49 protein-coding genes and 1 pseudogene (2 of these 50 only partly in view) are annotated in these 57,411 nt (G+C 75.4%); 31 read left to right on the plus strand and 19 right to left on the minus strand.

Features of this window, described 5'->3' with window-relative positions; genetic code table 11:
* From Q0848_RS09595 to Q0848_RS09605, 3 genes are all read left to right on the plus strand, one after another.
* Nucleotides 1-1,111, plus strand: the 3' portion of a protein-coding gene (locus tag Q0848_RS09595) for a S8 family peptidase (protein WP_299036948.1). 86 nt of this gene lie to the left of the window's left edge; the window shows 1,111 of its 1,197 coding nt (coding positions 87-1,197); the start codon falls outside the window, past its left edge; its stop codon occupies nt 1,109-1,111.
* A 91-nt stretch (nt 1,112-1,202) separates the two neighbouring features.
* Nucleotides 1,203-1,490 carry a PhoD-like phosphatase N-terminal domain-containing protein gene (locus tag Q0848_RS09600; protein WP_299036950.1) on the plus strand — a complete coding sequence of 96 codons (288 nt, stop codon included), beginning with the start codon at nt 1,203-1,205 and terminating at the stop codon, nt 1,488-1,490.
* Entirely contained in the window at nt 1,436-2,770 is a 1,335-nt protein-coding gene (locus tag Q0848_RS09605) for an alkaline phosphatase (protein ID WP_299036952.1), read from the plus strand. Before Q0848_RS09600 ends, Q0848_RS09605 begins: the two co-directional genes overlap by 55 nt.
* A gap of 37 nt (nt 2,771-2,807) precedes the next feature.
* Here the strand turns inward: Q0848_RS09605 and Q0848_RS09610 are convergent, their stop codons facing one another.
* Together Q0848_RS09610 and Q0848_RS09615 are read right to left on the minus strand one after the other, a co-directional pair.
* Nucleotides 2,808-3,167 (minus strand): MerR family transcriptional regulator, encoded by a 360-nt coding sequence (locus Q0848_RS09610; RefSeq protein ID WP_299036953.1) that lies wholly within the window; start codon nt 3,165-3,167, stop codon nt 2,808-2,810.
* A 53-nt stretch (nt 3,168-3,220) separates the two neighbouring features.
* A complete protein-coding gene (locus tag Q0848_RS09615; RefSeq protein ID WP_299036955.1) occupies nt 3,221-4,969 on the minus strand; it encodes a SulP family inorganic anion transporter in 1,749 nt (582 codons plus the stop codon).
* 279 nt (nt 4,970-5,248) lie between these two features.
* On the opposite strand from Q0848_RS09615, the gene Q0848_RS09620 reads away from it, so the two are divergent.
* The 5 genes from Q0848_RS09620 (at nt 5,249) to Q0848_RS09640 (ending at nt 15,165) form a co-directional block, all read left to right on the plus strand.
* The gene (locus Q0848_RS09620) at nt 5,249-7,609 is read left to right on the plus strand and encodes a bifunctional diguanylate cyclase/phosphodiesterase (protein WP_299036958.1); all 2,361 of its coding nucleotides are present in this window, start codon (nt 5,249-5,251) and stop codon (nt 7,607-7,609) included.
* 714 nt (nt 7,610-8,323) lie between these two features.
* On the plus strand, nt 8,324-10,141 hold the full coding sequence (locus tag Q0848_RS09625; protein WP_299036960.1) for a cellulose synthase catalytic subunit: 1,818 nt from the start codon (nt 8,324-8,326) through the stop codon (nt 10,139-10,141).
* A complete protein-coding gene (locus tag Q0848_RS09630) occupies nt 10,138-12,027 on the plus strand; it encodes a galactose oxidase-like domain-containing protein (RefSeq protein ID WP_299036961.1) in 1,890 nt (629 codons plus the stop codon). The genes Q0848_RS09625 and Q0848_RS09630 overlap by 4 nt, the downstream gene beginning before the upstream one ends.
* Nucleotides 12,024-13,067, plus strand: a complete 1,044-nt coding sequence (locus Q0848_RS09635) for a glycoside hydrolase family 6 protein (protein ID WP_299036963.1) — start codon at nt 12,024-12,026, stop codon at nt 13,065-13,067. The genes Q0848_RS09630 and Q0848_RS09635 overlap by 4 nt, the downstream gene beginning before the upstream one ends.
* Before the next feature lie 199 nt (nt 13,068-13,266).
* Nucleotides 13,267-15,165 carry a glycoside hydrolase family 13 protein gene (locus Q0848_RS09640; RefSeq protein ID WP_299036965.1) on the plus strand — a complete coding sequence of 633 codons (1,899 nt, stop codon included), beginning with the start codon at nt 13,267-13,269 and terminating at the stop codon, nt 15,163-15,165.
* Between the two features lie 117 nt (nt 15,166-15,282).
* On the opposite strand, the gene Q0848_RS09645 is transcribed toward Q0848_RS09640, so the two are convergent.
* The 5 genes from Q0848_RS09645 to Q0848_RS09665 form a co-directional block, all read right to left on the minus strand.
* Nucleotides 15,283-18,384: a glycoside hydrolase family 2 TIM barrel-domain containing protein gene (locus Q0848_RS09645; protein WP_299036967.1), complete on the minus strand. Its 3,102-nt coding sequence runs from the start codon at nt 18,382-18,384 to the stop codon at nt 15,283-15,285.
* Nucleotides 18,381-19,373 (minus strand): carbohydrate ABC transporter permease, encoded by a 993-nt coding sequence (locus Q0848_RS09650; protein ID WP_299036969.1) that lies wholly within the window; start codon nt 19,371-19,373, stop codon nt 18,381-18,383. Before Q0848_RS09650 ends, Q0848_RS09645 begins: the two co-directional genes overlap by 4 nt.
* Nucleotides 19,370-20,221: a sugar ABC transporter permease gene (locus tag Q0848_RS09655; protein ID WP_366146520.1), complete on the minus strand. Its 852-nt coding sequence runs from the start codon at nt 20,219-20,221 to the stop codon at nt 19,370-19,372. The genes Q0848_RS09650 and Q0848_RS09655 overlap by 4 nt, the downstream gene beginning before the upstream one ends.
* A 116-nt stretch (nt 20,222-20,337) precedes the next feature.
* Complete coding sequence (locus Q0848_RS09660) at nt 20,338-21,690, minus strand: extracellular solute-binding protein (RefSeq protein ID WP_299036973.1); 1,353 nt, start codon at nt 21,688-21,690, stop codon at nt 20,338-20,340.
* 126 nt (nt 21,691-21,816) lie between these two features.
* Nucleotides 21,817-22,386, minus strand: coding sequence for an ABATE domain-containing protein (locus tag Q0848_RS09665; RefSeq protein ID WP_299036975.1), 570 nt, complete (start codon nt 22,384-22,386; stop codon nt 21,817-21,819).
* Nucleotides 22,387-22,461: 75 nt separating this feature from the next.
* Between Q0848_RS09665 and Q0848_RS09670 the strand changes: the two genes are divergently transcribed.
* The gene (locus Q0848_RS09670) at nt 22,462-23,481 is read left to right on the plus strand and encodes a DMT family transporter (RefSeq protein WP_299036977.1); all 1,020 of its coding nucleotides are present in this window, start codon (nt 22,462-22,464) and stop codon (nt 23,479-23,481) included.
* A 240-nt stretch (nt 23,482-23,721) separates the two neighbouring features.
* On the opposite strand, the gene Q0848_RS09675 is transcribed toward Q0848_RS09670, so the two are convergent.
* The gene (locus Q0848_RS09675; RefSeq protein WP_299036978.1) at nt 23,722-24,576 is read right to left on the minus strand and encodes an ABC transporter permease subunit; all 855 of its coding nucleotides are present in this window, start codon (nt 24,574-24,576) and stop codon (nt 23,722-23,724) included.
* Complete coding sequence (locus tag Q0848_RS09680) at nt 24,573-25,532, minus strand: ABC transporter ATP-binding protein (RefSeq protein WP_299036979.1); 960 nt, start codon at nt 25,530-25,532, stop codon at nt 24,573-24,575. Before Q0848_RS09680 ends, Q0848_RS09675 begins: the two co-directional genes overlap by 4 nt.
* Nucleotides 25,533-25,773: 241 nt before the next feature.
* Between Q0848_RS09680 and Q0848_RS09685 the strand changes: the two genes are divergently transcribed.
* From Q0848_RS09685 to Q0848_RS09695, 3 genes are read left to right on the plus strand one after another with little or no spacing between them, the layout of a single operon-like run.
* Complete coding sequence (locus tag Q0848_RS09685; RefSeq protein ID WP_299036981.1) at nt 25,774-26,988, plus strand: cation:proton antiporter; 1,215 nt, start codon at nt 25,774-25,776, stop codon at nt 26,986-26,988.
* 31 nt (nt 26,989-27,019) lie between these two features.
* Nucleotides 27,020-27,397 carry a YidH family protein gene (locus Q0848_RS09690; RefSeq protein WP_299036983.1) on the plus strand — a complete coding sequence of 126 codons (378 nt, stop codon included), beginning with the start codon at nt 27,020-27,022 and terminating at the stop codon, nt 27,395-27,397.
* Nucleotides 27,394-27,771, plus strand: coding sequence for a DUF202 domain-containing protein (locus Q0848_RS09695; RefSeq protein WP_299036985.1), 378 nt, complete (start codon nt 27,394-27,396; stop codon nt 27,769-27,771). Before Q0848_RS09690 ends, Q0848_RS09695 begins: the two co-directional genes overlap by 4 nt.
* A gap of 52 nt (nt 27,772-27,823) precedes the next feature.
* Here Q0848_RS09695 and Q0848_RS09700 read toward each other — a convergent pair whose 3' ends face one another.
* Nucleotides 27,824-28,114 carry a hypothetical protein gene (locus Q0848_RS09700; RefSeq protein ID WP_299036987.1) on the minus strand — a complete coding sequence of 97 codons (291 nt, stop codon included), beginning with the start codon at nt 28,112-28,114 and terminating at the stop codon, nt 27,824-27,826.
* Nucleotides 28,115-28,343: 229 nt separating this feature from the next.
* Here Q0848_RS09700 and Q0848_RS09705 point away from each other — a divergent pair, with 229 nt between their 5' ends.
* From Q0848_RS09705 to Q0848_RS09740, 8 genes are all read left to right on the plus strand, one after another.
* A complete protein-coding gene (locus Q0848_RS09705; protein ID WP_299036989.1) occupies nt 28,344-30,623 on the plus strand; it encodes a glycoside hydrolase family 3 C-terminal domain-containing protein in 2,280 nt (759 codons plus the stop codon).
* Between the two features lie 206 nt (nt 30,624-30,829).
* On the plus strand, nt 30,830-31,570 hold the full coding sequence (locus Q0848_RS09710) for a sugar phosphate isomerase/epimerase (protein ID WP_366146521.1): 741 nt from the start codon (nt 30,830-30,832) through the stop codon (nt 31,568-31,570).
* Nucleotides 31,567-32,679: a Gfo/Idh/MocA family protein gene (locus Q0848_RS09715; protein ID WP_299036993.1), complete on the plus strand. Its 1,113-nt coding sequence runs from the start codon at nt 31,567-31,569 to the stop codon at nt 32,677-32,679. Before Q0848_RS09710 ends, Q0848_RS09715 begins: the two co-directional genes overlap by 4 nt.
* 5 nt (nt 32,680-32,684) lie before the next feature.
* Nucleotides 32,685-33,830 carry a Gfo/Idh/MocA family oxidoreductase gene (locus tag Q0848_RS09720; RefSeq protein ID WP_366146522.1) on the plus strand — a complete coding sequence of 382 codons (1,146 nt, stop codon included), beginning with the start codon at nt 32,685-32,687 and terminating at the stop codon, nt 33,828-33,830.
* Nucleotides 33,820-34,857: a sugar phosphate isomerase/epimerase gene (locus Q0848_RS09725; RefSeq protein ID WP_299036997.1), complete on the plus strand. Its 1,038-nt coding sequence runs from the start codon at nt 33,820-33,822 to the stop codon at nt 34,855-34,857. Before Q0848_RS09720 ends, Q0848_RS09725 begins: the two co-directional genes overlap by 11 nt.
* A 152-nt stretch (nt 34,858-35,009) precedes the next feature.
* Nucleotides 35,010-35,621, plus strand: a complete 612-nt coding sequence (locus Q0848_RS09730; protein WP_299036999.1) for a hypothetical protein — start codon at nt 35,010-35,012, stop codon at nt 35,619-35,621.
* 69 nt (nt 35,622-35,690) lie between these two features.
* Complete coding sequence (locus Q0848_RS09735; RefSeq protein ID WP_299037001.1) at nt 35,691-36,437, plus strand: sulfite exporter TauE/SafE family protein; 747 nt, start codon at nt 35,691-35,693, stop codon at nt 36,435-36,437.
* 61 nt (nt 36,438-36,498) lie between these two features.
* Nucleotides 36,499-37,254: a TSUP family transporter gene (locus Q0848_RS09740; RefSeq protein WP_299037004.1), complete on the plus strand. Its 756-nt coding sequence runs from the start codon at nt 36,499-36,501 to the stop codon at nt 37,252-37,254.
* 34 nt (nt 37,255-37,288) lie between these two features.
* Here the strand turns inward: Q0848_RS09740 and Q0848_RS09745 are convergent, their stop codons facing one another.
* Nucleotides 37,289-37,636, minus strand: a complete 348-nt coding sequence (locus tag Q0848_RS09745) for a DoxX family protein (protein ID WP_299037006.1) — start codon at nt 37,634-37,636, stop codon at nt 37,289-37,291.
* Between the two features lie 319 nt (nt 37,637-37,955).
* Between Q0848_RS09745 and Q0848_RS09750 the strand changes: the two genes are divergently transcribed.
* The 3 genes from Q0848_RS09750 to Q0848_RS09760 all read left to right on the plus strand — a co-directional run bounded on the left by Q0848_RS09750 (nt 37,956) and on the right by Q0848_RS09760 (nt 41,340).
* Entirely contained in the window at nt 37,956-38,573 is a 618-nt protein-coding gene (locus Q0848_RS09750) for a DUF6318 family protein (RefSeq protein WP_299037008.1), read from the plus strand.
* Nucleotides 38,574-38,767: 194 nt separating this feature from the next.
* Nucleotides 38,768-39,502: a PKD domain-containing protein gene (locus tag Q0848_RS09755; RefSeq protein WP_299037010.1), complete on the plus strand. Its 735-nt coding sequence runs from the start codon at nt 38,768-38,770 to the stop codon at nt 39,500-39,502.
* Nucleotides 39,503-39,690: 188 nt separating this feature from the next.
* The gene (locus Q0848_RS09760) at nt 39,691-41,340 is read left to right on the plus strand and encodes a methyl-accepting chemotaxis protein (RefSeq protein ID WP_299037012.1); all 1,650 of its coding nucleotides are present in this window, start codon (nt 39,691-39,693) and stop codon (nt 41,338-41,340) included.
* Between the two features lie 27 nt (nt 41,341-41,367).
* Here the strand turns inward: Q0848_RS09760 and Q0848_RS09765 are convergent, their stop codons facing one another.
* Nucleotides 41,368-42,561 (minus strand): MGDG synthase family glycosyltransferase, encoded by a 1,194-nt coding sequence (locus Q0848_RS09765; protein WP_299037014.1) that lies wholly within the window; start codon nt 42,559-42,561, stop codon nt 41,368-41,370.
* Between the two features lie 272 nt (nt 42,562-42,833).
* Between Q0848_RS09765 and Q0848_RS09770 the strand changes: the two genes are divergently transcribed.
* Entirely contained in the window at nt 42,834-43,928 is a 1,095-nt protein-coding gene (locus Q0848_RS09770; RefSeq protein ID WP_299037015.1) for a DUF1524 domain-containing protein, read from the plus strand.
* Nucleotides 43,929-44,031: 103 nt separating this feature from the next.
* Here Q0848_RS09770 and Q0848_RS09775 read toward each other — a convergent pair whose 3' ends face one another.
* From Q0848_RS09775 to Q0848_RS09795, 5 genes are all read right to left on the minus strand, one after another.
* Nucleotides 44,032-44,304, minus strand: a complete 273-nt coding sequence (locus tag Q0848_RS09775; protein WP_299037017.1) for a hypothetical protein — start codon at nt 44,302-44,304, stop codon at nt 44,032-44,034.
* Between the two features lie 125 nt (nt 44,305-44,429).
* A complete protein-coding gene (locus Q0848_RS09780; protein ID WP_299037019.1) occupies nt 44,430-45,236 on the minus strand; it encodes an energy-coupling factor transporter transmembrane protein EcfT in 807 nt (268 codons plus the stop codon).
* Complete coding sequence (locus tag Q0848_RS09785) at nt 45,233-46,981, minus strand: ATP-binding cassette domain-containing protein (protein ID WP_299037021.1); 1,749 nt, start codon at nt 46,979-46,981, stop codon at nt 45,233-45,235. The genes Q0848_RS09780 and Q0848_RS09785 overlap by 4 nt, the downstream gene beginning before the upstream one ends.
* Nucleotides 46,978-47,592, minus strand: a complete 615-nt coding sequence (locus tag Q0848_RS09790) for an ECF transporter S component (RefSeq protein ID WP_299037023.1) — start codon at nt 47,590-47,592, stop codon at nt 46,978-46,980. The genes Q0848_RS09785 and Q0848_RS09790 overlap by 4 nt, the downstream gene beginning before the upstream one ends.
* On the minus strand, nt 47,589-47,858 hold the full coding sequence (locus Q0848_RS09795; protein WP_299037025.1) for a YkoF family thiamine/hydroxymethylpyrimidine-binding protein: 270 nt from the start codon (nt 47,856-47,858) through the stop codon (nt 47,589-47,591). Before Q0848_RS09795 ends, Q0848_RS09790 begins: the two co-directional genes overlap by 4 nt.
* Nucleotides 47,859-47,968: 110 nt before the next feature.
* Between Q0848_RS09795 and Q0848_RS09800 the strand changes: the two are divergent.
* The 3 genes and pseudogenes from Q0848_RS09800 to Q0848_RS09810 all read left to right on the plus strand — a co-directional run.
* Nucleotides 47,969-48,736: pseudogene (locus tag Q0848_RS09800) on the plus strand (sugar ABC transporter permease); the annotation flags it as partial.
* 11 nt (nt 48,737-48,747) lie between these two features.
* Complete coding sequence (locus Q0848_RS09805; RefSeq protein ID WP_299037028.1) at nt 48,748-49,608, plus strand: carbohydrate ABC transporter permease; 861 nt, start codon at nt 48,748-48,750, stop codon at nt 49,606-49,608.
* Complete coding sequence (locus Q0848_RS09810) at nt 49,605-50,933, plus strand: glycoside hydrolase family 32 protein (RefSeq protein ID WP_299037029.1); 1,329 nt, start codon at nt 49,605-49,607, stop codon at nt 50,931-50,933. Before Q0848_RS09805 ends, Q0848_RS09810 begins: the two co-directional genes overlap by 4 nt.
* Nucleotides 50,934-50,993: 60 nt before the next feature.
* Here Q0848_RS09810 and Q0848_RS09815 read toward each other — a convergent pair whose 3' ends face one another.
* A complete protein-coding gene (locus Q0848_RS09815) occupies nt 50,994-52,067 on the minus strand; it encodes a LacI family DNA-binding transcriptional regulator (RefSeq protein ID WP_299037031.1) in 1,074 nt (357 codons plus the stop codon).
* 441 nt (nt 52,068-52,508) lie between these two features.
* On the opposite strand from Q0848_RS09815, the gene Q0848_RS09820 reads away from it, so the two are divergent.
* The 4 genes from Q0848_RS09820 (at nt 52,509) to Q0848_RS09835 (ending at nt 57,302) form a co-directional block, all read left to right on the plus strand.
* Nucleotides 52,509-55,574 (plus strand): DUF3427 domain-containing protein, encoded by a 3,066-nt coding sequence (locus tag Q0848_RS09820; protein WP_366146523.1) that lies wholly within the window; start codon nt 52,509-52,511, stop codon nt 55,572-55,574.
* Between the two features lie 607 nt (nt 55,575-56,181).
* Nucleotides 56,182-56,577, plus strand: a complete 396-nt coding sequence (locus Q0848_RS09825) for a hypothetical protein (RefSeq protein ID WP_299037035.1) — start codon at nt 56,182-56,184, stop codon at nt 56,575-56,577.
* A 54-nt stretch (nt 56,578-56,631) separates the two neighbouring features.
* A complete protein-coding gene (locus Q0848_RS09830) occupies nt 56,632-56,868 on the plus strand; it encodes a hypothetical protein (RefSeq protein WP_299037037.1) in 237 nt (78 codons plus the stop codon).
* Nucleotides 56,865-57,302 (plus strand): TA system VapC family ribonuclease toxin, encoded by a 438-nt coding sequence (locus Q0848_RS09835; RefSeq protein ID WP_299037039.1) that lies wholly within the window; start codon nt 56,865-56,867, stop codon nt 57,300-57,302. Before Q0848_RS09830 ends, Q0848_RS09835 begins: the two co-directional genes overlap by 4 nt.
* An 84-nt stretch (nt 57,303-57,386) precedes the next feature.
* Here the strand turns inward: Q0848_RS09835 and Q0848_RS09840 are convergent, their stop codons facing one another.
* Nucleotides 57,387-57,411, minus strand: partial view of a glycoside hydrolase family 31 protein gene (locus tag Q0848_RS09840; protein WP_299037041.1) — the end only. Its footprint extends 2,351 nt past the window's final position; 25 of the gene's 2,376 nt are visible here — the last part of the coding sequence; the start codon falls outside the window, past its right edge — the gene reads right to left on this strand; it ends in the stop codon at nt 57,387-57,389.

Consider the following 57,411-nt stretch of genomic DNA (forward strand, 5'->3'; position numbering starts at 1 on the left):
AGCGGGCCCCGCGGCGGCCGCCCCGCCGCAGCAGGCGCTCGTCGCCGTCCAGTCCGCCGGGGCGGAGGCCATCGAGGGCAGCTACATCGTCACGCTCACCGGCGGCGCCGACGCGGAGGCCGTCGCCGAGGACCTCGGCGTCGTCCCCGACGAGGTCTACGACGTGGTCGTGGACGGGTTCGCCGCCGACCTCGACGCCGCCGAGCTCGCCGAGTTGCAGCGCGACCCCGACGTCCTCGCCATCGAGGAGGACGCGGTCGTGACGCTCGACGCGACGCAGCGCGTCGCCGTCGGCGGCGGCCTCTACGGGCTCGACCGCATCGACCAGCGGAACCGTCCGCTCTCGGGCACCTACACCTACGGGACGACGGCGTCCGGGGTGACGGCGTACGTCATCGACACCGGCATCGCCACCGCGCACCCCGACTTCGGGGGCCGCGCGAGCAACGTCTACGACGCGCTCGGCGGGAACGGCCAGGACTGCAACGGCCACGGCACCCACGTCGCCGGGACGGTCGGCGGGGCGACCCACGGCGTCGCCAAGGGCGTCCGGCTGCGCGGCCTGCGCGTGCTCGGCTGCGACGGCAGCGGCAGCACCTCCGGGATCATCGCGGCCGTCGACTGGGTGCGCGCCAACGCGGCGAAGCCGGCCGTGGCCAACATGAGCCTCGGCGGCGGGTACTCCGCCGCCCTCAACCGCGCCGTGGACTCCCTGGCTGCCTCCGGGGTCTCGGTCGCCGTGGCGGCGGGCAACGAGAACCAGGACGCGTGCGGCGTCTCGCCGGCCTCGGCCGCCGGGGCGCTCACCGTCGCGGCCTCCGACAAGGCGGACGCCCGGGCGTCCTTCTCCAACTACGGCTCGTGCGCCGAGATCTACGCGCCCGGCGTCGACATCACCTCGACCTGGCTCTCGGGGGGCACGCGCACCATCAGCGGCACGTCGATGGCGAGCCCGCACGTGGCCGGCGCCATGGCGCTGGTCAAGGCGCGCTACGGCGACCTGCCGAGCAGCGAGGTGAGCGCCACCCTGGTGCAGGGCGCGACGACGGGCGTCATCTCCCGCAACGTCGGCTCGACCCCGAACCGGCTGCTGTTCAAGGGCAGCCTCTGACGGCACCGCGCCCTCCCGGTCACCGGGCGTTCGCCGGACGCCCGGTGACCGGTGGCCCGCCGGCCACCGGGGGCGGGCTACACCTGCTCCCATGAGCGCCGTCGTGCCCGTCACCCCCGTGGAGCGCCGCCGCTTCCTCGCCGCGGTCGGCGGCGTCGCCGGTCTGGCCGCCGCCGCGCAGGTCGTGGGGGAGGGGTCGGCCTCGGCCTCCGTCGTCGACCGCGAGGACCCGTTCACCCTCGGCATCGCCTCGGGCGACCCGGCCCCGGACGGGTTCGTGCTGTGGACCCGCCTGGCGCCGAGGCCCTTCGAGGTGCGCGGCGGATGCCCGCGCGCGCCCGCAGCGTCTCGTGGCGCGTGGCCCGCGACGAGGCCATGACGGAGGTCGTGCGCACCGGCCGGGTGTACGCCACCCCCGAGCTCGGCCACTCCGTCCACGCGGAGGTCGCGGGGCTCGAGCCGGGCCGGGAGTACGGGTACCAGTTCCGCTCCGCGGGCCACCTGTCGCCCGTGGGCTGCACGCGCACCCTGCCCGCCGCCGGGTCCCCGGTCTCGCGGATGTCCTTCGCGTTCGTCTCCTGCCAGGACTACGCGAGCGGCTACTACCCGTCCTACCGGCAGATCGCCGAGGACGACGTCGACCTGGTCGTGCACCTGGGCGACTACGTCTACGAGGGCGCGATCGCGGCGACGGCCGGTCTGCGGGGCACCCCCGTGCCCGAGCCCGCCCGGCCCGCGCCGCGGACCCTCGAGCAGTGGCGCCTGCGGTACGCCCTGTACAAGACCGACCCCCAGCTGCAGGCGGCGCACGCGCGTCACCCCTTCGTCGTCACCTGGGACGACCACGAGGTGCAGAACGACTACGCGGGCGAGCTGTCGCAGTACGAGGGCGACATCTCGGCCCTGAGGGCCGCCGCGTACCAGGCCTACTACGAGCACCAGCCGCTGCGGCGCTCGTCCATCCCCACGTCCGCCGGGATGCAGCTGTTCCGCCGCCTCCACTACGGCGACCTGGTGCAGCTCGACCTGCTCGACGGCCGCCAGTACCGCGACGTCCCCCCGTGCGGCTGGGGCGAGGCGCAGGCCTGCGCGGCGGCCTACGACCCGGCCGTCACCATGCTCGGCCACCCGCAGGAGCGGTGGCTGGAGGCGGGCCTCGCCGCCTCGACCGCGCGCTGGAACGTGCTCGGCAACAACGTGATGGTGGCTCGCCTCGACCACGACGGGGAGGCCGGCGAGCTGCTCTGGAACGACGCCTGGGACGGCTACCCCGCAGCGCGGACGCGCCTGACCTCGCACATCGCCGACGCCGGTGTGCGCAACGCGGTCTTCGTCACCGGGGACTGGCACTCGACCTTCGTCAACGACGTCCGCCGCGACTTCGACGTCCCGGACTCACCGGTCGTGGCGACCGAGTTCGTGGGGACGTCGGTCTCCACCAACGGGGACCGGCCCGTGTACGGGCCGATGATCGGCTTCAACCCGCACATCCGCTTCTTCGACGGCGACCGCCGCGGCTACGTGCGGTGCACCCTCGACCGCGACCTGTGGCGGACCGACCTCGTGATGAGCACGACGGTCAGCACGCCCGAGGCGCCGTCGTACGTCCTCGCCTCCTTCGTCGTCGAGGACGGAGTGCCGGGCGCGCAGCGCGTCTGACCCGTCCCCCAGCGGGAGGGTCAGCGCGAGCGGAGGGTCAGCGCGAGCGGAGCACGCCGAGGAGCTCCTCGGCCATGGCGACGCGCTCGAGCATCCGCGCGCGGGCGTCCTCGGCCAGGCGCACGAACTCCGCGAGCCGGGCCCGCAGCTCGGCCTCCTGCGCCCCCGAGGTGCCGGGCAGCGCGTCGGTGACCTCGAGCAGCTCGCGCATCTGCTCGAGGGTGAAGCCCAGGGGCTTCATCCGCCGGATCACCATGAGCCGCGCGACGTCGCCCTCGGTGTAGAGCCGGAACCCGCCCTCGCTGCGCGCCGACGGGCGCAGCAGGTCGACGTCGTCGTAGTGCCGCAGCGTGTGCAGCGACAGGCCGGTGCGCTCGGCGACCTGGCCGATCTGCATCGGGCGCGTCCCGCCGCCGGCGCCCCCCTCGGGGGCACCGGGGCGCCCGGCGCTCAGTGCCCCGCCCCGAGGTGGCCGGCGAGCTGCTCGTGCCGGCGGGCGCTGTGCTCGTCGAGCCCCGTGATCGTCACGGTCTTGCCGCGGGAGGCGTACTTGGTCTCGATGGCGTCGAGCGTGGCGACGGTGGAGGCGTCCCAGACGTTGGCGCCGGACAGGTCGATGACGACGTTGCGGGGGTCGTCCACGTAGTCGAACTGGTGGACCAGGTCGTTGCTGGAGGCGAAGAACAGCTGCCCGGTGACGGCGTAGACGCGGGTGTCCTCGTCGGGGGTCGAGATCTCGGTGACCTCGGTCAGGTGCGCGACGCGGCGGGCGAACAGCGTCATCGCCACGAGCACCCCGACGACGACGCCGTAGGCGAGGTTGTGCGTGAGCACCGTGACGGCCACGGTCGAGAGCATCACCAGCGTCTCCGAGCGGGGCATCCGGCGCAGGGTGGCGGGTCGGACGCTGTGCCAGTCGAAGGTGCCCACGGAGACCATGACCATCACGGCCACGAGGGCGGCCATCGGGATGATGCCCACGAGGTCGCCGAGGACGACGACGAGCAGGAGCAGGAAGACGCCGGCGAGGAACGTGGAGATCCGGGTGCGGGCGCCGGAGGACTTCACGTTGATCATGGTCTGGCCGATCATCGCGCAGCCGCCCATGCCGCCGAAGAAGCCGGTGACGATGTTGGCCCCGCCCTGGCCCCAGGCCTCGCGGGTCTTGTTGGAGCCGGTGTCGGTGACGTCGTCGACGAGCTTGGCCGTCATCAGCGACTCGAGCAGCCCGACCACGGCGACGGCCGCGGCGTAGGGGGCGATGACCTGCAGCGTCTCCACCGAGAACGGCACGTCCGGGAGCAGCAGGGACGGCAGGTCGGAGGGCAGCTCGCCCTGGTCGCCGACGTCCGGGACGGCCACCGAGGCCAGGACGACGAAGCCGGTCAGGGCCACGATGGCGACCAGCGGCGCCGGCACGGCGGTGGTCAGCCGCGGCAGCAGCACCATCACGGCGATCCCGACGGCGACCATCGGGTAGACCACCCACGGCACGTCGCGCAGGTAGGGGAGCTGCGAGGAGAAGATCAGGATCGCCAGGGCGTTGACGAAGCCCACCATCACGCTGCGCGGGATGAAGCCCATCAGCCGCGCGACGCCGGCCAGGCCCAGCACGACCTGGATGACCCCGCCGAGGACCACGGCGGCGAAGAGGTACTGGACCCCCTGCTCGCGCACCAGCGGCGCGATGACGAGGGCCGTGGCGCCGGTGGCCGCCGAGATCATCGCCGGTCGGCCGCCGAGGAACGAGATCGTCACGGCCATGGTGAACGAGGCGAAGAGCCCGAGCCGCGGGTCGACGCCGGCGATGATCGAGAAGGCGATGGCCTCCGGGATGAGCGCCAGGGCGACGACGAGGCCGGCGAGGACCTCGATGCGCAGGCGCCGCGGGTCCTTGAGGGCCTCCAGCACCGAGATGCCGCCGTGCGGACGGCGCGGCGCCGTCACGCGGAGGCGCTCGCCGGCCGGCGCGCCCGGCCCGCGCTCGCCGTCCGACTCCGCTGCCCGCCGCTCTCCCGCCGACGCCACCAGCCCGCGCTCGTGCGCCGACTCCGTCGGCCCGGGGGGCACCGCGCCGACGGTCGCGCCGTCGGCCGTCGTCGCCGCGGCGAAGGAGCGGGGGGCTCCGCCGTCGGGGGAGGCGCTCCCGCCGTCCGGGCCGGTGTCGCCGGGGGTGTGGTCGGGCGTGGGCGAGCTCATGCGGATCTCCGTCCTCGGGCGCAGCGCCGCGGGCGGACGCGCCCGCTCGTCGCGGGAGGCGCGCCGTCACGCCGGTGGGTGCTGCAGGTGGAGGAGCTGGGACGGCCGCTCCGCGCGCCGGGGCGGCCGGGGTCGCGCGGACCCGTGCGGGGCGGGTCAGCACCAGGTCCGGACCCTACCGTCGCCCGAGGGTCGGGTGGCGCCGCGCCGTCGCGACCAGGCGGGTGACGGCGGCTGGGGGCGCTGCACCGGAGGCGGGTCCCGGCCGACAGAGGGGGTGTGGTCCTGCCAGCGGCCGCCCGCGGGCGGCGACGTCCCCGCTCCGGGCGACGCCGTGCTGCCGAGGCGGCGCTGCTCGCCGTCCTCGCGGTCGCCTCGGTCGTCGCCTCGCTGCACCGCGGGCCGGAGGCCGGCGGCGCCTGGCCCGTCGTGGCCGCCCTCGCACCGCTGGCCGCCGTCGCGGTCGTCACCCGGCGCGCCCGGGGGACGACCGACGAGGGGCCCGTGTGGCGCTGGTACGCCGCGGGCGGCGCCGTCGTGGCCGTCGCGGGCGTCGCGGACGACGTGGTGCGCGGGCTCGGCGGCACGTCACCGGTGCCGCTCGTCGACCTCGGCGGGCTCGTGGGCGCCGGCCTGCTGTACCAGGGGCTGCTGCACTGGAACCGCTACCGCGGGCCCACCTCCGGACCCGGCGACTGGTTCAACGGCCTGAGCGCCGTCCTGTGCGTCGCCGCGCTCGGCACGCTCGCCCTCCGCTGGTCGGGCACCGAGCCGCCGGGCGACCTCCTCGCGACCCAGGTGTGGCTGCTGTCCCTGGCGGCGGCCGCGATGTTCGTGGCGACCCTGCCCACGGTGGCCTCGCTCGCCGGGCTCCTGGCCGACGTCCGCATCTGGGCGCTGACGACGGCCTCCGCCGTCGTCGTCGTGGCCGTCGCGGCGCGCCTGGTGCACCCCGGGTCGGAGGCGACGCTGACGCGCGCGGCGTGGACGGTGCTGCTGGTCGTCATCGCCCTCGCGAGCATCACCACCCTGGGCGCCTCGTCCACGCCGAGGCCGGCGACGACCCGGGCGTCCACCGGCGGCGCGCTGTTCGTCCTGCTCTTCGCGCTCTCGCTGCTGGTCGTCTCCCGGGGGCGGCTCACCGCGGAGTCGCTGCTGCCCACCGCGTACGGGGTCCTGGCCGTCCTCGGCGTCGCCGCCCGCGCCGTGCACCTGGTCAGCGACCTCAGCCAGCTCGCGGTCCGCCGCCACGAGGCCCTCACCGACGACCTCACCGGGGCCGGCAACCGCCGGGGCCTGACCCGGCGCCTGGGCGAGGCCGCGCGCCAGCGGCGCACGGGGCTGCTGCTCGTGGACCTCGACCGGTTCAAGGAGGTCAACGACCGCTACGGCCACGCGGTCGGGGACGCGCTGCTGCAGGAGGTCGCCACCCGCTTCCGCGGCGTCCTCCCGGGCGACGCCTACCTGGCCCGCCCCGGCGGTGACGAGTTCGCCGTCGTCCTCGGCCCGCGCTCCGCCGCCTCCGCGCACGAGGTGGCTACCGCCGTGGCCCGGGCCCTCGCCCGACCCGTCATCGTCGGGGAGCGGCGCCTGCAGGTCGGCGGCAGCATCGGCGTGGCCGGCGGCAGCCGGGGAGAGGACGTGCCCGGGGAGGAGCTGCTGCGCCGGGCCGACGTCGCCATGTACACGGCGAAGGCGGCGGGCGGCGGGATCAGCCGCTACGACCCCGACCTCGACGCCGCCGCCCGCGAGAGCGCCCGCCTGCTGGAGGAGCTCCGGGCGCTGCTGTCCGAGGGGGAGGCCGCGGGCGCCGGCCGGCTCGTGGTGCACCACCAGGTGCAGCTCGACGCCGCGGGCGCCGTCGCGGGCACCGAGGCGCTCGTCCGCTGGGAGCACCCGCGCCGCGGCCTCGTGCCGCCCGACGCCTTCCTGCCCCTCGCGGAGCAGCACGGGCTCATGACGGGCGTCACGACGCTGGTGCTGCGCCGGGCGCTCGAGGACGCCGCGCGGTGGCGCGTCCCCGGGGCGCGGCTGCGCACCTCCGTCAACCTCTCCACCGGCTGCCTGTCCGACCCCTTCCTGCCCGACTTCGTCGACGAGGTCCTCGCGGCGACGGGCACGCCCGCGTCCTCGCTGGTGCTCGAGATCACGGAGACGACGCTGATGGCGGACCCGGAGCTGGCGGTGGAGGCCGCGCGCCGGCTCGTCGCCCGCGGCGTGCAGGTCAGCGTCGACGACTACGGCACCGGGTACTCCTCGCTCGCCTACCTGCAGGACCTCCCGGTCGCCGAGCTCAAGCTGGACCGGGCCTTCGCCGCGCGGGTCGTCGACGACGAGCGCACCGCGGCGATCGTCGGCGGCACGGTGGACCTGGCGCACCGCCTCGGGCTGCGGGTGGTCGCCGAGGGCGTCGAGGACGAGGCCACGCTGGCGCGCCTGCGCGCGCTCGGCTGCGACGAGACGCAGGGGTACCTCCACGGGCGGCCCGTCCCGGCCGAGGAGGTCCCGGTCGCGCTGCTGGCCGGGCGCTCCGACGGGCCGGTGACGGGGTCTGGGACCGAGGCGTCCTCCTCGCCGCCCGCCGTGCCCGCGCAGTCCCGCGCCTCGACGTCGGAGCGCCGCGCGGCGTCCCGTCCCTGACGCGGGGGACCGCCGCGGCGCGGCCTCGTGAGTCGTCGACCACGTCGTCTCCGGGGTTCCCCCCGCGTCGTGTCGACGTCGTGCCGTCGAGAGGGCGCACCCCCCGCGTCGTGTCGACGTCGTGCCGTCTGGGGCGAGTCGTCGACGACGCCCTCTCCGGAGCCCGCGGCCCGCGGGCGTCGTCGACGAGTGCTCGTCAGGAGACGGCGCGCACCCAGGATCGGTAGGCGGTGGGCGAGAGGCCCCCGGAGGAGCAGCTGCCGCGTCGCGACCCGGGATGGCGTAGACGACGAGGACGCCGGCGCGCCCGCCCGCCCTCGCCGCGCCGGTGCAGCGGGCGGCCTCCGCGCGGACGGAGCGCTCGTCCAGCCGGTCGCCGACCCGCAGCGACGTCGCGGGGGTCGCCGTGCGCAGCTCGAGCGCCCGCAGGGCCGGGTCGCTCCAGCGCTGGGCGTCCCGCAGCGCCCCTGCCGACCGGCGACCTGAGCACGACTTCACCGCCGCCGTGCATCACGCAGAGTGAGCGCATCTGCCGCACCGAGGCGCCGATCAGGACCAGGTGCACGGCCCTCTCGTCGACGCTGGGTGAGCTGGGCTCGCTGCTCGCGCGCAGCGCGTCCTGGCGAGGTGACGCGCAGTCGTGTTTCAGTGGGTCCTCACACGCACGCAGGGGTCAGCGCCGATCACCTCCCACCACGTCCACCGGGAGATCCGTTGACCGACGCCGACGAGGCACCGCCCGGCCTGGCCGCCGGCGCGATCGACTACGAGCCGTACACCCGGCTCGCCGGCCCGCTCACGGAGCCGCCGGAGGGCGACTACGTCGTCGAGCACGTCAACCTCATCGCGCGCGACCGGCGCCGCGTCGGCGCCTACGTGATGCTCGCCGCCGCGCTGGTGTTCGAGGTGGTCTTCCTCGTGTGGCTGCTCAACCCGAGCCACCTCCCCACGCGCACCGGGGACTGGACCTGGTACCTGTCGATGGGGCTCGTCGCGTCGATCGGCCTCATCGAGACGATGCGGCTGGTCAACGTGGCCACGCTCGTGCGCGCCACGGTCTCGAGCGCGGACCCGGTGCCCGTGCGTCCCGAGGCCGGGCACCGCGTCGCCTTCATCACGACCATCGTGCCGGGCAAGGAGCCCGTGGAGATGGCGGAGAAGACGCTCGCCGCGGCGCGCGACGTCCGCTACGACGGCGTCCTCGACGTCTGGCTGCTCGACGAGGGCGACGACGACGAGGTCAGGGCGATGTGCGCGCGCCTCGGCGTCCACCACTTCAGCCGCAAGGGCGTCGACGAGTGGAACCAGCCCTCGGGCCGCAACAAGCGCAAGACCAAGCACGGAAACTACAACGCCTGGCTCGACGCCCACGGCGACGACTACGACTTCTGGGTCTCGGTCGACACCGACCACGTCCCGCGGCCGGAGCTCGTCGAGCGCCTGCTCGGCTACTTCCGCGACCCCGACGTCGCCTTCGTCGTCGCCCCGCAGGTCTACGGCAACGACGACGACTTCATCACCAGGGCCGCGGAGTCCCAGCAGTACCTGTTCCACTCGGTCCTGCAGCGCGCCGGCAACCGCTGGGGCTGCCCCATGTTCGTGGGCACCAACAACGCCGTCCGCATCTCCGCGCTGCGCGACATCGACGGGCTCGCCGACTCCATCACCGAGGACGCCGCGACGTCGCTGGTGTGGCACACGCGCGACAACCCCGCGACGGGGCGCCGGTGGAAGTCGGTCTACACGCCCGACGTGCTGGCCGTCGGCGAGGGCCCGGCCTCCTGGTCGGACTACTTCACCCAGCAGAACCGGTGGGCCCGCGGCACCAACGAGGTGATGCTCCGCTCCTTCCACCGCTTCGCCCCGCACCTGGGCTGGGGACGTCGCCTGCACTACGCGCTGCTCATGAGCTACTACCCCTCCGCGGCGCTCTCGTGGGTGCTCGGCTCGTTCAACGTGGCGATCTACTTGGTCACCGGCACGGGCGGCGTCGTCGTCGCGGCGAACCTGTGGCTGATGCTCTACGTCAACGCCGCGGTCCTGCAGGTGGCCATCTACTTCTGGAACCGCCGCTACAACGTCTCGCCGCACGAGGAGGAGGGCAGCTCCGGCGCCCTCGGCATGCTCGTGTCGGTCCTGTCGGCGCCGATGTACGTCGTCGCCCTCGTCGACGCGGCCCGTGGCCGGGACGTGCCCTTCGCCGTCACCCCCAAGGGCTCGGACTCCGCGGGCGACCAGTGGGCCGTCTTCCGCAAGAACCTCACCTGGGGCGTGCTGCTGCTCGTCTGCTTCGCCGTGTCCCTGGTCCTCGGCCACGACTCCGCGGCGATGCGCACCTGGGCGCTGCTGGCCATCACGACCAGCTTCCTGCCGGTCGTCATCTGGCAGCTCGGGCTGCTGCGGGAGCGCCTCCGGCGCCCCGACGCCGCGCCCGCCCCGATCCCCGTGCAGCGCCGCGCCGCCGCCGGCAGCAGTCCCGCCGGCAGCCGCGCCACCGCCACCGCCTCGAGCACCCTGGAGCCCACCTCGTGAAGCGCGCCACCCTCCTGAAGACCCGCAACCGGGCGCTCGTGGTGTGCGCCGCCGGGCTGGTCGTCGCCGTCAACGCCCAGCCGGCCACCGCCGGCGCCGGCGCCCTGCGCGTCCTGTGGGTCGAGTCGCGGTCGGACTACCGCGCGGCCCACGGCGCGTGGGAGACGGTGGAGCTGCCTGCGGACCTGCACCTCGACGTCGTCTCCGCGACGCTGCTGCCCACGGGCGAGGTCCTCATCGTCTCCGACGCGGAAGACACGGCCGGGGCGCCCACGACGGTGCTGTGGGACCCCGTCACCGAGGTCGCCGCGGAGGTCGAGACGCCCGAGGGCCTGCTCGGCGGCGGCCAGGTCCTGCTGCCGGACGGGGACCTCCTCGTCGCGGGAGGGACGGCGCACCGCGAGGTCCTGGCCGAGGACGTCGTCCGCGCCGCCGGCGTCGTGGCGCTCGTCGCCGACGCGACCGCTGCGCGGGCCACCGAGGTCGTCGAGGGCACGGTCCTCGTCGACGAGAGCACCGGGCTCGCCTACCGGACCACCGAGACCGTCACCGTGCTCCCCGCGGCGGGAGCGGCGGAGGTCGGCCCGGTGACGGACGTCTGGGTCGAGGCGGTCGAGGAGGGTCCGGACGCCGTCCTCGAGGGCGAGGTGCACCGCCTGCGCCCCGAGGGCCAGGAGGCGGCCGGCGTCTCCGGGCGGGCGGACGCCCTCACCCTCGCCAAGCAGGAGAACCGCGGGCTCGACGCCGCCCACGTGTTCGACGTCGAGGCGGAGGCCTACCGGCCCGCCGCGGACCTGACCACGGGCCGCTGGCGCCCGACGCTCGTCCCGACGGCGGGGGGCGACGTCCTCGCCGTCTCCGGGCTCGACGAGCACGGCGCCCTCCTCGACCAGGGCACGGGGACGACCGAGGTCCTCGACGTCGAGACCGGCACGTGGTCGGCGCGCCCCGACCTCGGCCGCGCCTTCCCGACCTCGCCGTCGCTGTTCACCGGCATGACCGGCGAGGTCCTCTACTCCGGCTCCAGCGCGGGCCACGGCCCCGTCGACCGGATGCGCACCCCCGGCGTCTGGGACCTGGCCGACGACTCGTTCGAGGAGATCCCCGGTCTGCGGGACCCGGACATGACCGAGACGTCGTCCTCGGTGCTGCTGCCCCCGGCCCAGGACCAGAGGGTGCTCGTCGCCGGCGGCGGGAGCGCCGGGGACGCCGAGGGCTCCACGGACCGGATGGACGTCGTCGACTTCGCCGCCCGGACGACATCCCCCGCCCCCGACCTGCCCGCCGCCGCCCGGTACGTGTCCTCCGTCGTCCTGCCCTCGGACGAGGTGCTGCTCACCGGGGGCTCGGGCGACTACCGCGGCCGCGGCGGGAGCGACGTGCTCGCGGCGACCCTCTACGACGCCGCCACCGGGGAGACGACGGAGGCCGCCCCGCCGCGCGTCGGCCGCAACCACCGGTCGCAGGCGCTCCTGCTGCCGGACGGCCGCGTCCTGACCGTCGGCTCGTCCCCCCTGTACGGCGACCCCGAGGGGGAGTCGGCGGGCACCGCCGAGCAGCGCCTGGAGATCTACTCCCCGCCCTACCTCTTCACCTCCGAGGAGCGCCCGGTGCTCGGCGCGGCCGCGCAGGAGCTGGAGCTGGAGCGAGGCACGACGCAGGAGGTCCCCGTCACGGGCGACGTCGCGGCGGCCCGCCTCGTGCGCCCCGCCGCCTCCGGGCAGGCCGAGCAGCGCTCGGTCGAGCTGGGCGCCGAGGTCGTCGGCGGCGGGGTGCGGCTGACCGTGCCCGCGAGCGCGGCCCTGACCCCGAGCGGCTGGTACCTGCTGTTCGTCGTCGGCGAGGACGGGACGCCGTCCGAGGGCCGCTGGGTGCGCGTGCCGTGAGCGGGGCCCTGCGGGGCGCCCGTCCCGCGCGCACGCGGCCGGTCGTCCTCGGCGTGCTCTGCGCCGGCGCCGTCTCGGCCCTCGCGGCCTGCTCCGCGGTCGGGGGGCCGGCCGGCACCGAGGCCTCCTCCGGCAGCGCGCTGGCGGGGTCGACGTTCTACCTCGACCCCGCCGGTCCCGCGCCGGCGCAGGTCGAGGCGTGGCGCGGGGAGGGCCGCGACGCCGACGCCGCCGACCTGGCGCCGCTGGCGGAGCAGCCCGTCGCCACGTGGTTCTCCGGCCAGCAGGAGGACCCCTTCCTGGCCGCGCAGGAGCTGACGACGGCCGCCGAGGCGGCCGGCGAGGTGCCGGTGCTCGTCGCCTACAACCTCCCCGACCGCGACTGCGGCTCCTACTCCGCGGGGGGCGCCGCGGACGCCGACGCCTGGTTCTCCTGGCTCGGGTCGCTGGCCGCGGGCCTGGAGGACCGCCCGGCCGTCGTCGTGCTGGAGCCGGACGCCGTCGCCCACGCGCTGCAGGGCTGCTCCGGGGAGTCCGCGCAGGAGCGGTTCCGGATGCTCGCCGCGGGCGTGGACCTCCTCCAGGAGCAGGAGGGCGCCCGGGTCTACGTGGACGCCGGCCACTCCGGCTGGCTCGAGGACCTCGACGAGCTGGCCGCCGCGCTGCGCGCCAGCGGCGTCGGGCAGGCCGACGGCTTCGCGCTCAACACCTCGAACTTCCGGACGACGGAGGACTCCCTCGCCTACGGCGAGCGGCTGTCCTCCCGGCTCGGCGGAGCGCGCTTCGTCGTCGACACCGGCCGCAACGGGGCCGGGCCCTCGGGCGCCCCCGAGGGCAGCGCGGACGACTGGTGCAACCCGGCCGGCCGCGCGATCGGCGCCGCCCCCACCGCCGACGTCGACAGCCCGCACGCCGACGCCCTGCTGTGGGTCAAGCAGCCCGGGCACTCCGACGGCGCCTGCCGCCCGGGCGAGCCCGAGGCCGGCACCTGGTGGCCCGAGCAGGCCCTCGACCTGGCGCGCCGCGGCGCGGGCGCCTGAGAGCATCACCGCCGCACGTCCGCTTACGCACGTCTCCCCGGAGGAGTCCCCACCCATGCGCGCCCGCTCGTCCACCGACCCGTCCCGCGCCGGGGACCGCGCGCCGCACCGGCTCCCGAGGGGGGTCTGAGCCGCCGTGGACCTCGACGACCACCGGAGCGGTGCCGACGACCTCGACGGCACCGGGGATCCTCTGCGGATGCACACCGAGCACGACGGCTTCCAGCGGGCGAGCCCGCCGGGGGACCGGGTCGAGTGGGAGGGCCTCGAGCGGGCGATCGCCGAGCGGGAGCTCGCCCTCCTCGACGGGACCGCGGGAGACGGCGACGAGAGCGAGATCGGGGGTCCAGCCGGTGACCCGTCCGGCCGATACCCCCGCATGGCCACCACCGCCACGGACCTCGCCCCCCTCGCCGCCCCGTCTGCGGGCCTGCCCCGCCAGCGCGCGGTCTGCGGCTCCGCGCCCGCCGCGCTGCCGGACGTCCTCGTCGCCGGCGGCACCGCCGACGGGTGGTGGCGCGACGCCGTCGTCTACCAGGTGTACCTCCGCTCGTTCGCCGACGCCGACGCCGACGGCGTGGGCGACCTCGCCGGCCTGCGCGCCCGGCTGCCGCACCTCGCCTGGCTCGGCGTGGACGCGCTGTGGATCACCCCGCACTACCCCTCGGGCGGCGCCGACGGCGGCTACGACGTCTGCGACTACCGCGACGTCGACCCCGAGCTGGGCACGGTCGACGACGTGCGCCTGCTGGTCGAGGACGCGCACGCGCTCGGGCTGCGGGTGCTGCTCGACGTCGTGCCGAACCACACCTCCGACCGCCACCCGTGGTTCGAGGCCGCGCTCGCCGACCCGAGCAGCGAGCACGCCCGCAAGTACGTCTTCGCGCCCGCCTCGCCGGAGCCGCCGAACAACTGGGTCAGCCTCTTCGGCGGCAGCGCGTGGTCGCGCACCCCCGACGGCCGCTGGTACCTGCACCTGTTCTCCCCCGAGCAGCCCGACCTGGACTGGCGCGAGCCGTCGGTGGCCGAGGACTTCGAGGAGACGCTCCGCTTCTGGCTCGACCTGGGGGTCGACGGCTTCCGCGTCGACGTCGCCTACGGGCTCTTCAAGGACCCCGAGCTGCGCGACAACCCGGGCACCTACTCGCCGACGCTCTTCGGCCACGGCGACGAGCAGCGCCACACCTGGGACCAGGCCGAGGTGCACACCGTCTGGCGGCGCTGGCGCGCGCTGGTCGACTCCTACGAGGGCACCGGCGGCGGGCGCCGCATGCTCGTCGGCGAGGTCTGCCTGGCCGACCTCGACCGCGTGGCGGCCTACGTCCGCCCGGACGAGATGCACCAGGCCTTCGCCTTCCGGCTGCTGAAGTCGCCGTGGGACGCCGCGTCCTTCGCCGAGGGCGTCTGCTCGGCGCTGACGGCGTTCGACCGCGTGGGCGCCCCGGTGTCGTGGGTGCTCGGCAACCACGACAAGGACCGGCAGGTCACCCGCTTCGGCGGTGGCGCGCACGGCCTCTCGCGCGCCCGCGCCGCGGCGATGCTCGTCCTGGCGCTGCCCGGCTCGCCCTACCTGTACGCGGGCGAGGAGCTCGGCCTGCCGCAGGTCGTCGTCCCCGACGAGGCCAAGCAGGACCCGATCTTCCACCGCTCCGGCGGGCTCCGCGCCGGCCGCGACGGCTGCCGCATCCCCATGCCGTGGAGCACCGGCCCCGCGGCCGGCTTCTCGGGCGAGCGGGCCGTCGAGCCGTGGCTGCCGCAGCCGGAGGCCTGGGACGAGCTGTCCGTCGAGCGCCAGGCGCAGGACCCGACGTCGACCCTCTGGCTGTACCGGACGGCGCTCGTGCTGCGCCGCGAGCTGCGCGCCCTCGGTGGCGGCCGGGCGTCGGTCGAGCGCTCCGGCGACGTGCTCGCCGTCCACCGCGGCGACGAGGCGACCGGCTCGCTCACCTGCTGGGTCAACATGGGCCACGAGGCCGTCGCCGTCCCCTGCGCCGGGGACGTCGTGCTGGCCTCCGAGGAGTCGGTGACCGCCGGCGACGGCTGGGTGCACCTGCCCGCCAGCACCGCCGTCTGGGTCTCCGAGCCCGCGCGCGCCTGACCCTCGTCGGCCGCCAGGCGACCTGCAGAGCTCCCGATCACCGGGCGTCGTCGCAGGTCAGAGGCCTGCGACGACGCCGAGCGAGGACTTCTGCAGGTCGCCTGGCGACGCCCTGCCTCAGACGCCGCGCAGCGCCACGCGGAAGGACCGCGCGGAGGGGCGCAGCTGGTGCTGGGGCAGGACGTCGAGGCCGCAGGCCCGTGAGCCCAGGCCGTGCTGGGCGGCGTCCAGGTGCAGCACGACGCGGTCCGAGGCGGGCAGCTCGTGGTCGTGCGCGGCCTCCGCCAGCTCCTGCGGGGTCCACCGGCGGGCGGAGAACCCCACGCGCCGCTCGCCCGGGCGGTCGGCGAGCGAGGTCACGTGCAGCCCGCCCTGCGGCCCGGTCAGCTGGACCCACCGCACGTCGGGCCGGTGCCCGCTCTCCTGCGGGCTGGCGTAGGCGACGGCGAGGTCGTCGACGGCGCGGGTGAAGGCGCCGACCACCGCGGCGTGGTCGGAGTCGGCGTAGGACTCGTCGGGTCCGGTGCCGAACCACGCCGCGGTCCCCACCGAGGAGGGCAGGTCCAGCCGGACGCCGACGCGCGGCCAGGTGCCCGTCCACGGCCCCGTCGGGGCCAGGGCGACGGCCAGGTGCGCGGCGCCGTCACCGCCGGCGGTCCACCGGTAGGTGACGTCGACGCCCAGGTCGGACGCCGGGAGCCCGGCGCGCACGCGCACGACCACCTCGCGCTCGCCGACCTCCACCGACCGCACCCGGTGCTCGAGCCGGTCCAGACCCGCTGCCGCCCAGCGCTCCGCGGAGGACGGGTGGTCCGTCCCCTCGCCGCTGGTCTCCTCCGGGCCCACGTCCTCGTAGCCGTGGGGGGTGCTCCCGCGGTCGTTGTCGGTCGGCGCGCGGAACAGCTCGAGCTGCGGCCCGTCGACGGCGAGGCCGCCCACCGCCCGCAGGCGGCCGGTGGCCAGGTCGAGCACGGCGTCGCCGACCCGTGCGGTGGCGCCGTCGTCGTCCACGACGACCGCCGCGGCCGCCGGCGCCGGCGGCGCGGTCGCGCTCGGCGTCGTGACGTCCACCTGCGTGCGCGCGACGACGTGCCCGGCGTCGGCCCAGCCCGTCGCCGCGGCCAGCACGGCCTCGACGGTGAGCCAGTCCTCGGAGCCCGCGGGCGTCGGCCCCGCCGCGGCGGCGGGGTCGGGCAGCTCGACGACGGTCCCGCCCCCGGCGGCGACCGGCGCCGCCTCGAGGTCGCCGGAGGCCACCACCTCGCCGTCGCGCTCGACGCGCCAGGACAGCGCCAGGTCGGCGGTGCTCGCCGTGTGCCGGCGGTTGGCCACCTCCAGCAGCGGGCCGCCCGCGCCGCCGGGGTGCACCGACAGGCGGACCGGCGCGACGACGGCCGCCCACTCGGCCAGCCCCGGGGACGGGGTCCCGTCGGAGAGCACCATCCCGTCGGTGATGAAGCTGCCGTCGTGCTGGGGCTCGCCGAAGTCGCCGCCGTAGGCGAAGAACTCGGTCCCGTCGGGGGTGCGGTGCGCCAGCCCGTGGTCGCGCCACTCCCACACGAACCCGCCGTGCAGGCGCGGGTGGCGCCAGACCAGCTCCTCGTACTCGGCGACGGCGCCCGGCCCGTTGCCCATGGCGTGCACGTACTCGCACAGGACGAAGGGCATGGAGCGCACCGCCGCGGCCTGCGCGGGCGTCGTCCAGCGCACCGGCCCGTCGCCGGAGCCGATGGCCTCGACCTCCGGCAGCGTCGGGTACATGCGGCTGTAGACGTCGGTGTACTCCCCGGCGTGGTCGCCCTCGTAGTGCACGGGGCGGCTGGCGTCGCGACGGCGCACCTCCGCGGCCGAGGCGGCCAGGTTGCGGCCGGTGCCCGCCTCGTTGCCGAGGCTCCAGAGCACGACGCACGCGTGGTTCTTGTCGCGCTCCACGGTGCGCGCCACGCGGTCGAGGTAGGCGGCCTCCCACGCCGGGTCGTCGCTGGGGTTGCCGCGCCAGCCGTTCGGCTCGAAGCCGTGGGTCTCCAGGTCGTTCTCGAGCACCACCCAGAAGCCCATCTCGTCCATGAGGTCGAGCAGGCGCGGGTGCGGCGGGTAGTGGCTGGTGCGGATCGAGTCCACGCCGTGCCGCTTCATGAGCGCGAGGTCCTCGCGGGCGTGCGCCTCGTCGAAGACGCGCCCGCGGTCGGCGGCGATCTCGTGGCGGTTGACGCCGCGGAAGACCACGCGCCGGCCGTTGACCAGGAACTGGTCGCCGCGGATCTCCACGGTGCGGAAGCCGGCGCGCAGGGACACGACCTCCCCGCGCGAGGCGATCTCGACGTCGTGCAGGCGCGGCACCTCGGCGCTCCACGGCTCGACGGCGCCCACGTCGATCGGCGCGACGTCGGCGGGGGAGGCCCACGTCTGCTCCACGCCCAGCTCGGGCACGCGCACGACGACGGGGAAGGCGGCGTCGCCGGCGGTCACCCGCACGTCGAGGCGCCCTGCGCCCGTGCGGGAGTCGTAGTCGGCGCGCAGCGCGACGTCGTCGAGGGCGCCGGCCGGGCGGGCGAGGAGGGCGACCTCGCGGAAGACGCCCGGCATCCACCACTGGTCCTGGTCCTCGAGGTAGCTCGCGGCCGACCACTGGTGCACGCGCAGCAGCAGCGCGTTCTCGCCGGGGCGCACCACGCCCGTCACGTCGAGCTCCTGCTGCAGGCGGCTGCCCGTGCCGGTGCCGACCTCGACGCCGTTGACCCAGGCGCGCCAGGCGCTCTCGACGCCGTCGAGGCGCAGGACGAGCCGCTCGGCGTCCGTCCAGGCGGCGTCGTCCGGGACGGTGAACGAGCGCAGGTGGTCCCCGGTGGGGTTCTCCGTCGGCACGTGCGGCGGGTCCACGGGGAAGGGGTACTTCACGTTGGTGTACCAGGGCCGCCCGTAGCGGCCGTCGCCGTGCAGCACCCAGTGCGAGGGCACCGGCAGCTCGTCCCAGGCGTCGGCGCTCCCCGCGTCCGCTCCCGGCTGCGACAGCGCGGCCAGGGCGGCGTCGTCCTCCCCGCCCCCGGCAGCGGTGGGCCACAGGCGGAAGCGCCACGTGCCGGAGAGGTCGAGCTCCGGGGCGTCGGTGCGCACCCGGGCGCGGGGCGCGCAGCGCCGCCCGCTGCCCGGGGCGGTGTCCTCGAGGTGCCCGGGGAGGACGGGGCCGTGGGCGGGCAGCGGGCGGTGCGGGGAGGTCACGCCTTGACGGCTCCTTCGGTGAGCCCGCCGCGCCAGAAGCGCTGCAGGACGATCATCAGGATGACGAGCGGCACCACCGACACGAGCACGCCGCCGATGGTGAGCTGGTAGAACTCTGGCAGACGGTCCACCTGGCCGCGCCACGTCGTGAGGCCCAGCGTCGCGGGGTAGAGCCGGCTGTCGGCGAGCATCACCAGCGGCAGCAGGTAGTTGTTCCAGATGGCGATCGTCTGGAACAGCAGCACGGTGACCAGCGCCGGCGCCATGGCCCGCAGCGCCAGCACGTGGAAGATCCGCAGCTCGCCCGCGCCGTCGATGCGCGCGGCCTCGACGACGGACACGGGCACGGCCGCCTTCGAGTAGATCCGGCACAGGAACACCCCGAAGGGCGAGACCAGCGAGGGGATCAGCACGCCCCAGTAGGTGTTCGCCAGGCCGACCTGGCTGAAGAGCAGGAACAGCGGCAGCGCCGTCGCGGTGGCGGGCACGAGCACCCCGCCGAGCACGACGCCGTGGATGAGCCCGTTGCCCTTGAAGTCGTACATGCCGAGCGCGTACCCCGCCGCGGCGGCGAGGTAGGTCGCGAGCACGGCGCCGACGCCGGAGTACAGGAGGCTGTTGAGCAGCCACCGCAGGAAGATGCCGCCGTCGTAGGCGAGCACGTTGGCGATGTTGGAGAAGAGCTGCGGGGAGTCCGAGAACCAGAACCCGCTCGTGGTGAAGAGGTCGTCGGTCGACTTCGTGGCCGCGACGAGCACCCAGTAGACGGGCACCAGGAAGTACACGGCCGCGACGACGAGGACCGCCGTCACGAGGATGGTCGTCGTCGGACGGCGCCCACGGCGGCCCGGCCGCTCCCCGGCGTCGTCGGTCGGGGTGGCGACCCGCCCGGCGGTGCGCTCGGTCGGGCCGTCCTCGGCGGTGCGGGTGGTCGTGCCGGCGCGGTCGGTGCGGCGGCCGCGGCCGGTGGGGGGAGGGGCGACGCTCATGACCGGTCCTTCCTCGCGGTGAGGGCCAGGAACAGCCCGGAGAGGACGAAGGCGGCGAGCGCGATGAGCACGGACTGCGCGGCCGCGACGCCGTAGTCGTTGTTGTTGAAGGCCGAGTTGTAGGCGGCGAGGTTCGGCGTGTACTCGTTGGTGATCGCCGTCGAGACGCTCTGCAGCACCTGCGGCTCCGCGAAGAGCTGCAGGGTGCCGATGATCGAGAAGACGATCGCCAGCAGGAGCGCCGGCCGGATGAGGGGCAGCTGCAGCGACCACGCGATGCGCATCGGGCCCGCGCCGTCCACCCGAGCCGCCTCGTAGAGCTCGCCGGGGATCGACTTCAGCTGGGCGACGATGATGAGCATGTTGTAGCCCGCGTAGGCCCACGTGACGATGTTGGCGATGGACCACAGCACGGTCGACGGGCCGAGGAAGTCGACGTCCAGCCCCACCGCCCCGGCCACGTCGACGACGGGGGACAGGCCCGGCACGTAGAGGAACGACCAGAGGATGGTCGCGACGACGCCGGGGATGCCGTAGGGCAGGAAGTAGATGGTCCGGAAGGCGCCGGGCCACTTCGCCGAGGCCGACTCCAGCAGCAGCGCGAGGACCGTCGCCAGGACGATCATCACGGTGACCTGGACGACGCCGAAGAGCAGCACGCGCCCGACCGACTCGACGAAGGCCGTGCCCTCCAGCGCCTGCCGGTAGTTGGCCAGGCCGCCGAAGCCGGACGTCGTGCCCGCCTCGCCGAAGAGGCCGCTGCGCTGGACGCGCGTGAAGCTCTGCCCCACCGCGTAGACGATCGGCAGCAGGAACGCGACGACGAACAGCACGAGGAACGGCGCCATGAGGATCCACGGCGCCCGGCGGACGGCGCTCGCACGGCCCCGACCGCCACGGGACCGGCTGGCTTCGCCGTCGCGCTCCCCGCCCGACCTCCCCAGCCTCGCCGGTGCGGGGGCGCTCACGACGCCACCTCCGCCGACAGGCCCTTCTCGCGGAAGATCTCCACGACCTCGCGCTCCATGGCGGCGACCGCGTCGACCATGGTCGTCGTGCCGGAGAGGACGCCGAGGAAGCGGTCGCCGAGCCCGTCCATGACCTGCTGGGCCACGGGCGGCCACGTCCACTCGAGGTTCTGCTCCTGCGCCGCGGGGGCGAAGACCTCGGCGCCGTAGGCCTGCCCGCCGAAGAACTCCGAGCCCTCCTCGCGGGCGGAGCCGATGTAGTCGGTCGCCGGCGACCAGCCGATGCCCGAGTACTGGATCATCGCGTCGATGCCCTCCCGGCTCGTCGTCATCCACGTCGCGAACTCGAGGGCCTCGTGCGGGTGCTCGGACCCGGCCATGAGGGCCGCGGTCGAGCCCCCGAGGTAGCTCGACCCGAAGCTGCCCGGGATGTCGGACCACACGGGCATGGGCGCCACCCGCCACAGCCCGGAGGCGCCCGTCGCGCCCTGCAGCAGCGCGTCGCCCCAGGAGCCGCTCGTCAGCGCCGCGATGCGCCCGTCGCCGACGGCGGCGAACCAGCCGGGCGAGTACGGCGCGAGCGCGGTGTTGACGACGCCCTCGCTGATGGCGGTGTCGAAGTGCCGGGCCACGGCCGTCGTCGCGTCGTCCGTCATCCGCACGAGCCACCGGTCGTCCTCGGGGGTGAACCAGACGGCGCCGGCCTGGGCCGCGAAGGCCAGGAACACCGAGGTGTCGCCGACGGCGAAGCTCTCCAGCCAGCGGTTCGGGTCGGCCTCGTGGACCGCGCGGGCGGTCTCCAGCCACTCCGCCCACGTCGACGGCGGGCCCGCGCCCACCTCCTCGAGGAGGTCGGGGCGGTAGAAGGTCGCCATCGGCCCGGAGTCCTGCGGCACCGCCCACGCGCTGTCGAGGAAGGTCACCTGCTCCACCAGCGCCCGGTCGTAGGAGTCGGACACCTCCCCGAAGCCGTAGCGGGATACGTCGACGAGCCCGCTCTGGAGCAGGAAGCTCGGCACGTTGCGCATCTCCACCTGCGCCAGGTCCGGCCCGCTGCCGGCGGCGATCGCGGCGAAGAGCTTCTGGTACCCGCCGTCGTTGCCGCCGGGGATCCACACCGCCTCGACCTGGATGTCGGGCCGCTGGGCGTTCCAGATGTCGCAGACCTGCTGCAGGTCCTTCAGCCAGGCCCAGTACTCCAGCCTGACCACCTCACCGGCGGCTTTCGGGGGGATGGTGCCGGTCGCGGCCGGCGCCGTCCCGACGGTGCCGCACCCCGCGAGGCCGGCGAGCCCGGCGGCGCCGAGAGCTCCACCTCGCAGCAGGGAGCGGCGGCTGATGGATGTCACGGTGGACCACCTCCACGCGGCGGTCTCCGTCGACCGCTGCAGCCCGGACGCTAGCCGCGTCCGGGGCGGACGTCACGGTTCGGGCGGAGCCGGTTCCGCGCGTTCCTCGCCGCGGCTCCTCCCGGTCTACCGGTCGGCGCTGCGCGCGCGGTAGGCGGCGACGGCGGCGCGGTTGCCGCAGCCGCCCTCGCAGAAGCGCCGGGAGCGGTTGCGGGAGAGGTCGACGAGCACGTCGTCGCAGTCGTCGGCCGCGCACGTGCGCAGGCGCGAGCGCTCGCCGGCGCGGACGACGTCGACGAGCGCCATCGCGGCCTCCACGGCCATCCGCTGCGCCAGCGGCGCCTCGGGCGTCGTGGCGTGCAGGTGCCAGTCCCAGCCGTCGTGGCGGACCAGCTGCGGCAGCGCGCCGGCGCGCGCCAGCAGCGCGTTGACCCCCGCCACCTGCTCGTCCTCCGCGGCCGTCCACAGCCGCCGCAGCTCCGGGCGCAGCGCGCGGACGGCGCGCAGCTCGTCCTCGTCGCGGGTGCGCGACCCCGTGTAGTCCCACTCCTCGACGAAGGCGTCGAGGTCGCCCACGGACGCCAGCTGCTCCTCCGGTCGGCCGGGCGGGCTCCCGGGCGCCGTGTTGACGAGGGCGGCCGCCGTCGCGAGCGACGTCTCCGTGTCATGGGCGAAGACCATGTTGACTCCTGACATCGGCGGACCTAGCGTCATCAGCGTAACGACTGATGGCTCATGACGTCCGGCGCGGCCGGAGGGGGAGGTGGCACCGTGGCAGCACCCGCGACGACCCGCCCGAGGACCGGGGGCGCCCGTGCGGCCGGCCTCGCCGTCGCCCTGCTCTCGGCGCTCGCGTTCGGCACCTCCGGGACCCTGGGCAAGGGCCTGCTCGAGACCGGCTGGTCGCCCGGCGCGGCCGTGCTCGTGCGCGCCCTCGTCGGCGCCGCCGTCCTCGCCGTCCCCGCGGCGCTCGCCCTGCGGGGGCGCTGGCACCTGCTGCGCGCCGACGCCGGGCTCGTCACCGCCTACGGCGTCATCGCCGTGGCCGGCTGCCAGCTGGCGTACTTCACGGCCGTGCAGACCGTCTCGGTCGGCGTCGCCCTGCTCCTGGAGTACCTCGCGCCGGCGCTGCTCGTGCTCCTCGCCTGGGCGCGCGGCCGTCGTCCCTCGCCGCTCGTGGCGCTCGGCACGGTGCTCGCGCTCGCCGGGCTGGTGCTGGTCCTCGACGTCACCGGCTCCGTGCGCGTCGACCTCGTGGGCGCGGCCTGGGCGCTCGTCGCGGCGTGCGGGCTGGCGGCCTACTTCGCGCTCTCGGCGCGCCCCGGCGCCGGGCTCCCCCCGCTGGTGCTGGCCACCGGCGGGCTGGTCGTCGGCGCGGCCGTCCTCGCCCTGGCCGGGCTCGTCGGCGTCCTGCCGATGGCGACGTCCTCGGCCGACGTCGTCCTCGCCGGCGCCCGCGTGCCGGTGCTGGTGGCGGTGCTCGCGCTCGGTGTCGTGGCCGGGGCGGTGGCGTACGCCACCGGCATCGCCGGCGCCCGCGCCCTCGGCACGCGCACGGCGTCCTTCGTCGGCCTCACCGAGGTGGTCTTCGCCGTCCTGGTGGCCTGGCTCCTGCTGGGGCAGCTGCCGCTGCCGGTGCAGCTGCTCGGCGGCGCGCTCATCGTCGCCGGCGCGGTGGCGGTCAACGCAGACGAGGGGCGCCCGGCCCGGGAGCCGCAGCGGGGTCGGCGCGTCCCGGCGGCGGTCCCGCCCGCCGGCACGGCGACCGTCCCGGCGCACCGGCAGGTCTGACCGCCCGTCGCCGCGAGCACCTGCAGCCGGGGAGGACGAACATCGGCCCGCGCCCGCGCCACCCGGCGTCGTCCCTGGTCAGAGCCGCGGCGGAGCGGCGCCCTCGGACTTCGTCCTCCCCGTCGGCGGCCGTCGCCCGCGCGGCGACCTGCAGAAGTCCACGGGCCTGCGCGTCCTCCCGGGTCAGAGGGGCGACCGGTGAGGCGAGGACCACTTCTGCAGGTCGCTGCGCGGGTGACCTCAGGCGTCCCGGCGCTGGAGCAGCACGAGCCCGGCCAGCAGCGGCACGAGCGCCCAGCCGACGAGCGTGAGCACGGCCTCGGTCGTGGTCAGCGCGGGCTCCCCGGTCGTGACGCCGAGGGAGCCGGCGGCGGTGGCCGGGACGTACTGCGACGCCGTCGTCAGCCAGTCGACGCCGAAGAGCGGCACGAGCCCGGGCGCGAGGAAGACGACGACCACGAGCACGGTGATGCTGCCCGCGGTGCTGCGCAGCAGCGCGCCGAGCCCCAGCCCCAGCAGGGCGGTGACGACCATGGCGGCGGCGTGGGCCACGACGGCGGCGAGCACCCCGTCGTCCTGCAGGCCGAGCGAGGCGCTCTCGGGCAGGAACGACTCGCCCGCGAGGAGGGCGAGCCCGCTGACGACCAGGGCGACCGGGGCGAGGACGAGCGCGAGGAGCACGGCCTTGGCGACGAGCACGGGCCAGCGGCGGGGGACCGCCGTCAGGGTCGCGGTCATCGTCCCCGTCGCGTACTCGCCCGAGACGGCGAGCGCGCCCAGCACCCCCAGCAGCAGCGTGGCCAGCGAGGTGGTGGACAGGATCGAGGCGGCCAGCGCCTCGCGGCCGAGGCCCCCGGGCGGTCCGCCGGCCGGGGGCGTGCCGGCCTCCGTCGCCTCGATGGCCTGGGCGGAGCCCCAGCCGGCGAGCGTCGCGACGCCCACGCCGAGCAGGACGAAGACGAGCAGGAGCATCCACGTCGAGCGCAGGGAGGCGAGCTTCGTCCACTCGCTGCGCACGACCCGGGCCAGGCCGACGCGCCCCGACCCGGTGCCGGCGGTGCCCGCGGGCGAGGTCGACGGGCGCGTGGTGCTCATCGGGGGGCTCCTGCCGGTGCGGCGTCGAGGTCAGGCTGGGCCGGGCTGTCGCCGTCGGTGAGGTACTCGCGGCTGTCGCGGGTGAGCGTCATGTAGGCGTCCTCGAGCGAGGTCTGCTGCGCGTGCAGCTCGTGCAGGACGAGGCCGTGCCGGGCGGCCAGCTCGCCGATGCGGGGCGCCTCCGCGCCGCGCACCTCCAGCAGGTCGGGCGCGTCGCCCGGCCGCGCGACGGCGCCCACGCCGGCGAGCATCACGGCGAGGCGCTGGGCCTGCGGCGACCGGACGACCACGCTCCCGCCCCGGGTGCGGGCGACGAGCTCCTCCACGGTCGTGTCGGCGAGCAGGCGCCCGCGCCCGACGACGACGAGGTGGTCGGCGGTCAGGGCCATCTCGCTCATGAGGTGGCTCGAGACGAGGACGGCCCTGCCCTCGGCGGCCAGGCCCCGCAGCAGCCCGCGGATCCACAGGACGCCGTCGGGGTCCAGCCCGTTGACGGGCTCGTCGAGCATGACCACCGCCGGGTCGCCGAGCAGGGCCGTCGCGATGCCGAGGCGCTGGCCCATGCCGAGGGAGAAGCTGCCGACGCGCTTGCGCGCCACCGCCGTCAGCCCGACGAGGTCGAGCACCTCGTCCACGCGCCGGGCGGGGACGCCCTCCGTCCGCGCGAGCGAGAGCAGGTGGGCGCGCGCGCTGCGCCCGGGGTGGACGGCGCGCGCCTCGAGCAGCGCGCCGACCTCGCGCAGCGGCGCCCGGTGGTCGCGGTAGCGTTTGCCGCCGACGAGCGCCTGGCCAGACGTCGGCCGGTCGAGCCCCAGCAGCAGGCGCATCGTCGTCGACTTCCCGGCGCCGTTCGGGCCCAGGAACCCCGTGACGGAGCCGGGCCGGACGGTGAAGGAGAGGTCGTCGACGGCGGTCTTGGCGCCGTAGCGCTTCGTCAGGCCCCTGGCTTCGATCACCGGCTGGCCCCGATCACTGCGGGACCTCGACCTGCTGGCTCGACCACTGCTCGAGCTGGTTCCACGGGGGCGCTCCTCACGGGTGGTGCCGGACGTCGGCGCCGACCCCGTCGTCGGCGCGCCCAGGCTACGGGCGCGAGGGCGGCGCGGGGCCGACTTCGTGGCCGGCTCCCTCGTCCCGCACGATGCCGGGCGGGCCGGGCCAGCCGTCCGGCCCCGGACGCGGCCGGAGGAGGACGACGTGAGCACGCTGCACCTGGTCTACGCGGTGGTGGGCGTCGCGGGCGTCCTGCTCGCGCTGGTGAGCTCGGCGGTCCGGCGCTGGCCGATCAGCGAGCCGCTCGTGGCGCTGGCGCTGGGCGTCCTGCTCGGTCCGGCGGCCCTCGGGCTCGTCGTCGTCGGCGAGGAGACCCGCGACCTCCTGCTGCTCGAGGGCGCGCGCCTGCTGCTCGCCTGGTCGGTCATGGCGGCGGCCCTGCGCTTCCGCTACGCCGGGCTGCGCTCGGTGCTGCGCCCCGTGGCGCTGCTGCTCGTGCTGGCCATGCCGGCGGCGGTGCTCGTCGGCGGCGCCGCCGCACTGGCGATGGGCCTGCCGGTCGGGCTCGCCCTGCTGCTGGGGGCCTGCCTGTCGCCGACCGACCCCGTGCTGGCCTCCTCGGTCGTCTCCGGCGGGCCGGCGGAGCGGGACCTGCCCGCGCGCCTGCGCCAGGTGCTCACCGCGGAGAGCGGCGTCAACGACGGGCTGGGGCTGCCCTTCGTCCTCGTCGGCCTGGCGGTGGTGCTGCCCGGCCTCACCGGCGGCGCGGCCGCCGTCGACATGGCGCGCGAGGTGCTCGGCGCCGTCGTGGTCGGCGCGGTGCTGGGGGCGGTCACCGGCGCGCTGGCGCGCAGGGCCGACGACCGGGGCACCCTCGCGGGCGGCCCGCGGCTGGTCCTCACGCTGCTGCTCGCGGTCGCCGTCCTCGGGGTGGCGCGGGTGGCGGGCACGGACGGCGTGCTCGCGGTCTTCGTGGCCGGCGTCGCCTACAACCGGGTCGTGCCGAGCTCGGACCGCGAGCCCCAGGACTCCCTGGACGAGGCGGTCAACCGCTACGCCGTGCTGCCGTTCTTCCTGCTGCTCGGCGCCGTGCTCCCGTGGGCGGACTGGGCCGACCTGGGCTGGGGCGCGGCGGTCTTCGCCGTGGCGGCCCTGCTCGTGCGGCGGCTGCCGGCGCTGCTCCTGCTGCACCGCCCGCTGGGGATGACGGCGCGCGAGGGCGCCTTCGCCGGCTGGTTCGGGCCGATGGGCGTCAGCGCCGTGTTCTACCTCGCCCACAGCCTCGAGGAGGGGGTCGCCGATCCCCGGCTCCTCGCCGCCGGGACGCTGGCCGTCGCCGTCAGCGTGGTGGCCTTCGGCGTCACCGCGGCACCGGCCACCCGCCGGTTCGGCCGGGCGCGGCAGGATGCGCCCTCGTGAGCGGTCGGGGCAGCGAGCGGGCGCGTCGCTGATGGCGCGCGCTCCCGAGGGCGGTCCGCGGAGGTTCCCCCGCCGGGTCTACGGCGTCGGCGACGAGCCGGACCCGCGCTTCAGCCTCGCCAACGAGCGCACGTTCCTGGCCTGGGTGCGCACGTCCCTGGCCCTGCTGGCGGCCGGCGTCGCGCTGGAGGCGCTGGCCCTGCCCGTCGACGCCGACCTGCGGCTCGCGTCGGCTGTCGTCTTCGTGGTGCTCGGGCTGCTGGCCGCCGCCCAGTCGTGGCTGGGGTGGGCGCGCGCCGAGAGGGCGCTGCGGCGCGCCCGCCCGCTGCCCTCGCCCGCGCTCGCCCCCGTGGTCGCCGGCGGCGTCGTGCTGGCGAGCGCGCTGCTCGTCGTGGGCATGCTGCTGTGACCCGCCGCGGGTCGGCGCCGGTGGACGAGATCTTCGACCCGGGGCTGCAGCCCGAGCGCACGCTGCTGGCCTGGCGGCGGACGGCGCTGGCGCTCGCCGTGGGCTGCGCGGCGGTCGTCCGCTTCGCCGCCCCGGTCGTGGGGCCGGTCGTCGTCGTGGCCGGCCTGGTGGGCCTCGCGCTGTGCGGCGCCGCCTACGTCGGCGCCGCGGCCCAGTACCGCCGCGTCAGCGGCGAGCTGGTCGCGCGGGGCTCCACCGGGCACGGGGTCCTGACCTCGCCGGGAGCGGCCTGCGCGGCGCTCACGACGGCGCTCCTGCTCGTGGGGGCGGGCGCGCTCGCCTTCGTCGTGGCCCGCGCCGCGGCGCACGGGTGAGGGCGCGGGCTGCCGCGCGGTCGGACCCGCTGGAGGATCGGCGGCGCCGGGGTCAGCGGGCGCCGCGGTCCTCGTCGCGGGTCCCGGGCGCCTGGTCGTCCACCTCGGCGGGACGCGCCTGGCCGTCGCGGGCCTCCTCCTCGAGCGCGGCGCGCCGCGACGCGGGGTCGATGCCGAGCTGCTTCTCCACCAGCGCTCCCACGACGGCGCTCGCGGCCAGCGCGACGACGACGCTGAGGAAGAAGCCGGCGTCCGGGTAGACCAGGTCCACCAGGGCCAGCGCCGCGACGACCACGGCGATGCGGACGGCGAAGAGCGTGAGCCAGGGGTGCTTGCGGACCATGCCCGCACCGTAGGCGCCGCCGCTCGCGGCGCCGACCGGCGGGCGGCTCGGCCGCCCGGTGCGGGCGAGCGCGCGCCGGGGGCGAGCGGCACCCCGTCGGGGTCGGCGCGCGGGGCTACGGTCGGGCGGAGGAACCCCGGACGGGCGCCGGGCCGCGGTGCTGCGGCCCCTGCGCCGGCTCGTCCGACCCGCTGAGGGCGCGCGACGCCGCGCGCCGAGGAGGACCCGCATGAGCGCTCCCGACCCCGCCGCCCGGTCCCTCGACGTCGACGCCGTGATGGCGCAGCTGACGCTCGAGGAGAAGGTCTCCCTCGCCTCCGGCGCGGACTTCTGGCGCACGCAGGCCGTCGAGCGGCTCGGGGTGCCGTCCGTGATGGTCACCGACGGGCCCCACGGGCTGCGCAAGCAGGCGGGCGCCTCCGACCACGTGGGGCTGCACGACAGCGTCCCGGCCACGTGCTTCCCGCCCGCGGCCGGCCTCGCCTCGACCTGGGACGTCGACCTGCTGCGCCGCGTCGGCGTCGCGCTCGGGGACGAGTGCCGCGCCGAGGAGGTGGCCGTGCTCCTCGGCCCCGGCGTGAACATGAAGCGGACCCCGCTGTGCGGGCGCGACTTCGAGTACTTCTCCGAGGACCCGCTGCTGGCCGGCGAGCTGGCCGCGGCTCTCGTGCAGGGCGTCCAGAGCCGCGGGGTCGGCACCTCGCTGAAGCACTTCGCGGCCAACAACCAGGAGACCGAGCGGATGAGCGTCTCCGTCGAGGTCGACGAGCGCACGCTGCGCGAGATCTACCTGCCGGCCTTCGAGCGCGTCGTCACCCGGGCGCAGCCGTGGACGGTGATGTGCTCCTACAACAGGGTCAACGGCGTCTACGCGAGCCAGGACCCGTGGCTGCTCACGCGGGTGCTGCGCGCGGACTGGGGCTTCGAGGGGCTCGTCGTCTCCGACTGGGGCGCCGTCGACGAGCGCTGGCGGGCCGTGGCCGCGGGCCTGGACCTCGAGATGCCCTCCTCCGGCGGCACCGGCGAGGCGAGCATCCGCACGGCGCTGGAGGGCGGGTCGCTCACCCAGGCCCAGCTCGACGTCGTCGTGCGCCGGAACCTGGAGCTGCTGCAGCGGGTGCTGCCCGCGCTGGCCCCGGGGCAGACCTTCGACGCGGGCGCCCACCACGCGCTGGCGCGGGAGGCGGCGCGCCAGAGCGCCGTCCTGCTCGCCAACGACGGCGTGCTGCCGCTCGAACCGGCCTCCGGCGGGCGCCTCGCGGTCGTCGGCGAGATGGCGCGCAGCCCGCGCTACCAGGGCGCCGGCTCCTCGCAGGTCAGCCCGACCCGCCTCGACGACGCCCTCACCGCCCTGCGCGAGGGCACGAGCCGCGACGTCGTCTTCGCGCCGGGGTACGTCACCGAGTCCGAGGAGGCCGACGACGCGCTCGTCGCCGAGGCCGTCGAGGCGGCGCGCTCCGCCGAGGTCGTCGTGCTCTTCCTGGGCCTGCCCGCCTCCTACGAGTCCGAGGGCTACGACCGCGAGCACCTGGACCTGCCGGCGTCGCAGGTCGCGCTGCTGGAGGCCGTGCGCGCGGTGAACGACCGGGTCGTGGTGGTGCTGTCCAACGGCGCCGCCGTCGCGGTGGACGCCTGGCAGCACCACGCCGCCGCGCTGCTGGAGGGCTGGCTGCTCGGCCAGGCGGGCGGGGCGGCGACGGCGGACCTGCTCTACGGCGTCGTCTCGCCGTCCGGACGCCTCGCCGAGACGGTGCCGGTGCGGCTCGAGGACACCCCGGCCTTCGGCGCCTTCCCCGGCGACAGCGGCGTCGTCCGCTACCGGGAGGGCCTGCTGATCGGCTACCGCTGGTACGACACGCGCCGCGCGCCCGTCAGCTTCCCCTTCGGGCACGGGCTGTCGTACACCACCTTCGAGCACTCCGACCTGTCGGTGCGGGCGTCGGGTGCGGGCGCGGACGCGTCCGTCGAGGTCGCGCTGACGGTCACCAACACGGGCTCGCGGGCGGGCGCCGAGGTGGTGCAGGTCTACGCGGCGCCGCAGGACGCCTCCGTCTTCCGCCCCGAGCAGGAGCTCGTCGGCTTCGCCCGCGTGGAGCTCGAGCCCGGCGCGTCGGCCCCCGTCTCCCTGGTGCTCTCGGCGCGCGACCTCGGCCACTGGTCGGAGGTGCACCGCCGCTGGGTGCTGGAGTCGGGGCGCTACGAGGTCCGCGTGGGCGCCTCCTCCCGCGACGTGCGCCAGCGCGCCGTCGTCGAGGTGCAGGGGGAGGAGCTCGTCGTCCCGCTGTCACCGCAGTCCGAGGCCGGCACGTGGCTGGAGCACCCCGTCGTCGGCCCGCGCCTGCGCGAGCAGCTCGGGGACGCCGCCGCGATGCTCGACGACCCCCAGCACGGCCAGATGATGCGGGCGATCCCGCTGGTGCGGCTCACCCGCTTCCCCGGCTTCCCCGTCCGCGAGGAGGACCTGCCGGGCATGGCCGAGGAGGCCGGCGCGTCGGTCGGCCCCGCCTGAGGAGCGGCGGCGCCCCGCTCGGCGACGTGACCGGCGCCGTCGACCCGGGCGGCGGCGGCGCGCCGTCACAAGACCGCCGCGGCTGCGACGACTTATGCTCGTCGCGCGTCAGAAGTACCCACTCGACGAGGAGAACCGTGACCGCGACATCGCCCGGGACATCGGACGGACCCACGAGCGCCCAGGGGTCCTCGGACCTGCTGTCGGTGCAGCTGTACACGCTGCGCGAGCGCCTGGCCGAGGACCTGACGGGCACCCTGCGCGCCCTGGCGGACCTGGGCCTCACGCAGGTCGAGCCCTTCGCCTTCACGTCGTTCGGCGAGGGCGGTGCCGACCTCGGGCGCGCGCTCGCCGAGACCGGGCTGCGCGCCCCGACGACGCACCAGCACCTCGCGGGCCTGTCCGAGGACGAGCTCGACGCCGTCTTCGCCGCCGCGGCCTCGCTGGGCGTCGGCCGCGTGGTCGAGCCCCACGTGCCGGCCGACCGCTGGACGAGCGCGGACGACGTCGCCGCCGTCGCCGCCGAGCTGAACGCCGCGGCCGCGGTGGCGAGCCGGCACGGCGTCGCCGTGGGCTACCACAACCACGCGCACGAGCTGGAGAGCGTCCTCGACGGACGCCCGGCCCTGGAGGTGCTCGCCGACCACCTGGACGACGCCGTCGGCCTCGAGGTCGACACGTACTGGGTCGCCGTGGGCGGCCAGGACCCGGTGGCGCTGCTGCAGCGCCTCGGCGGGCGCGTCGTCGCGCTGCACCTCAAGGACGGCCCGGTCAGCGCGGACACCGCCGACCAGGTCGCGCTCGGGCAGGGGCGCATGCCGGTCGCCGAGCTCGTCGCCGCGGCGCCGACGGCCCTGCGCGTCGTCGAGCTCGACGACTCCCGCGGGGACCGCCTGCAGGCCGTGACCGACAGCGTCGCCTTCCTGCGCGCGCAGGGCCTGGCGTGAGCGCGGCGCGCACGGGCCGCGTCGTCGTCGGCGTCATCGGCGCCGGCACGATCAGCTCCCAGTACCTGACCAACCTCACGGCCTTCCCGGACCTCGACGTCCGGTGGGTAGCGGACCTGGACGCCGGGCGCGCCGCCGAGCGCGCGCGGGAGTTCGGCGTGCCGCGCTCGGGCTCGGTGGCCGAGCTGCTCGCCGACGACGACGTCGAGCTCGTCGTCAACCTCACCGTCCCGCACGTGCACGTCGAGGTCGGCCTGCAGGTGATCGCCGCGGGCAAGCACGTCTGGGGCGAGAAGCCGCTCGCGCTGGACCTCGAGGGCGGCCGCCGGCTTCTGGAGGCGGCCCGTGCGGCGGGGCTGCGCGCGGCGTCCGCGCCCGACACCTTCCTCGGTGCGGGCCTGCAGACGACGCGGCGGGTGCTGGAGTCCGGGCGCGTGGGTGCACCGCTCAGCGCCCTCGTGCTCTTCCAGAGCCCGGGTCCGGAGTCGTGGCACCCGGACCCGGCGTTCCTGTTCGCCGAGGGCGCCGGTCCGCTGTTCGACATCGGCCCCTACTACCTGACGGCGCTCGTGCAGCTCCTGGGGCCGGTCCGCCGGGTCAGCGCGACGTCGTCGGTCGCCCACCCGGTGCGCACCATCGGCTCGGGGCCGAAGGCCGGGCAGCAGTTCGACGTGACGGTCGCCACGCACGTCAGCGCCCTGTACGAGTTCGCCGCCGGGGCGAGCGCCGTCGCCGTCTTCAGCTTCGACTCCGCCGTGCGCCGCACCCAGCTCGAGGTGGCCGGCTCGGAGGGCACCCTGCTCGTGCCCGACCCCAACACCTTCGACGGCGACGTCGGCGTCCACCGCCGCGACCACGACCTCGAGACCGAGCCCGCCGTCGGCACGACGACGACGCGCGGCACCGGCGTCCTCGAGCTCGCCCGGGCCCTCCGGGCCGGGGTGCCCGAGCGGGCCTCCGGCGAGCTGGCCCTGCACGTGCTGGACGCGATGGTCTCCACCGCCCGCGCCGCCGCCGACGGCGCGCCGGTGGAGCTGACGACGACCGTCGACGTCGCCCCCGCCCTCCCGGAGGACTGGGACCCGACGGCCCGGACGCTCGGGGAGTGAGCCCGCTGCTGCCGGCCCCCGGCGAGGTCGAGGAGCCGGCGGGCCGGCCGCTGGGCACGGCCGTCGTCGGGGGCGGCTTCATGGCGGCCGTGCACAGCCGGGCGGCGCGCTCGGCGCGCTCGCGGCTCGTCGGTGCGCTCACGTCCACGCCCGAGGGCTCGCGGCGCGCCGCCGCCGCCCTCGGCCTCGAGCGCGCGTACTCCTCGCTGGAGGAGCTGCTCGCGGACGACGCGGTCGACGTCGTCCACGTGTGCACGCCCAACGCACTGCACGCCGAGCAGGTGCTCGCCGCCGTCGCGGCCGGCAAGCACGTCGTGTGCGAGAAGCCGCTGGCGACCGGCCCGGACGAGGCCGCGCGCGTCGTCGACGCCGCGGCGTCCGCGGGCGTCGTCGTCGCCGTGCCGTTCGTCTACCGGTTCCACCCGATGGTCCGCGAGGCCCGGGCCCGGGTGCGCTCGGGCGAGGTCGGGCGCGTGCTCACCGTGGCGGGTTCCTACCTGCAGGACTGGATGCTCTCGCCCGAGGACGACGACTGGCGGGTCGACCCGGCCCGCGGCGGTCCGAGCCGGGCCTTCGCCGACATCGGCTCCCACCTCGTCGACCTGCTCGAGACGGTGACGGGCGACCGGGTCGCCTCGCTCGCCGCGACGCTGTCGACCGTGCACCCGCACCGGGCCCGGCACCGCGACGTGGCCACCGAGGACGCCGCCGCCGTCGTCGTGCGCACGGCCGGCGGTGCGGTCGGCACCCTGCTGGTCTCGCAGGTGGCCCCCGGCCGCAAGAACCGGCTGCACCTGGAGGTCGCCGGCTCCGCCGAGAGCCTGGCGTTCGACCAGGAGGACCCCGAGCGGCTCTGGGTCGGTCGCCGGGCCGGCAGCCGGCTGCTGCCGCGCGACGCCGACCAGCTGAGCCCCGACGCCGCGCGGCTGTGCGTCGTCCCGGCCGGTCACCCGCAGGGCTACCAGGACGCGTTCGACGCGTTCGTCGCCGACGTCCACACCGCCGTCCGGGGCGGGCGCCCCGAGGCGCTGCCGCTGGCCGCCGACGGCGCCCGCGCCGTGGTCCTGACCGCCGCCGTCCTCGACTCGGCCCGCACCGGCGCCTGGGTCGACGTCCCCGCACCCCACCAGGAGGTCCGTGATGACCGTTGAGACGCCCGCCGTCCCCGGCGAGGAGCAGCCGGTGACCCTGTTCACCGGCCAGTGGGCCGACCTGCCGCTCGAGGAGGTGGCCCGGCTCGCGAGCTCCTGGGGCTACGACGGCCTCGAGATCGCCTGCTCCGGCGACCACCTCGACGTCCGCCGCGCCGTCGAGGACGACGCCTACGTGCAGGACCGGCGCGACCTGCTGGAGCGCCACGGCCTCGGCGTGTGGGCGATCTCCAACCACCTCACGGGGCAGGCGGTCTGCGACGACCCCATCGACTTCCGCCACCAGGCGATCGTCGGCTCCCGGGTCTGGGGCGACGGCGACGCCGAGGGCGTCCGGCAGCGCGCGGCCGAGGAGATGAAGCTCTCCGCGCGCGCCGCCCGTCGGCTGGGCGTCGACGTCGTCGTCGGCTTCACCGGCTCGAAGATCTGGCCGTACGTGGCGCAGTTCCCGCCCGTGCCGGCCGAGGTGATGGACGCCGGGTACCAGGACTTCGCCGACCGCTGGAACCCGATCCTCGACGTGTTCGACGCCGAGGGCGTGCGCTTCGCCCACGAGGTGCACCCCAGCGAGATCGCCTACGACTACTGGTCGAGCGTGCGCACCCTCGAGGCGGTCGACCACCGCAGCGCCTTCGCGTTCAACTGGGACCCCAGCCACATGATGTGGCAGGGGATCGACCCGGTGGCCTTCATCACCGAGTTCGCCGACCGCATCGTCCACGTGGACTGCAAGGACACCCGCCTGCGTCCGACGAACGGCCGCGCCGGGGTCCTCGGGTCGCACCTGCCGTGGGGCGACCCGCGGCGCTCGTGGGACTTCGTCTCGACCGGCCGGGGCGACGTGCCCTGGGAGGACTCCTTCCGCGCGCTGCGCGCGATCGGCTACGCCGGGCCGGTCTCCGTGGAGTGGGAGGACGCCGGGATGGACCGGCTCAAGGGCGCCGCCGAGGCCGTCGGCTTCGTGCGCTCGATGCTGTGGGAGCTGCCCGGGTCCTCCTTCGACGCCGCCTTCAGCAACCAGGGGTGAGGTGGCCGCCGGCGCCCTCGCCGGCGCCGGCCCTCACACCCGACCTCGCGGACCTCGCGGCCCTCGCGCGACGGACGAGGAGCCTCCGTCGTGACCGGATCGATGCTGCGACGTCGGGGGCTCGGGGCCCGTCCGGTGCCACCCTCGACGGCGTGAGGACCGTCAGGGGGCGCGAACGGGCCCGTCGGCACGCCGACGTGCCGACCAGCGGTGAGGCCGCCGAGCAGTGGAGCCGGGTGCTGCGACGGCGCAGCGCCGTCGGGCTGTCGGTGCTGGGCGTGGGCTGGGCGGCGGTCGCCGCGACCGGGCTGGGCCTCACCCGCGGCTCCTGGCTCGTCGGGGCCGCCGCGGTGCTGGCGGTGGTCGTCTCGGTGGCGGCCCACCGGCGCGTGCCGCGCCCGGACGGCGGGCTGACCGAGCGCCTGCGCGACCACCCGCCGGAGTGGCGGCGGCTCCTCGTGCGCACCGGGGGCTCGCTCTGCCTGGTCCTGGCCGTCGTGCTGCTGCTCGGGGTCCGCACGTCGTCGCCGCAGGTCATCGCGCCGTTCGCGGCGGCGGTGATGGGCGTCCACGGCTTCCCCGTCGCCTACGCGCTCGACCAGCCGGAGCACCGCTGGGCGGGCGCCGGGCTGGTGCTGGCCGCGGCCACCGGCATCGCCCTGCTCATCGCGGCGACGCCCTACGACGTCGTGCGGGACGTCGTCGGCGGGCTCGCGACGGTGTCGCTGCTCGGCACCGCGGCCCGGCTGGCCGCCCACCCCTGACCCCGCCCCGGGGGGCACCGACGTCGGGCCTCCGGAGCGCGCCTCCCGCCGCAGTGGCAGGGTGCGCACGTGGCGTCGGCGCTGCTCCTCCTCGCAGCGGTCGTCGTCGGAGGCATCAGCCAGCGCGTCACCGGCATGGGCTTCGCCCTGGTGACGGCGCCCTTCCTCGTCCTGCTGCTCGGCCCGGTGGGCGGGGTCCTGGTCGTCAACGTGTGCGCCGCGATGACCAGCTCGCTGATCCTGCTGCGCGTGCGGCGCGACGTCGCGTGGCGCCGCTTCGCCGTGCTGGGCACGTCGGCGGTCGTCGGCATCCTCCCCGGCTCGGTGCTGGCGCAGGCCGCGCCGAGCGCCTGGCTCGAGCTCGTCGTCGGCCTGCTGGTGCTCCTGGCGCTGGCCTCCTCGCTGGTCGCACGACGCGCGCCCGCGGTCACCGGGACGGTCCCGGCCGTCGTCACGGGCCTGGTGGCCGGGGCCATGAACACCACCGCGGGCGTGGGCGGGCCCGCGTTCAGCGTGTACGCGGTGGCGAGCCGCTGGCCGCAGCGGTCCTTCGCCGCGACCCTGCAGCCCCTGTTCATCACCACGGGCCTCGTCTCCTTCAGCTCCAAGCTGGCGATCGACCCGTCGTCGCTGCCGCCGCTGGCGTGGTGGGTGTGGCTCGGCATCGCCGCGGCGCTCGCGGCCGGCGTCTTCCTCGGGGACCGGGTGGCGGGCCGCCTGAGCCAGCGGACCGCCCGGGTCGGGCTGCTCGTCGTCGCCTCGACCGGTGCGGCCACCATCGCCGTCCGCGGGGCCCTGGAGCTCCTCGCCGGCTGACGGCTCACCGTCGGCCGGGCCGGCGGACCGGGGCCGACCGAGCGCGGTGCACAGTGCGCGCGTGACGACGACGGCGGCGCTGGTGATCGCGCTCGTCCTGGTCGTCGGCGCCGCCGCCCAGCGGGTCACCGGGCTCGGCTTCGCGATCGTCGCGGCCCCGGTGCTGGTGCTCCTGGTGGGGCCCGCGCCCGGCGTCGTGCTGGTCAACGTCCTGGGCGCGGTGGTGGCCCTGCTGGTCCTGCTGCGCGTGCGCCGCGACGTCGACCCCCGCCGCGTGCTGCCCGTCACGGCGACGGCGCTCCTCGGCGTCCCGGTGGGTCTGGCGCTGGCGCGGGCCGTCCCCGCGGCATGGCTGGAGCTGGTGCTCGGCGCGCTGGTCCTCGTGGCGCTCGCCGTCTCCGCGCGGGCGGCCCGGGGCGCGGGCGCCGTCTCGGGTGTCGTGCCCGCGGTCGCGGCGGGCGCCAGCTCGGGCGTGCTGCACGCCGCGGCGGGGCTGGGGAGCCCCGTGCTCAGCGTCTACGCCGTGCTCAGCGGCTGGCCGCAGCGTTCGTTCACGGCGTCGGTGCAGCCGTGGTTCGTCGTCGTGGGGCTGGTGGCGGCGGTCCTGCAGGTGGCGCTGGAGCCCACGGCGCTTCTCCCGCTCCCGTGGACCCTGTGGGTCGGCGCCGTGGCCGCCGCCGCGGTGGGGACCGGGCTGGGCGAGCTGCTGGTGCGCCGCCTGACGCCCGCGACCGCGCGCCGCGGCCTGCTGGTGCTGTCGGTGCTGGGCGCGTCGACCATCCTGCTCGAGGGGCTCGTGGGCGTGGTGGCCGGCTGATCCGCCGGGGCGCCGAGGTGCGGCGGGCTCGCCCTCAGGCGGTCTGCGACCGCAGGACGACCACGGCGACGGCGACCAGCAGCAGGACGGCCGCCGGGACGACGTCGCGGTCGTTGACGCGCAGGTGCGCCACCAGGGCCCCGAGGAAGTAGAAGACGACGCACGCCGCGGCGAGCGAGCCGACCCACGGGACGCCGATCCCGACGAGGAGTCCGACGGCGCCGGCGATCTCCAGGTACGCCAGCACCCGCACCGCCTCGTCCGACACCCCGACGGTGCGCATGGTCCGCATGACCGACGGGTCGTGGACGAGCTTGGCCCGCGCGGAGAACGCGAGCATCGCGGCCAGCACGACCGACAGCACCACCGTGGCGACGAGCACGAGACCTCCTCCGGCCGCGCACGGCTGCGCGGCGACCACATGCTGGCGCGTCAGGGGTTCGTGGCGCCAGGTGCCGCGTCGCGAGGCGCCGCGCGGCCCGTGCGCGGAGGACCGCCGCCCGCCGCTGAGGGGCGATGCGTGGCCACGGCGGCGGGTCGGTCGCTCCCGGGAGGGATGGGTGGCCATGACGCCGTGAGCGCTCATCTCGGCCGCGGTCGACGGCCGGGCCACCTGGTGGCCCCTCTCGGCGGGAGCACGTCATCCACAGGGGAGCGTCGTTCACCGGTTCGTGTCGGCCGTGTCTGGCTACCGTCGAGCGGTGCGCCTCCTCGCCCCCGCTGCGGCGGCCGTGCTGCTGCTCGCGCTGACCGGCTGCAGCGAGCCTGAGCCGGGCTCCCCGATGCCGACCGGCGCGCCGCCGGCCACGTCGGCGCAGCCCAGTGATCAGCCCTCGCCCGCCGCGAGTCCGACGGAGCCGGCTGCGACGTCCGAGGCGACGGAGACCTCGGCACCCGCGCCCACCCTCCCGCCCGAGGCGACGACGAATGACGCCGCTGGCGCCGAGGCGTTCGTGCGGTATTGGTACCAGACTCTGAATGACGCCTATAGGACTGGCCGCACGGAGTCGTTGTCGGCCGCTTCGGCCGAGGAATGTGAAGCCTGTAGAGGGCTGGCTGACTACGTGAAGTCGACTTACGCGTCAGGCGGTCATATCGAGGGTGGGGAGGTGAGGCTTCAGGAGGTGGTCTCTCCTGCGCCCGACAACACTGGGGCGGTCCTCTTGTCGGTCGTTTTCGACCAGTCGAGGCTCCAGCGTTTGAATGCCGGAGGCGAGGTAGTCGATGAGGAGGCGGCTATCACGTCGGTGAGTCAATCGGCGGTCATTCAACGCGCGGAAAACGACGATGGCTGGCGAATGTTCGGATTAGCTCGTTGAGGAGCGTACGAGGTGCGTGGTGGGCGATCGCCCCCTTGGCTGCCATCTTCTGCTGCGGAGGCCTTACTGCACTGGCCGAAACTGAGCCCCGGGGAGGAGGCCATGTCGACGGCTGGATGGGCGAAGGAGCCGTGGACCTCGTCGGACGGGCGAGTAGGGGCGCTCCCGACATGTCGCAGGGAGGCCCGCTAAGTGTGCCTACGACAGGAGGGGGCGCAACTACCGCTGCTCCTGTAGCGGAGGACCCCTTCATCTATCGCTACGTCCCCGGCTGCTCGGGCAACGACGCGAACGGCGGGGGTGACGGCGACTGCACGGCCACCCGCGCGGCGTGCCCGCCGGGGCAGCTGATGTTCTTCGTGTGGCGGGCGCCGGCGGCGGGCGGCGTCGCGACCGGCGACTTCACGCAGACGGGGCGGCAGTGCATGGTCCCGCCGCAGCCCGGGGAGCCGGGCGCCGCGGACGCGGACGAGCCCCTCGAGCTCCCGGGCATGACGCAGGCCGACTTCCAGCGGCTGCCGCTGCCGGCGGGCACGAGCACGGTCCAGCCCGCGACGGGCGAGGTGCTCCTCAACATGCCGACCAACACCTACGCGCAGGCGGAGCCCGTCGAGCTGGGCACCGACCTGCTCGGGTTCCCCGTCACGGTGCGGGCCACGCCCGCGGCCTACACGTGGGACTACGGCGACGGCACCACGGTCGGTCCGACCACGGACCCCGGGGCGCCGTGGCCGGACCTCCGCGTGACCCACACGTACGAGACGGCCGGCACCTACGCCATCACGCTGACCACGCACTACACCGGGGAGTACTCGATCCTCGGCGGGCCGTACCTGCCGATCCCCGGGCAGGCGCAGGTGACGAGCGAGCCGCAGGAGGTCGTCACCTACCAGGGGAGCAACGTGCCCGTGGCCGACGCCCTGGGCTGAGCGGTCGCGCCGCGACCCGCCGGCGGCTCCCTCGGGGGTCGGGGCGGCGCGGACGTCGACGGACGGCTCAAGGAGGGCTTCCGGCGGCCGACAGAGCAGGTGCAGGCGCTCGTGCTCTCGGGCGCCCGCGGACCCCCGGCCGGTCATGGCGGACCTGGGTTCCCACTGCGGACGCACCTGGAGGCCCCATGAGCGCCGCGCCGCACTGCCCGACCCCCGCCGAGGGCGGCACCCGCAGGTCACCGCTGCTCCAGTGGGTCTACGACCTGCGGACGCGCACCAAGGTCGTCGGGTCGGTGCTGCTCGCCGTGGCGGTCGCCGTCGCGGTCGCCGCGATCGGGCTCTCCGGCCTCGGCGCCTCGGCGAGGGACGCCCAGAGCCTCGCCGAGGGGAACCTCGTGCGCGTCGGCGCCGCGGGCGACATGCGCGCCGCGCTGAGCGACCTCCGCCTCGCCACCCGGGACTCCGTCATCGCCTCCGACCCCGCCGAGGCGCAGGCCGCCCTCGACCGCGTGGAGGTCCTCCAGCAGACCTTCCGCGCCGCGGCCGACACGTACACCGCGCAGCCCCTGTCCGACGAGCACCAGGCGCTCCTGGACGAGGGCGTCGGGGCCTTCGACTCCTACGTCGACCTCGTCCGGACCACGCTCGGCCCCCTGGCTCTCGCCGACGACGACGCCGCCTGGATCGCGGCGAACGTCGCCGAGGTGATGCCGCTCGTCGAGCAGGCCGAGGAGAGCATCGACCAGCTGCGCGCCGAGGAGGCCGCGGAGGCCGCGGCCGTCGGCGTCGAGGTGCAGGAGTCGTACGAGACGTCGCGGATCGCCGTCATCGCCCTGGTGCTGCTCGGCTCGGCGCTCGCCGTGGGCGCCGGCGTCGCCATCGCCCGCGGCATCGAGGGCGGCATGCGCGACGTGCGCGACGTCGCCCTGGCGCTCGCGGACGGCGACCTCACCAAGGCGAGCGGCTACGGCAGCCGCTGCGAGCTCGGCGAGATGAGCGCCGCCCTGGACACCGCCGTCGTGAACCTGCGGGGCGTGATGCGCGAGGTCGCCTCCTCCGCCGACGCCGTCACCAGCTCCTCGGAGGAGCTGTCGGCCTCCGCCCGGCAGATCTCGGCGTCGTCCGAGGCGACCAGCGCGCGAGCGGGTTTCGTCTCCTCGGCGGCGGGCGACGTCTCCCGCAGCGTGGGCACGGTGGCGTCGTCCTCGGAGCAGATGGGCGCCTCCATCCGGGAGATCAGCCAGAACGCCAACGAGGCCGCCCGCGTCGCGGCCGACGCCGTGCGCGCCGTCGCGGACACCAGCGCCACGGCCGTGCGCCTCGGCGAGTCCTCGCAGCAGATCGGCGAGGTGGTCAAGGTGATCACCTCGATCGCCGAGCAGACCAACCTCCTCGCGCTCAACGCGACCATCGAGGCGGCGCGCGCCGGTGCGGCGGGCAAGGGCTTCGCCGTCGTCGCCCAGGAGGTCAAGGACCTCGCCCAGGAGACCGCTCGGGCCACCGAGGGGATCGCCCGCCAGGTGGACGGCATCCAGGGCGACACGGCCGGGATCGTGGACGCCATCGGGCGGATCGGCTCCGTCATCGAGCAGATCGACAGCTTCCAGACCTCGATCGCGTCCGCGGTGGAGGAGCAGACGGCCACGACGAGCGAGATGGTGCGCTCGGCCACGGACGCCGCGACGGCGTCCGGGGAGATCGCGGCGACGATCGGGGACGTCTCGTCCGCGGCGTCGGTCACGACCGAGTCGCTCGCGCAGACCCGGACGGTCGTGGACGGGCTCGCGAGCCGGGCCGTCGCGCTGCGGGGCGCCGTCAGCCGCTTCACCTACTGACGGCGGGCCCTCCCCGGCGCGCGGGAGTCAGCGCCGCACGAGGGCGAGCGCCTCGGGACGCCGGTCGGCGAGCACCTGCGCGACGACGTCCGCGGGGTCCGCACCTGCGGGCCAGTGCTCCCCGGCCGCCGGCACGCGAGGGCCGCTCGTGCTCTCCACGCGGCGGACGGCGGCGCCGAGCGCCATCTCGTCCCGCGGCCACGGGGCGATCCCGGCGTCCTCGAGGACCTGGGCGTTCGCCCGCCCGTGGCCGGGGATCGGCCGGTAGGTGATCGCGGGCAGCCCGGCGGCCATCGCCTCGGTGAGGCACAGCCCCCCGGCGTTGTGCACGAGGGCGTCCGCGGCTCCCATCAGCGCGCTGACGTCGTCCCGCCACCTCAGCGCGACGACGCGCTGCCACCGCGAGAGCCGGCGGCGCAGGCGCTCGTTGCGCCCGCAGAGGACGACCAGGTGGACGTGCGGGTCCAGGAGCAGGTCGTCCACGGTGCGGCGGACGTCCCCCATGCCGAGGGAGCCGGCGCTGAGGAGGACGACGGGCGCGCTGCCCGGCAGCCCGAGCTCGAGCCGGACCCGGGCGCGGGAGCGGTCCGCGCCGCTGGTGGGCGCGCTGAGCGGCCCGCAGGCGGTGGCCCGCACGCCGTAGCGCGCGGCGTCGAGGGCCGTCGCCGTCGTGACGGTGAGGTGGTGGTCGACGTCCGCGTGCATCCAGGTCGCGTGCGCCGCGGGGTCGGTCAGGTACGTGAGGGTCGGCACGGCGAGCCGGCCCTGCCGTCGCAGGTCCCCGACGGTCTGCCCGGCCAGCGGGTACGTGCTGACGACGCAGTCGGCGCCCTCGGCCCACGTCGCGACGCGGTCCTCGGCCTGACGGCACACCGCGTCCGACGCCCGGCGCACGAGCCCGTCGTGCTCCAGCCGCCGGAAGACCCCCTCGAAGAGGAACGGGGCGTGCTGGACGACGGGGCCGTAGAGGTCCTTCACCGTCCACCGGGACGCGCGGGGGAGCGCCTCGACGTAGTCGCGCACCTCGACGCGGGCGCCCCGCGCCGTCAGCCGGCGGGCCAGCTCGCGGCCGGCGCCGTCGTGGCCGGCTCCCACGGAGGCCGTGAGCACGAGCACCGTGCCGTGCACCGGGGCGGGGCCGGTCGACGGGCGGTGCGGTCGGTGGGGTGCCGGGAGCCGGCACGGGCCCGCGGTGGTGCGCAGGGGCGAGGCGTCGTGCACGAGTCCTCCCGGGACGAGCGGAGAACCTCCGCGAGCGCGAGGGCTCTGTCATCGGACGACGCCGACGCTAGGGAGAGCAGGTGAACAGCACGTCACCCCCAGGGCGGAACCAGGTGGACGTCCGATGCCGCCGCCGTCCGTCTCGGGCATGACGACGGGCGCGCTGCCCGGGCGAGCGGTCCGAACCGCCTGTAGCGGGCAGGCGCTGCCGCGGTCCCGCGGGCTCCGGCGTGGCAGCTCCAGTCCCGCGCCGGCGCGGTCGATGGTCGGGTGTGCCCAGCCCGACGCGCGGAGGTCCGCGCTCCCTCGCCGCGGCCGCCCTCCTCGCGCTCGTCGCGGGGTGCGGCACCGCGGCGGACGCCGGGAGCCCCGTCGCGGCGCCGGTCCCGAGCTCCGCGTCGTCTCCCGCACCGACTCCGTCCGCTCCCGCACCGGCGCCGTCCTCGGCGCCTGCGTCACCTCCGCCGGCGGCCAGCCCCTCGACGACGCCCGCGCAGGCCGCGCCGGCACCGCCGGCACCGCTTCCGGGCACGGCGCTCGCCGCGCTGGCGACGCTGCCGGTCAAGGGCCGCGCGCCGAGGACGGGCTACGACCGCGACCTCTTCGGCCAGGCGTGGGCGGACGTCGACCGCAACGGCTGCGACACCCGCAACGACGTCCTGCGCCGCGACCTGGTGGACGTCGTCCTCGACGCGCGCACCGGTGGCTGCGTCGTCCTGTCCGGCCTGCTGGCCGACCCCTTCACGGGCGCGAGCGTCCCCTTCACCCGCGGCGTCGCCACGAGCGCGGACGTCCAGGTGGACCACCTCGTCGCCCTCTCCGACGCCTGGCAGAAGGGCGCTCAGCAGTGGAGCGCCGACGAGCGCGAGGCCTTCGCCAACGACCCGCTCAACCTGCTCGCCGTCGACGGCCCGACCAACGCCGCGAAGGGCGACGGCGACGCCGCCACGTGGCTGCCGCCGCAGCGCGCTGTGCGCTGCGCGTACGTGGCGCGGCAGGTCGCGGTGAAGGCGACGTACGGCGCGTGGGTCACCGCGGCCGAGCGCGACGCCGTCGCGCGCGTGCTCGAGGGCTGCCCGGACGAGCTGCTGCCCACCGCCGAGGGCGTCGCGACGCCGCCCCGCGGAGCGGGTCTCGACATCGCCGCCGTCGCCGAGCGGGAGCCGGCCGTGCCTGCCCCGGAGCCGGAGCCGGAGCCGGAGCCCGCCCCGGCACCGGCGCCCGCGGGGGGCTCGGGTGCCGATCCGCGCTTCGGCTCGTGCCGCGAGGCCCTGGCGGCCGGCTACGGCGAGTACGTGCGCGGCGTCGACCCCGAGTACGACTGGTACCGCGACGGCGACGGCGACGGGGTGGTCTGCGAGGGCTGACCGACCGCAGGCCGGGTGCGACGGGGCCTCACGCACGAGGTGGCTGCACCAGGACGCCGTAGAAGGCGTCCTGGTGCAGCCACCTCGGTGAGCGGAGGGCGGATCAGGTGTGGCTGGTCCCGACCTCGGTGGTGCCGAAGATGAGGACGCGGCGCTCGACGTCGTAGTGCACGTCCTTGGAGGCGATGAGCAGGTCCTGGAGGACGTCCGCGTCGTCGGTGTTGACGGTCAGGACCTCCTCCCACGCGCCCTGGTCCAGCACGAGCTGGAGCGTGTACGTGCCGGGCTGCCCGGGCTCGTTGACCACGTAGCTGAACTGGTAGTGGCTGAGCTGCCGGACCTTGATGGTGTTGTCGGTGACGGGCTGGTTGACCATCGTTCCTCCTCGAACGTGATGCGCTCCCCGCTGCTGGACCAGCGCCTCGCCATGGTCGTCCGCATCACCCGATGGGGCGACTTGGGCAGTTCCAGCCGATCTGACAGATCACGCCGGTGGTCACCTCACCCGCCCAGCGCCCCCGGCCCCTCGAGCACGCCGGCCGCCGCGCTGGCGAGGACCACGGCGGCCACGACGCCGACCACGGCCACCACCAGCACGGCGTCCCCGCGCGTCAGCGGCGACGGGCGCCACGTCGTGCGCGGCTCGAGCCCGAGCCCGCGCGACTCCAGCGACTGCGCCATCCGCTCGCCCTTGCGCACCGAGACCACGAGCAGCCCGAACACCGCGCCGAGCAGCACGCGCGGAGAGCGCGTCGGCGTCCCGTTACGACGCAGTGGCGCCCGGACGGCGTGCGCGGCGCGCAGCACGGCCCACTCGCGCGGCATCTCCTGGAGCATCCGGTAGCCGGCGAGCACCGCGTACGTCACCCGCGGGCTGAGCCGGGCGTTCTGCTGCAGGTTCGTCATCAGCCGCACCGGGCTCGTCGAGGCGATGAAGGCGATGGCCAGCACGCCGATGAGCAGCGTCCGCAGCCCCAGCGCCGCGCCCACCTCCAGGCCCTCGGCGGTGATGCGCAGCGGTCCCGGCTCGGCGAGCACGACGCCGGGGCGGCTGAGCGCGTTGACGAGCACCTGCCCGAGCGCGAAGGCGACGAACGGCACGTGCGCGCCGGCCAGCACGCGCAGCGGCAGCCGGGCGCCGACGAGCACGCCGACGACCCCGAGCCCGTAGAGGACGGCGGGCGTCACCGGGTCGAGCACGAAGATCGCGGCCATCGAGACCGCCATCACCAGAGCCAGCTTCACCACGGGGTCGCGCCGGGCGAGCGGCGACGCCCGCGGGTCCTCCCCGGCGAGCAGCGCGCTCACGCCCCCACCACCGAGGACACCGCCGGGGCGCCCACCGGCGCGTCGAGCGCGGCGAGGACGGCGCGCACGCGCTCGCCGTCGAGCCCCTCCATGAGCAGCCACCGCACGAGCGGCGGCAGCACGAGCCCGCCGCGGCGCAGCACCTGCTCGTCGCGCAGGACGTCGACGAGCGGCCCGTCCGCGACGACGCCGCCCCCGCCGAGGACGACGACGCGGTCGGCCACGGCGGCCACCGCCCGCAGGTCGTGGCTGACGACGACGACACCCCTGCTCGCAGAGCCCCGTCCGCCCGCCGCGGCGCCCCGCAGCGCCCGCACGAGGTCGGCGACGGCGCGCCGGTCGAGCCCGAGCGTCGGCTCGTCGACGAGCAGGCACGGCCGGTCGTGGACGAGCATCGCCGCCACCGACAGCCGCCGGAGCTCGCCGCCGGAGAGCCGGTGCGGGTCGGCGACGGCGAGGTGCTCGAGCCGGTGCGCGACCAGCGCGGCCTCGACGCGCCCGTCCGCGGCGGCCCCGGCGTCGAGGCCGGCCGCCACCTCGGCGCGCACGCTCGTGGCGACGAGCTGGTGCTCGGCGTCCTGGAAGACCATCGCCGGTCGGGCGCCGACCACCTCGCCGGCCGCCGGCGCGAGGAGCCCGGCGAGTGTGAGCAGCAGCGACGACTTGCCCGCCCCGTTGGCGCCCAGGACGGCGACGACCTCCCCGGCGCGCACCTCGAGGTCGACGTCGCGCAGCAGCGCCGCCTCCGCCTCGGCGCGGGCGTCGGCCTCCCGTGCGCGCCGGGTCCAGCGCCGCCGCGGGCGCTCGTCGCGCCGCCGGATGGCCAGACCCTGTGCGCTGAGCACCGTCTCGCCGGGCGTCGCCGGCGCACCGGCCGGCGCGGTGGCCGCCAGCTCCCGCAGCGCCGCGGTCACCGCGGGCGAGGCGAGCCCGCCGCGGCACCCGGTCACCGCGGCGAGCTCGACCTCCAGCGGCAGCCAGCACCCCGCGGCGACGAGCTCGGCCGCGGCGTCGTGCAGGACGACGTCGGTGGGCCCGTCGGCGACGACCCGCCCCTCGCCCGACAGCGCGACCGTCCGCGCCGGCAGCCCCGCGAGCCCGCGCTCGCCGGCGAGGTCGTCGAGGCGGTGCTCGACGAGGAGCACCGCCGGGCCCGCCGTCCCGGCGCCGAGGACGGCGTCGAGCGCCCCGCGGACGGCGGCGACGCCCGCGGGGTCGAGCATCGACGTCGGCTCGTCGAGCAGCAGCACGTCGGGCTCGGCCACGAGCGTCGCCGCGAGCGCGACGCGCTGCACCTCACCGCCGGACAGCTCGGCCGTCCGGCGCCGTCGCAGCGCCGAGGCCCCGACGAGGGCCAGTGCCGCGTCGACCCGCCCGTCGATCGCCGCCGGGTCCACGGCTCGGTTCTCCAGCGGCAGCGCGAGCTCCTGCTCGACGACGGGCAGGCACACGCTGGAGCCGGGGTCCTGCGCGAGGACGCCGACGTGGCGTGACAGCTCGACGACGCTCGTGTCCTCGGTCGACGTCCCCGCCACCCGTGCGGTGCCCGCCAGCTCGGCCGAGACCGTGTGCGGCACGACGCCGCTCACCACGCGCAGCAGCGTGGACTTGCCCGACCCGGACGGCCCGACGAGCAGCACGTGCTCGCCGGGCCCGACCTGCAGGGTCACGTCCTGCGCCAGCGGGCTCTCGCGCCGGTGGTGCCGGACGGTCACGGCCTCCAGCTCGACGGCGGGCGTCGTCACGAGACGAGCGTGCTGCGACGCGCGCGGCCGATGGCGAAGTCGTCGAGGACGCCGGTGCGCGCCAGCGCGTCGACGATCACGCGCGCCAGCAGCCCGCCGAGGACGACGCCGGACACGAGCTGGATCGCCAGGCGCAGCAGCAGGATGTCCTGCCCGTACCAGCCGAAGCGGAACCCGCTGAAGACGAAGACGAGCGCGCCGCCGAACAGCCCGGAGAGGGCGAAGACCCCCCACCCGAACCGGCGGTAGCGGGTCAGCGCGAACGGCAGCTCGCTGCCGACGCCCTGCAGCAGCGCCGTGACGAGCAGCACCGGCCCGGCGGGAGAGCCGAGGAAGGCCACCTCGACGAAGGCCGCGATCAGCTCCGCGACCACGCCGGAGCCGGGCTTGCGGGTGATGGCGATGACGACCGGCGCCACGAGCAGCCACCCGCCGTGCAGCACGTGCTGGGCGAGGTCGCCGGCCGGGCCCATGGCCACCTGCAGGCCGATCCACGCCTGCACGAGCGCCCAGTAGACGAAGCCGAAGACGACGCCCAGCACCACGGCCAGGACGATGTCGCGCATCTGCCAGCGGCCGGTGCTGCGCCGCGGGGTCGTGGGGGCGGTCATCGCGCGCCGCCGTCGGTCGCGCTGGGGGAGCCGACCGAGATCGTCAGGTGCGTGACGACGTGCGGCACGACCTCGCCGACCGACGCCCACGCGTCGACGGCGGTGGCGACGACGTCGGCGACGTCCCCGCCCAGCACCGTCGCGTAGTGCGCTGCCGCCGAGGCGGTCCCGCGCTGCTGCGCCGCGGCGATGGCGCGCTCGATGTGCGCCATGTGCTCGCCGTCCACCGGCGCAGCGCCGGGCGTGCCCGCGCCGGCGGCGTCCATCAGCGGGTACAGCGACCACTGCGCGACGGCCTGGACGCCGGTCGGCGCGACGTCGACGGGCTCGGTGGTCGGTAGCCCCGTGACGTTCAGGTCGCAGCTGACCTCGCCTCTTCCGATGGGACATCATCTCGGCGCCCGAGTTCGTCGGGCTCGCCAACTTCGCAGACATCGGCCGTGACCCGACGGTGCGCGTCGCCTTCGTCAACACGATCGCCTTCGTCGTCGTCGCCGTGGTGCTCCAGCTCGGCATCGCGATGGCGCTCGCCGTCCTCGTCCAGTCGCGGATGCCCGGCTGGCTGCGCGCCTTCTTCCGCTCGGCGCTCTTCTTCCCGCTCATCCTCTCGGCGGCATCGGTCTCGCTCGTCATGGCGTACCTGTTCAACGGGGACTTCGGCCTCGTCAACCAGGTGCTGACTGCCGTGAGCCTGCCGGCGGTGCCCTGGCTCACGACGCCTGCGGGCGCCGCGACCGTCGTCGTCCTCGTCTACGTGTGGCAGAACTTCGGCTTCTCGTTCCTGCTCTTCGTCGGCGGCCTCGCATCGGTGCCGCGCGACGTCTACGAGGCGGCCACGGTCGACGGCATCTCGGGCTGGTCGCTGTTCCGCCACATCACCTTGCCGCTGCTGTCGCCGACGGTGCTCGTGGCGTCCGTCATGGCCGTCATCAGCGCCCTGCAGATCTTCGACCAGCCCTACGTCCTCACCCGCGGTGGGCCAGGGGACTCGACCCGCACCGCCGTCATGGTGATCTTCGAGTCGGCCTTCCAGCAGCTGCAGTTCGGCCGCGCCTCGGCCGTGGGCGTCGTGCTGACGCTGCTCATCCTCGCCGTCACGGCGGTGCAGTTCCGTCTCAGCCGCCGCTTCGTCTTCTACTCGTGAGGACCGCTGCTATGGCCACTGCCACCCTCCCCGCGCCCGGTCTTCCGGCGCCCTCCACCACCCCTGCGCGTCGTCGTCCTTCGCGCTCCACCGGCGCGACCGCCGCCCGGATCGCGGCGCTCGCCGTCGCCGTGGCGCTCACCCTCGGGCCGGTCGTCTGGACCCTGTGGGTCTCGCTGACGCCGGCGACGTCCGACGGCGCCAGCCTCGACGCCTACCGCGACGTCGGCCAGCAGATCAGCCTCGGATTGCTCGTCCTGAACAGCGCGCTCGTCACCGGGCTCGTCGCCCTCGGCCAGATGCTCACCGCGGCGCTCGCCGGGTACGCCTTCGCCCGCATGGAGTTCCGCGGCCGAGGTGCGCTGTTCGCCCTCGTCCTCGCGACGATGATGGTGCCGCTGCAGGTGACCATCGTCCCGGTCTTCATGCTCGTCCGCGGCATGGGCCTCGCCGACACCCTGCTGGCGCTGATCCTCCCGGCGATCCCCACCGCGTTCGGCACCTTCCTCATGCGCCAGTACTTCCTGGGGCTGCCACCGGAGCTCGGGGAGGCCGCCGCCATCGACGGTGCTGGCCCCCTGCGCACCTTCGCGTCCGTGTACGCGCCGTTGGCGGCCCCGGGCATGGCGATCGTGGGGATCCTCGCGTTCAACTTCCACTGGAACGAGTTCTTCAGACCGCTGGTGCTGACCATCAGCGAGCAGAACTTCACCTTGCCGCTGGGTCTCGTGAGCCTCCAGGGCAACCTCGGCACGGGCAGCGTCTCGACCGTCCTCGCCGGCGTCGTCATCTCGATGATCCCGGCCCTCATCGTCTTCGTCATCGGCCAGCGGCCGCTGCGCGAGGGCCTCACCGCTGGAGCGAGCAAGTGACCACCACGGACCTGCCCGGGACGACGACGGACGCCGCCGGTGCCGTGGACCGGGACCGCCCCCTGCTCCACGTCCGCCCGCCGCGCGGATGGCTCAACGACCCGAACGGCGTCGCCCGGGTGGACGGCACGTACCACGTGTTCTTCCAGCACAACCCGGACCGCCACGAGCACGACGCCATCACCTGGGGCCACGCCAGCTCACCGGACCTCCTGCGCTGGACCGACGAGCCCGTCGCCCTCCGCCCTCGCCCCGGCGAGGCGGACGCGGCCGGGTGCTGGACGGGGTGCCTCGTCGACGACGACGGCGTCCCCACCGCCGTCTACAGCGGCGTGGCCGACCGGTCCGGCGCCTCGTCGGTGGTGCTGGCGCGCAGCGACCGCACGCTGCGCAGATGGACGCCCGAGCCCCTCGTCGCCGTCGGCATGCCCGCCGAGGACGAGCTCGAGCACCCGGTCACCGACGTCCGCGACCCCTTCCTCTTCGTCCATGACGGCCGTCGGTACGCGATCCAGGGCGCCGGTCGCCGTGGCGGCGTCGCGCAGGTTCTGCTCTACGACGCCGCGGACCTGACCGCCTGGCGGCTCCTCGGACCGCTGCTCACCGCCGAGGACCCGGTCGCCGCGGCGCACGCGCCGGCCGACATCTGGGAGTGCCCGAACCTCGTGCGGGTGGACGGGCGCTGGGTGCTCGTCCTGTCGCTGTGGGCGCTGCCGGAGGCGTCGAGCACCGTGGACGGCGAGGGCCTCCTCACCGGCGTCACCGCTCTCGTCGGCGATCTCGTCCACGACGGCGACGGCCTGCGCTTCGCGGCCGTCGCAGGCAGTGCGATCGACGCGGGCCCGACCTTCTACGCCCCCCAGCTCCTCGTCGAGGAGGATCGCACGCTGCTCTGGGGGTGGGCCTGGGAGCACGGTCGGACACCGGAGCAGCTGCAAGAGGCCGGTTGGGCCGGCGTCCTGACCTCGCCCCGGGAGCTGCGGGTCGTCGGCGACCGCGTCGACACCGTGCTCGCCGCGGAGCTGGTGGGTCTGCGTCGTGGACGGATCGACGCTTCAGCACCGGTGCGCGAACCGGCGTTCGAGATCCTGGGCCGCGGTGCTGCTCGGCTCCTGCTCGTGGGCGCTGGCGAGGAGGACGTGGTCCTGGACATCCCGGACGGCGACTGGCGCCTCCTCGTCGACGGCAGCCTCGTCGAGCTCTTCCCCGAAGATCCGGCGACACGGCCGGTGACGACGCGGGCCTACCCGGGGGGCTCGGGTGCTTGGGTCGTCGACGGAGACGTCGACGCGCAGGCCTGGGCGCTCGGGCTGCCCGAGGACTGACGGACCGACCCGCTGACGGCCCACCCGGCGATCCGCCGGGTGGGCCATGACGTCCGAGAGTCAGCGCGTCAGCGGCGGGGCGACGGAGCCGCGCTCGACGAGCGGGCACTCCAGCGCGACGGCGACTTCGCTCTGCTCGAGCCCGCGTCCGACGCCCGCCGGAGACGGGGCGTCGTGGTCGGCCAGGAGCGCCAGGACGTGCTCGAAGGCGCGCTCACCCATCTCGCGGAAGGGGAGCCGGACAGTCGTCAGCGGCGGCACCATAGGAGCGGCGAAGTTCTCGTCGTCGTCGTACCCGACGATCGAGACGTCCTGCGGTACCCGCAGTCCGAGGTGGCAGGCGGCGAGGACGGCGCCCGCGGCCACGCGGTCATTGCCGCAGAGGAGCGCGGTGGGGCGGTCGTCGCGCTGCAGGACGGCGAGGGCGGCCTCGTACCCGGGCCGCACCTCCCAGCCGCCGCGCACGGGCTCCTGCCACCGGACGCCCGCCGCCTCGAGCGCCCGTCGGTACCCGGCTTCACGGCGGGGGACGGCCAGCAGGTCGTCATAGGTCTCGTTCTGGCGGTCGCCGGCGAGCAGGACGACCTCCCGGTGCCCGGCGTCGACGAGCACCTGCGCCGCCGCCGATGCCCCCGCGACCTCGTCGGGGACGAAACCGAGGACGGCGCCGGCACTGTCGACGCAGTTGGCCAGCGCGGACGGCGTCCGCTGCAGCACCTCGGGGCTGCGGTAGCGGCTGTAGCTCATCGCGGCGTAGAGGAGGGCGTCGACGCGGCGGTCGACGAGCGTCCGGTAGGCACCTTCCTCGCGCGCGGCGTCGAAGTGCGTGTCCATGACGACGAGCACGTAGCCGTGCCTCTCCGCTGCGGCGATAGCCCCCTCGAGCAGCCTCCCGCCGAAGGGCGACGTCGCGATGGCGTCGGTGACGACGCCGACCGTCCGCGTGCGCTGCAGCCGGAGGCTGCGGGCGACCGAGTCCGGGGTGTAGCCCAGCTGCTCTGCGGCAGCGCGGACGGCAGTCTGCTTGTCGGCGGCGATGTTGCCTGCGCCGCGGCCGTTCAGGACCATCGAGACCGCGCTGCGGGAGACGCCCGCGATCTCGGCGACGTCCTTGGCGGTGGGGCGGCGATGCACGGGTGGACCGTACCTGACGCGTGTCAGGTACGGGGATGTTATCGTTGACTGACGGCTCACCTCGGCGCTCGAGACCGGGCGGTGAGTGGTCCTTGAGGTCGGTTGCCGAGCTCGCGGTCCTCACCGGCCGGCGTCGGCAGGTCCATCGCCTCAACCTGAAGCCTCAGATGCAGGTCAGCGTCACGTCGGCGATGACACGCTCCCTGCTGGACTGGCTGGCACCTGGTAGCTGCCGAGTACGCAGTTTCCAGCGGCGTGCCGGCAGCGTGGACTCCCGCTTCTCGGCGCCGCGGTCGTCGGAGTGGCTACGACGTCGATCCCGCGGGACGCCCCGGCGGCACCTCGTCGAGTCGTGGCATCTGGGCGAGCCGCCGGACACTGTCGGTCCGGCGTGACACGGTGCGTGACGTGGATGCAGTCGCCGGTGCTTACGAGTCCCTGATGACGCGCCGTCTGGCGCAACTGCTCCGGGAGACGACGCTCGAAGCGACGTATGGACGGGTGCCGGATGCTGCCGCGCCCGACGTCCTCGCGCGGCACGTGGCAGAGGCCGTGCGCAAGAGGCTCGCAGACATGCCCGCAGGCGATCGAGCGGACTACGTCAACACGCTGCTCGCCGTGGACCCGAGCGACGAGCTCGACCTCGTCGACCGAGTCGAGCAGCTGACCGAGCTCCGCCAGCCCGGCCTCACAGCCCGTTGGCCGCAGGGGCGTCCAGCGACTCCGCTTTCCGAGGTCGCCCTGCTGACGAACAGCCGGGGGGAGCCCAACCTCGGCGCGGAGCTGCGGCAGGAGATGGGAAGCGCCGACGAGGTCGACCTGCTGTGCGCGTTCGTCCGATGGCACGGGCTCCGCGTGCTCGAGGAGCCCCTCGCGGCTCTCACCGCGCGCGGCATCCATCTGCGCGTGCTGACGACGACGTACCGCGGTGCTACGGAGCGCCGCGCACTCGACGAGCTCGTCCGCCGCTTCGGCGCGCAGGTGAAGATCCGCTACGACGCCCAGACGACGCGGCTGCACGCCAAGGCATGGCTCTTCCGCCGCGGGTCCGGCTTCGACACCGGCTACGTCGGCAGCTCGAACCTCTCCAAGTCCGCCCTCGTGGACGGGCTCGAGTGGAACGTGCGCATCTCCTCTGAGGCGACGCCGACGCTCGTGCGCAAGTTCGAGGCGACCTTCGACACCTACTGGAACGACCCCGGCTTCCTCGGCTACGACCCGGATCGCGACGCCGACCTCCTCGACCGGGCTCTGGCCGTCGAGAGCGGGGCTTCGCCCAGCGGCACCGTGGTCTCCATCTCGGGGCTCGAGGTCTCGCCGCGCCCGCACCAGGAGCTGATCCTCGAGGCGCTCGACGTCGAGCGTGAGGTGCACGACCGACACCGCAATCTCGTGATCGCCGCGACAGGCACCGGCAAGACCGTCGTCGCGGCGCTCGACTTCCGCCGGCTGCGCGCGCAGTGGTTGGAGCGTGAGGGACGTGAGCCGCGTCTGCTGTTCGTCGCCCACCGCAAGGAGATCCTCGAGCAGGCGCTGCGCACCTACCGAGAGGTGCTGAGCGACGGCGTCTTCGGGGAGCTGCTGGTCGGAGGCAGCAGGCCGTCGCAGTGGTCGCACGTCTTCGCGTCGATCCAGTCGCTGTCCGCCAGAGTGCTCGACGACGTCGGCGCGGAGCACTTCGACGTCGTGGTCGTCGACGAGTTCCACCACGCAGAGGCGGTGAGCTACCGCCGGCTGCTCGACCACCTCGAGCCGGCTGAGCTGCTCGGGCTCACCGCCACGCCCGAGCGGGGTGATGGCGTCGACGTCCGCTCCTTCTTCGACGGCCGGACGGCGTACGAGCTGCCGCTGTGGTCCGCGCTCGAAGCGGACCTGCTGTGCCCGTTCCACTACTTCGGCGTCGCCGACGGGACGGACCTGCGAGGAGTGGACTACAGCCGTGGCGGCTACGAGGCGGAGGGCCTCGACAAGGTCTACACGGGCAACGACGCCCGCACGCGCATTGTCTTGACCGCACTGCGGGACCGGGTGACCGACGTCGGCCGGATGCGCGCGCTCGGGTTCTGCGTGAGCGTCGCCCACGCCGAGTACATGGCGCGGAAGTTCGCTGACGCGGGCATCCCGTCGGCAGCCATCTCGGGGAAGACACCTGCGGCGGAGCGCGAGCGCGCCTTCGCGATGCTCCGTTCGGGAGACGTCCGCTGCCTGTTCGCCGTCGACATCTTCAACGAGGGCCTCGACCTGCCCGACGTCGACACCCTGCTGATGCTCCGCCCCACGCAGTCCTCGACGGTCTTCCTCCAGCAGCTCGGGCGAGGGCTGCGCCGCGCGCCGGGGAAGGCGGTGCTCACGGTCCTCGACTTCATCGGGCAGCACCGCACCGAGTTCCGGCACGAGCTGCGGTACCGGGCGCTGACCGGCGTGACGCGCGACCAGCTCGAGCGCGACCTCGAGAAGGGCTTCCCCTACCTCCCTGCAGGCTCCCAGCTCGTGCTCGACCGGGTCGCCCAGCAGCTCGTGCTCGAGAACGTGCGCTCGTCGCTGCGGTCGTCGAAGAAGGACCTCGTCCGCGATGTCCAGGCCGCCGTGAGCGACGGTCAGGCGCCTGACCTCGACGCCTTCCTCGCCACCAGCGGGAGGCCGTTGAGCGACGTCTACCGCAAGGCGGGGAGCTACACCGACATCCTGCGTGCGGGTGGCCTGCCGACGCCCAGCGGGGGCGAGCAGGAGGCCGGGCTCCTGCGGCGCCTCTCCGCGCTGGCCCAGGTGGACGACCGCGAGCGGGCTGACCTCTACGCCCGCATGGCGGCCGTTGACGGACCTCGCTACGACGAGCTCTCGACGCGCGAGCGCTCCATCGCGCGCATGCTCTTCTTCGCGCTCTGGCCCAACAGGGGCGGGCACGACTCCTGGCAGGGCGGCTTCGACGCCCTGCGCGAGCACCCGGCGGTGTCCTCGGAGATCCAGCAGCTGATGAGGAGCGCTGTGGAGCGCGCAGAGCACGTGCCCCAGCCGCTCCGGGGCTTGCAGCACCTGCCGGTGCTGTCCCACGCCAGCTACCGGCGCGAGGAGCTGCTCGCGGGGCTCGGGTGGGCCACGTGGGAGCGCTCGGCCCGCGGCAACATCACGGGCGTCGCCTGGTCCGAGGGCGAGCGCGTCGACGCCCTGATGATCAACCTGCGGAAGGACGAAGCCGCCTTCACCCCGTCGACGATGTACCGGGACTACGCCCTCTCACCGACGCTCTTCCACTGGGAGAGCCAGAACGCGACATCGGAGACGTCGACTGCTGGCCGCCGTTACGTGACGCACCGGGAGTCCGGGTCCCAGGTGGTGCTCTTCACCCGAGAGGCGCCGACGGACGAGATCGGCGCGGCAGCCTTCACCTGCCTCGGCACGGCTCGGTACGTGGAGCACCGCGGAGAGCGCCCGATGGCGATCACGTGGCAGCTCGACCGTCGCATGCCGCCAGCAGTGGTGCAGGCGGCATCGGCCGTCTCGGCGTGAGGGCGGGGGATGTCCGCCTCGCCCGCGAGCGGGTGAGTTGGGGGCGGTTGACGTTCTGGCGTAGGCATCTCGTGCCGATGGGGTGACGATCCCGAGGAGGAGACGTGCCCGATTTCCCGCACCTCGCGCCGACTGCCCAAGCTGTGCAGGACTTCGGCGTCTCGCGCCGCGCCCTGCTCACCGCCGGCGCGCTCGCCGCGGCCGCGCCGTCACTCCTACCCACCCCCGCCCAGGCGGCCCCACGCTCGCCCTTCGCCGGCCTCGGCGCCTGGGTCGACCTCTATGACTGGACGCCGCGACGTCCGGCCGTCACGACGGCGACCCTCGACACGATGGCGAGCTCGGGCGTCCAGACGCTCTACCTGCAGAGCTCGCGCCCGGGCTCGGCCACGCTCGTCGACCCTGCGCGCCTGCGGGGGCTCGTCGACCGCGCCCACCGTCGGGGCATGAAGGTCGTGCTCTGGTACCTGCCACGCACACCGACGAGGAGCGGGACGCCCGGCACCTGCGCGCGGCTGCCGGCGAGGGGGTCGACGGGGTCGGCATCGACATCGAGTCCACCGCGGTCCGCTCGGTCGCCGAGCGCAACCGCAGGGTCGTGCGCCTCGTGCAGCGCACGAGGGCGGCGACGTCGAAGCCGCTGGTCGCCATCACGCCGAGCCCCACCGGGCTGGCGCAGTACGCGCCGAAGGACTGGTGGCCCGACTTCCCCTTCGCCGCCATCCGACCGCACGTCGACGCCGTCGCGACGATGACCTACTGGTCCCACCGCAAGGGCACCGTCGAGGCCGATGCCTACACCGCGAGCGACGTCCGCCTGGTGCGCGAGGCCACGCGCGACTCGCGGCTGCCGGTGCACGTCATCGGGTCGCCGACCACGGCAGCTGACATCCGCTCGATGGCGAAGGCGGTCCGCTCGACCGGCGCCGCGGGTGGGTCGAGGTACGACTGGGCCACCACGCCCTCCGGGCTGCGCACGCCGCTTCGGGACCTGCGGCGGTAGGCGTCCGACGCCGCACTCGCGCACATCAGCAGACGCGCACGTATGCTCGTCTGCATGCGAACGACGCTGAACCTCGCTGACGGACTGATGGCGGCGGTCAAGGCGAAGGCGAGCGACGAGGGACGGACGGCCACGAGCATCGTGGAGGAGGCGCTGCGCGCCTACCTCACCGCTGGCCGGACCGCGTCCCCGGTCGAACCGCTCCCCTCGTGGGGATCGCCAGACGGCCGCGTGCTCGTGGACCTGGAGGACGAGGACGCCGTCTGGGCCGCCCTGGACGAGCCGGCGTGATCCTCCCCGACGTGAACACGCTCGTGTACGCCTTCCGCGGGGAGGCGCCGCGGCACGCCGAGTACGCGAGGTGGCTCACCGAAGTCGTCGGTGGGGCGGAAGAGCTGGCCCTGCACGACAGCGTCCTGAGCGGCGTCGTGCGCATCGTCACGAACCCGCGGATCTTCGCGGACCCGGCGCCCACCTCCGTCGCCCTCTCCTTCGTCCAGCGGTTGGTGGAGGCCAGGCGCGCCACCTGGCTGTCCTCAGGCGATGACGTCTGGCGGCGCCTCGACGACTGGGCGGCGCAGGACGCGGGGCTGCGTGGCAACGCCGTACCGGATGCCCTCCTCGCGGCCCTTGCGGTCACGCACGGCGCCCGCTTGGCGACCGCCGACCGGGGCTTCGCCCGCTACCCGGGGCTGCGCTGGTTCACCCTGATCGGGACGAGCTGAAGGCCGATGCCCCTGCGCCCCGGAGCATCGACGAGGGAAGTCTGACGGGCGCCCGCAGCTCCGGGCGGACGATGCCCGACGACGTCACCTGACCTGCGCCAGCAGCACC

The organism is uncultured Pseudokineococcus sp. (genome assembly GCF_947495735.1).
Taxonomy (GTDB): Bacteria; Actinomycetota; Actinomycetes; order Actinomycetales; family Quadrisphaeraceae; genus Pseudokineococcus.

What these genes read in the sequence shown, in the direction of transcription:
- Q0848_RS09600 (WP_299036950.1), top strand. Translation starts at nt 1,203, where the DNA reads ATGAGCGCCGTCGTGCCCGTCACCCCCGTGGAGCGCCGCCGCTTCCTC.
- Q0848_RS09605 (WP_299036952.1), top strand. Translation starts at nt 1,436, where the DNA reads ATGCCCGCGCGCGCCCGCAGCGTCTCGTGGCGCGTGGCCCGCGACGAG.
- Q0848_RS09610 (WP_299036953.1), bottom strand. Translation starts at nt 3,167, where the DNA reads ATGCAGATCGGCCAGGTCGCCGAGCGCACCGGCCTGTCGCTGCACACG.
- Q0848_RS09615 (WP_299036955.1), bottom strand. Translation starts at nt 4,969, where the DNA reads ATGAGCTCGCCCACGCCCGACCACACCCCCGGCGACACCGGCCCGGAC.
- Q0848_RS09640 (WP_299036965.1), top strand. Translation starts at nt 13,267, where the DNA reads ATGCACACCGAGCACGACGGCTTCCAGCGGGCGAGCCCGCCGGGGGAC.
- Q0848_RS09650 (WP_299036969.1), bottom strand. Translation starts at nt 19,373, where the DNA reads ATGAGCGTCGCCCCTCCCCCCACCGGCCGCGGCCGCCGCACCGACCGC.
- Q0848_RS09655 (WP_366146520.1), bottom strand. Translation starts at nt 20,221, where the DNA reads ATGGCGCCGTTCCTCGTGCTGTTCGTCGTCGCGTTCCTGCTGCCGATC.
- Q0848_RS09665 (WP_299036975.1), bottom strand. Translation starts at nt 22,386, where the DNA reads ATGTCAGGAGTCAACATGGTCTTCGCCCATGACACGGAGACGTCGCTC.
- Q0848_RS09675 (WP_299036978.1), bottom strand. Translation starts at nt 24,576, where the DNA reads ATGAGCACCACGCGCCCGTCGACCTCGCCCGCGGGCACCGCCGGCACC.
- Q0848_RS09690 (WP_299036983.1), top strand. Translation starts at nt 27,020, where the DNA reads ATGGCGCGCGCTCCCGAGGGCGGTCCGCGGAGGTTCCCCCGCCGGGTC.
- Q0848_RS09700 (WP_299036987.1), bottom strand. Translation starts at nt 28,114, where the DNA reads ATGGTCCGCAAGCACCCCTGGCTCACGCTCTTCGCCGTCCGCATCGCC.
- Q0848_RS09705 (WP_299036989.1), top strand. Translation starts at nt 28,344, where the DNA reads ATGAGCGCTCCCGACCCCGCCGCCCGGTCCCTCGACGTCGACGCCGTG.
- Q0848_RS09725 (WP_299036997.1), top strand. Translation starts at nt 33,820, where the DNA reads ATGACCGTTGAGACGCCCGCCGTCCCCGGCGAGGAGCAGCCGGTGACC.
- Q0848_RS09760 (WP_299037012.1), top strand. Translation starts at nt 39,691, where the DNA reads ATGAGCGCCGCGCCGCACTGCCCGACCCCCGCCGAGGGCGGCACCCGC.
- Q0848_RS09775 (WP_299037017.1), bottom strand. Translation starts at nt 44,304, where the DNA reads ATGGTCAACCAGCCCGTCACCGACAACACCATCAAGGTCCGGCAGCTC.
- Q0848_RS09790 (WP_299037023.1), bottom strand. Translation starts at nt 47,592, where the DNA reads ATGACCGCCCCCACGACCCCGCGGCGCAGCACCGGCCGCTGGCAGATG.
- Q0848_RS09795 (WP_299037025.1), bottom strand. Translation starts at nt 47,858, where the DNA reads ATGGACGCCGCCGGCGCGGGCACGCCCGGCGCTGCGCCGGTGGACGGC.
- Q0848_RS09805 (WP_299037028.1), top strand. Translation starts at nt 48,748, where the DNA reads ATGGCCACTGCCACCCTCCCCGCGCCCGGTCTTCCGGCGCCCTCCACC.
- Q0848_RS09820 (WP_366146523.1), top strand. Translation starts at nt 52,509, where the DNA reads ATGACGCGCCGTCTGGCGCAACTGCTCCGGGAGACGACGCTCGAAGCG.
- Q0848_RS09830 (WP_299037037.1), top strand. Translation starts at nt 56,632, where the DNA reads ATGCGAACGACGCTGAACCTCGCTGACGGACTGATGGCGGCGGTCAAG.